This window comes from Chloroflexota bacterium, assembly GCA_016235055.1.
GTDB lineage: Bacteria > Chloroflexota > Anaerolineae > JACRMK01 > JACRMK01 > JACRMK01.
In genome coordinates this window covers 1-52,385 of record JACRMK010000081.1, presented here as the reverse complement: position 1 = coordinate 52,385, position 52,385 = coordinate 1, and the positions used below count along the sequence as shown (strand labels likewise).

Genomic DNA, 52,385 nt, shown 5'->3' with positions numbered 1-52,385 from the left:
CCCCTGCTCCCCCGCGCGCGCGGGGGAGCAGGGGCAGGGGCTGAGGGGGCATATTGGCAGCCGACTCCAAAATGAGAATTGCTGCGGCTCTGGACAGTGTATGAAACGCGTGTAGAATACGTGCCAGCAACAGACGTCTCCGAAGCGCTGCTTGCCGTCAATGTGCGGTAGAAAGGAGTCTGCGCATGGATCTCCCGGACGTGGAGTCCGTGTTTGAAACACCGTTCGATAACCCGCTGGTGCCGCGCCTGCCGATACAGTACCGCAATTGCGAGATTCTGACCGCCTTCTACCGCACCAACGCCGAGGCGGCGCGCCGGCTAGTCCCCGAACCGCTGGAACTTACCGGGGAGGTTGTCATCGTTCATCTGTATCACGCCAATGACACCGACTGGTTCGGCCACTATGACGAATCCGCGGTGCAGATTCCGGTGCGCCTGCCCGGCACCGACATTGCGGGCGTCTACTCGCCGTACCTGTTCTTGAGCAATGACGGCGCGGTCGCGGCCGGGCGCGAGATCTACGGCCAGCCGAAGAAGGGCGGGCAGCCTCGCCTCGAGGCGCGCGAGGATCTGTTCGTCGGCACGGTGACGCGCAATGGCATCGACGTGATTACCGTCACGCTGCCGTACAAGCAGCAGCGGGCGCCGGCGGACGCGCTCAACCGGTATGGCGATTTCCGCACCAATATTAACCTGAAGGTCGTGCCCAACGCGGACGGCAGCACGGCGATCCGCCAGTTGACCGCACGCACCTTGAGCGACGTTCAGGTCCGCGAGTGCTGGTCAGGCGGGGCGACGATTGAGTTGCGGGCCAATGCCCAGGCGCCCGTCTACCGGTTGCCCGTGATCGAGATGCTGGAAGGCTTTTACTGGCGCGTCGATTTTGTTTTGCCGTTTGGGCGTGTGATTCACGACTATCTGCGAAAGGGGTAACTCCAATGGGCGTGTCCGGGAAAGTTGCTGTGGTGACTGGCGGTGGCGCGGGCATCGGCCGGGCCGCCTGCCTGGCCTTTGCCGGCGCGGGCGTCAATGTGCTGGTGGTCGACAACAATCCCGTGCTGGGTGCCGAGACGCAGGCATTGGTGGAAAAGGGCGGCGGGAAAGCGCGCTTCGCGCAGGCCGACGTCTGCTCCGCCGCCGATGTGCAGGGCTACGTGGCGTCGGCATTGGAATCGTTCGGGCGCATCGATGCGTTCTTCAACAATGCAGGCATCGAGGGCATCGTGTCGCCGTTGACAAGCTACCCGGAAGAGATGTTCGACCGGGTGCTGTCGGTCAACGTGAAGGGCTGCTTCCTCGGCCTGAAGTATGTTCTGCCCGTCATGCTCGCGCAGAAGTCCGGCAGCATCGTCAACACGGCGTCTGTGGCCGGCCTGGTCGGCGCGCCGGGGCTCGCGGCGTATGTCGCCAGCAAGCACGCGATTCTGGGGCTCACGCGCACGGCGGCCGGCGAGTGCGGGCGCAGCGGCGTGCGAGTCAACGCGGTCTGCCCGGGGCCCATTCAGACGCGCATGATGACGTCGTTGGAGGCGATGTCCAATCCGGCTGACCCGAGCGCGGTGGCACGGAGCAACCAGGCGCGCAACCCAACCGGCCGCTACGGCACGGCCGAAGAGGTGGCACAGGTCGTGCTGTTCCTGACGTCGGACGCGGCCAGCTATGTCAACGGCGCCGCCTGGACAGTCGATGGCGGGCGCACATCAATTTAGAGCCGCACCATGCGCTGCTCTCGCGAACGACATCTCTGAATAGAACCCACACCATGGTGGTTGCCCGGCCAATCCGGGCGTGGCGCGCGGGATCGGTTCCGGTGCGCTGGCGGACCACGGTGACGCGCATCCAACCGCACTTGTGGCAGCTACAGGAAAGCTCATGCAATCTGGCGAACGACTCATCAGTCAAAAAGTGTTAATGATCGACGACGAACTTGCGGAACAGTCCGCCAGCGGGCGCGCCTCGCGGGCGCTGGCGAAGGAACTGCGCGACCGCAGCGTGGACGTCGTCGAGGCGACCTCGGCCGATGACGGGCGGGCCGTCGTGCTGTCCGATCCGTCGATACAGGGTGTACTGGTCGACTGGAGCTTGAGCGACGACGCGACACACGACAAAGCGCGGGCGCTGATTGCGCTGATCCGCTCGCGCAACGTTCATCTCCCGATCTTTCTCATGGCCGAGCGCAATGACGCCGACAGCATCACGGCTGACGTGATGCGCGAAGCGGACGAGATGATCTGGATGCTCGAGGATACCACCTTCTTCATTGCGGGACGGGTGGTAGCCGCGCTGCGCCGCTATCGCGATGCGATCGTGCCCGCATTGACCAAGGCGCTGATCGCGTTTGCGCAGGTGTATGAATACTCGTGGCACACGCCGGGGCATACCGGCGGCACGGCGTTCCTGAAGTCGCCGATCGGGCGCGTATTCTACGACTACTTCGGCGAGAATCTGCTGCGCTCGGATCTGTCGATCTCCGTGGGCGAACTTGGCTCACTGCTGGACCACAGCGGCCCGATCGGGGAGAGCGAGCGATACTGCGCCCGCGTCTTTGGCGCCGACCGCGCCTATACAGTCACCAACGGATCGTCCACCGCCAACCGAGTGATCATGATGTCCTCCGTGACCCGCGGCGACTACGCGTTGTGCGATCGCAACGCGCACAAATCCACCGAGCAGGCGCTGACCCTGACCGGCGTGATTCCGACCTATCTGCTGCCGTCGCGCAACCACCTGGGCATGATCGGACCGATCTATCCGGAGCGCCTGGCGCCGGATGCTGTCAAGGCGGCGATAGAGGCCAACCCGCTGGCGCACGACAAAACCCGGAGCGCCGCCCACGCGATCATCACCAATTCCACTTACGATGGCCTGACGTATCGCGTGCCGCGCGTCATCGATCTGCTCGACCAGAGCGTGGATCGAATTCACTTCGACGAAGCATGGTTTGGTCACGCACGTTTCAACCCGCTATACCAGAATCGGTTCGCTATGTACGGCGATCCGAAGGACTACCGGCGCGACGGTCCGACGATCTTCATGAGCACATCCACTCATAAGTTGTTGGCGGCGTTGTCGCAAGCGTCGCTGATCGCCGTGCGCGACGGGCGCAAGCCGGTGGAGCACCGGCGCTTCAACGAGGCGTTCATGATGCATGCCAGCACGTCTCCGCAGTATGCCATCATCGTGTCAAACGAGGTTTCGGCGGCGATGATGGACGGCGCGGGCGGCCTAACCCTGACGACCGAAGCGATTGCCGAGGCCGTGGCCTTTCGCAAGGCGCTGCGCCGGGATCGGCGCGACTACCAGAAGCAGGGCGACTGGTTCTTCAGCACCTGGAATGCCGACAACGTGCGCGATCCGGCCACGGGCCAGATGATCGCGTTTGAGGACGCGCCCGACGCTCTGTTGATCGGCAACCCCGACTGCTGGGTGCTGCACCCTGGCGAGGCCTGGCACGGATTCTCAGGTCTGGAAGACGGCTACTGTATGCTCGACCCGGTTAAGGTCTCGGTTGTGACGCCCGGCGTGTCCCCTGATGGCTCCCTCGAGGCAACCGGCATTCCGGCGACGCTCGTCACCGCATATCTCGCCCGGCGCGGTATCGTGGTCGAGAAGACCACGGACTTCACGATCTTGTTTCTCTTTTCGCTGGGCGTGACCAAGGGCAAGTATGGCACGCTGATCAACGCGCTACTGAAGTTCAAGGACGACTACGACGCCAATGCTCCGCTCGAGGACGTGTTGCCTGCCGTTCTCGCGGTCGCGCCCGCTCGCTATGCGGGGATGGGCTTGCGCGATTTGTCCGGTGAGATGTTCGCACAGATGAAGGATACGGGACAACTGCAATTGCAGGCGGCGGCGTTCTCGACGCTGCCCGTGCCGGAGTTCACGCCGGCCGATACTTACTCGAAGCTCGTGTACAACGAGGTGGAGCCGGTGCCGGTTGATGAGATGGCCAATCGCGTCGTGGCCACGGGTGTGGTGCCGTATCCGCCCGGTATTCCGATGCTAATGCCCGGCGAAAACGCCGGTGCCAGCGACGGTCCGTGCCTGGGGTACCTGCGCGCGCTGCAAGCCTGGGATCGCCGCTTTCCCGGCTTCGGGCACGAAACGCATGGGGTCGAGAACAGCGATGGGACGTACCTGGTGCATTGCTTACGGCAGCATACACGGTAGCGACGTGGATCAGGCCTTCAAGTCAGGGTAGCACCGTGCGCCTGACAATGGGCTCTCTGAGACAAATCGCGGCACGCACTGCACGCCCGTCTGGCATCGCTGTCCGTTCAATCGGCCGCCACAATCAGAGCGGCGCAACACCCCGGGAAATAGGTGCGGGAAGGCTCTGGAACGGGGCGCGCTCGGGCGTCTCTGCCGGACGATGCGCAAACCACGCTCGAACACGTCGGTTTCGACGATCTGCAACTCTTCGCCGCAGATGTAGACTGGTTCGAGCTTGTTCAGGTATGGGCTGCGCGCACTCGTATTTCCTGCGACGCATCATCATGGCCGATGCCGCCTATTGCCCGAAGTCGCTCTTTTCCAGTGCGAACGCTGCGGGCTGCCCGCCTCGCTGAATCTTCAGCGACATGCCCGTAAGCACGTATTCGGGTTGCGTGGCGGTCATACGCCCGGTGTAGACTCCGCCGCCCCGGTTTTCAAGCGGTACGACGACGTATTCGTCGTGCTCGCCCTCCATGCCGTTCATCGCTTCGACAAGTCTCAGTTCCACGCTTGCGTCCGCGATCGGCCGGCCCGCATCGTCTGAAAGCGCGAGGCTGAACGTGATCGCATTGCTGAGGCTTGGCGGATACGGTTCGAACCGCATTGCCGCCACGATACCCTGTGATCCCTGCGACCAGTGCGGAGCGTTGCCCTGGACAAGTAACGATGCTGAACGAGCCTGCGCGGCAGGCGGCGCCGGTGATGGATTCGGCGCTGCGGTGGCCGCGACGCGAGTCGGAGCATACGTTGGGGTGACCGTGGCGACAGGCGCCGCACTGGCTGGAGTCACCGTGGGAGTCGCAGCTGCTGAACATGCCGGGAGCATGATGAATAATCCGGTGAACAGTACCACGCGCAAGGCGCCCGAACGCATTTGTATCTCCTGGAGCAAGTGGTGATGCCAACCGCTCTGCAATGCCCTTCTGCGCTGAAGTAGCTGGCGCTCGGCTGAAACGCGGCCGATGGCCACGGCACGCGCCCTATTCCGCTTAGTGGATGGGCCGACATTGAATCCAGTGCCGGGATGCTGCCCCGGAAAATCTCTTACGCGCCGTAGATGCGGTCACGCGCCTTTCCGATAATTACCTTGCCTTCTCTGACGGTCAGTTCGTATTCTGGTAGTGGCCGCGGAGGTGGTCCCGAAATCACCGATCCGTTCACGGGATTGAATAGCCCATCGTGGCAGGGGGAGTGGATGACATTCTTCTGCGGATGCCAGTAGACTACGCACCCCAGATGGGTGCAGATGGCCGAGTATGCTTTCAGGCCGCCCGCTTTGGTGTTGACTACGATCACGGGTTTGCTGTTGACGCTGACCACCGTGCCGCTGCCGGGCGGAAATTCGGCTGCATTCCCTACAACGACCGGGCCGGCATAGCTGGCCGCTGCGCTTTTGGGCCAGAGGTATCCGATGACCGGCACCAATATGCCACCGAGCGTGGATGCGACGGAGAAGCCGATTAACGTGCGAATGAGCTTGCGCCGCATAAGGAATGTGCTTTGCGCGCGGCCTTCTTGTTCTGTCATACGTACCTCCTTGCGGTGGCGCACATCGCACGCTGCCCTGATGCCTTTGGAGACTCTTTGAGTGCCCCGCCGGCCTATGCGGTGCGGCCGGATTTCTGTGCGCGATATAGCGCCAGCGTCCCCACAATCGTCATAAAGCGTGTGGGTTCAGCGACCGACTCAAAGCCGGCCCGTTGGAACAGTTCCGGCAAGCGACCGTCGATATTCTCGGATGCGTGTTCGAGCCGACGTATGATGCGTGAAACGGCGTAGGCGAACACATTGTGCGGCTTGCCCAGGTCGGCCACATGCAACTCCCCGCGCGGGGTCAAGACACGAAATATCTCGCTCAGCGCCTCCCGCTTGCCGGTCGCATCGAGGTGATGGAAGACCAGGCTGGAAACGACGCGGTCAAAATAGCCTTCTGAATACGGTAACAGAGATGCCATTCCCTCATCAAACCGTACACCCGCCCCGGCCCGGGCTGCTTTGGCGCGCGCCAACGCCAGCACCTGCGGGTCGCCATCCAGCCCCACAACCTCGGTATCCGGCTGTGCTTGTTTGATCATCACGGCCAGTGTCCCCGTGCCGCAGCCCATGTCTAGCACCCGCATGTGCGGCTTGATGCGTGCTTGCGCGATCAACTGGCGCTTGAACTGTGCCTCGCGCATCAGCAGGCGCACGGCGGGATCGAACAGCGGCGTCAGAGCTTTGAATCTGAGCGCGGGGATGTATCTCCCGCTGCTGGTCATCAGCTAACCTTGAATCGGCGCAAACGCAGCGCGTTCAAGATGACTGATAACGAACTGAACGCCATCGCGCCGCCGGCGAGGATCGGGTTCATCAGCCAGCCAAAGAACGGATAGAGTACACCCATCGCCACCGGAATGAGCGCGATGTTGTAGCCAAAGGCCCAAAACAGGTTCTCGCGTATATTGCTCATCGTCGCGCGCGAGAGCCGGATGGTCGCGGGGACGGAGCGCAGATCGCCGTTCATCAGGGTAACGCCGGCGGCTTCGATGGCGACGTCGGTTCCGGTGCCCATGGCGATACCGAGATCGGATGCCGCCAGGGCCGGCGCGTCGTTGATGCCGTCGCCGACCATCGCCACAACCATGCGCTCTTGCTGGAGCGCGCGCACGTGCTGTTCCTTGTCCTGCGGCAGAACATTGGCGACGACCTGATCGATGCCGACCTGTCTGCCGATCGCCTGCGCCGTGCTCAGGTTGTCGCCGGTAATCATCAAGGTCCTGACGTGCATCTTTTTCAATGCCGCTATCGCCTCGGATGCGCTCGGCTTGGGCTCGTCGATTACGGCGATCAGCCCGACTGTCTTGCCGTCTGCCGCAACCGCCATTACCGTCTTGCCCCCGGTCTGAAGCTCCGCCAGTGCCGGTGCAAACTCGCCGAGCGGGACGCTGTTTTCATCCATCAAGGCGCGGTTGCCGAGCAAGACGGTTTGCCCGTTGACCGTGGCGCGCACGCCCCGCCCCGCCACGGCCTCGAAGTTGCTCGCGTCCAGCGCAGCAATATGCAGTTGGCGTGCACGGCTGTTGATTGCCTCCGCGAGCGCGTGCTCCGACTGCTTTTCCAGCGCGTAGGCCAGCGATAACACCTGCGTCTCATTCCCGCGCAAATCGGTGACGACCGGTTTGCCGGCGGTGAGTGTGCCGGTTTTGTCGAATATGATCGCCTGCACGCGTTCCGCGCGCTCCAGGCTTTCGGCGTCTTTGATCAGGATGCCGTACTGGGCGCCCTTGCCGGTGCCAACCATAATCGACGTCGGTGTCGCCAAACCCATCGCGCAGGGACACGCGATGACGAGCACGGCCACGGCATTGACGAACGCGTAGCTTGCCGATGGTTGCGGTCCAAATACATACCAGACCGTAAAGGTCGCGATGGCGAGCATGATCACTACGGGCGTGAAGACAGCCGTGACTTGATCGACGAGCCGCTGGATGGGCGCTTTTGACGACTGTGCTTCCGAGACCAGTCGCACGATCTGGGCCAGAACCGTATCCTGACCCACCTTGGTGGCGCGAAATCGGAACGCGCCCGTCTTGTTAATCGTCGCGCCGATGACCGGATCGCCCGGCCCTTTTTCCACCGGGATGCTCTCACCCGTCACCATGGATTGATCCACGGTCGATGCGCCATCCAACACGTCGCCATCCACCGGGATCTTCTCACCAGGGCGGACCAAGATGAGGTCGCCTGCCACCACCTGTTCCAGCGGCAGGTCAACCTCCGCCCCGTCGCGCAGCACCCGCGCAGTTTTGGCGCCCAGCGCCAGCAAGCGGCGGATCGCATCGTTGGCGCTGGTCTTGGCGCGCGCCTCGAAATACTTGCCGAGCATGACCAGCGTGATGACGACTGCGGCCACGTCGAAATAGGTTTGCGCCTCCACAGCGCCCAAAACCCCGGGCGCTAACGTGATCAGCGCTGAATAGCCGTAGGCGGCGCCCGTGCCGACAGCCACCAGCGTGTCCATGTTGGCGTTGCGATGCCGCAGGCCGCGCCAGCACGAGATGAAGAACTGCCCGCCGACGTACGCGACAACGGGGGTGGTCATGCCCCACAGAATTATATTGGCCCACTGGGTGGGCAGAATGGGGGTGAACGCACCCGCCACAATCGCAGCGGAAAGGACCGCTCCGATCACGACCTTCTGGCGCAGTGCACGCAACTCGCTCTCGCGCAGCATCTGCTCGTGATCGTGAGCAGGTTCCTCTTCGTTGACTACTGTTGCGTCGATGCCGAGCACGGCGCGAACGCGCGTGATGAACATTTCCGGGTTTCCCCGCTCATCGTCATAGGCGATAACGAGCGTTTCCGTGATTGGGTTGAGCGATACGTTCGACACGGCGGGAATGTCGCGAATGACCGACTCCAAACTGCTTGCCGCCGATGCGCTATCCGCCCCGTGCAAATTCAGTTTGAGCGAGATCTGGTGTGTCATGAGTTCTCACTCCACCACGATGATCTTGCCGTGGTACATATTCATGCCGCATGAAAACGCAAACTCCCCCACCCGGTCAGCGGTGATGTCAATCGGGGTCGTCTCGTTTAGCGCCAGGTGCCGACGCACGCCGAGCTCTGGCAGGACCACCTCCTCCAAACAACTACTGGCATCCTTGCGCAAGAATTCCAGCCGCACTGTGCGGCCACGCTTGATGGTGATCGCCTCAGGGGTGTAGCCGCCATCCACCGTGATTCGTACCCTCGACTCGACGGCGACGACCGTCTGCCGCTTGCCGAAGAAGAACCACGCAATAAAAAGTAAGGCGGCAACGCCGCCTATACCGACTGCAATCTTATCCACGCTCATATTGCCCTCCCGGGGCACTTTATACTGTTTCAAATTGAAAATGTCCCCATGTACATATCGCATGAGCACACGGCACACCGCCAAATTCTGCTCTCCCCCCCAGCCCCCTCCCAGCTTCGCTGGGAGGGGGAGCAAGTCTCCGGGGAGGTGCGCGGCGGCGTAGCCACCGCGCACCTCCCCGTTAGTTTTTCCCCTTCTCCCCCGCGCGCGGGGGAGAAGGGGCCAGGGGATGCGGGGGCGGCAGTTGCACTTGCGCAATCGCTATGAGGACATGGCTAAGTTGAAATAGTATTAGTGCGCTCGTAGCCTGGCGCAGACTCGTTATTCGGTCACCACCAGTTGTGCGCGCATGCCTGCGTCACGGTGACCCGGTGACGTGCAGAAGGCGTCGTAGGTGCCCGCCTTCGTTGGAATAAACTCAATCCAGCCGCTCTTTCCGCCCGGAGCGGTGACGTGCAACTGCGGTTCCTCGGTCTTCGCGCCCATATCGTGCGTGCCGATTGACTGCGACTTCATCTCTTTCGCCTGGATGACCATCACGCTGAAATCGTGTTGTACGGTGCCCTTGTTGTTGAAGTTGATGCGAATTTTCTGTCCGACTTTCGCCTCAATGCGGTTGGGCGTTAATTGAAAATCTTTGGCCTCGACGGTAACCGTGGTGACCGCGCTGGTGGATGATGTACTAGCCGCACCGCCGCAGGCGGCCAGAACCAGCGCCAGCAAGGGCAACATCAGAACTGCAATTCGACCGATCTTCATCAATCCATTCTCCTGTGGTTAAGTGATGTCATAGTTTATCACGCCCCGCGGCTTTCGGTACAGCGCCAAACGGCTATTTGCGCGGTACGCCATTTGGCCTACTCGAAGTCTGCTTACGCCCCTCGCTTCTCGTGTACAATGAACGGCGGAGACTTTGACAGGAGCGATTATGACGAGCAAAAATGATCCCATTCGTGTGGTGCTGGCTGACGACCATGCGGTGGTGCGCAAAGGGATTCGCGAGTATCTGGAGGAAGACGGGACGATCCGCGTGGTCGGTGAAGCGAGTGACGGCGCCGAGGCGGTGGAGTTGGTCGCCAGCCTGCAGCCCGACGTGGCGGTGTTTGATATCCAGATGCCCCGGATGAATGGCCTGGAAGCCACGCGGCAAGTGAAACAGCAGCGCCCCACGACGCACGTGCTGATCCTGACCGCGTACGAAGAGGAGCCGTACATCTTTGCGGCGCTGCAGGCAGGCGCCAGCGGCTACCTGCTCAAGACGGCGTCGCCGGCCGAACTTGTCCGCGCCGTGCATGCCTTGATGGCGGGGGAGTCTGCGCTCTCGCCCATGGTCGCCAAGAAGCTCGTGCAGCGTGCCGCGGGCACTCCGTCGAGTGATGAGGCGGTTGAGTCGCTCAGCGACCGCGAGATGGAAGTCCTGCGTCTGGCGGCACAGGGCAAGAGCAACCGGCAGATTGCGAGCGTGCTGTCGATCAGCGACCGCACGGTGCAGGGGCATCTCGCCAATGTATACAGCAAGCTGCAGGTGTCGACGCGCACCGAAGCTGTGTTGTTCGCCGTGCGCGAGAAGTGGATCGCACTGGACTGACATGCTGCGCGATCTGCGGACCCAAATCCTGCTCTGGACGATCCTGCCCTTCACGGTCCTGCTCGTCGCCGTCGCGATGCTGGGCGTGAACGGCCACCAGATGGCGATGCGCGACCTCGTGGCCGAGCGTGACAGCGCGTTGGCCGCCACCGCGTCCGATCGGCTCTCTGACTTGCTCGGCGACCATGCCGCGCATCTGGCTAGTCTGGATCCCGATCAGCCAGGATCATGGGACACCCGGGCCTTTGAGGGCGGTATTGCCCTGCTGGACGCCGAGCGGCATATCGTTCGCGCCGAACCGTCGGTTGGCGTCTGGGCCAGCCGAACCAGGTACGTACCGGCCTCGGGCGCGTTCTCCGTCCCGTTTCGAGAGAATGGCCTCTGGCATGTGCTCGTCGTCCGCCCGCTTGTCGATGGCCAGTTACTGATTGGCATGCTGACCCTGCCCCAGCTTGCCCGTGTGGTTCCCCAGGGCACGGCGTACCTCGTTGATAGTCATGGCCACACCATCCTGCACCCGGATGAAGCGCGCGTGGGTGAGGACCTGGGTGGCCACGAAGGCATTCGCGAAGTGATGCGCGGCGAAGCAGGGATGGCATTTCATCGCGACCTCAATGCGGCCGAGCAGGTCGTCGGGTACGCGCCCGTGGCCGGCACCGGGTGGGGGCTGCTGATTGAAGAGCCGTGGGACCACGTCGTGACGCCGATGTTCCAGTTCGCTGTGCTGCTGCCGCTGTTGTTTGCCGGCGTGGCGATTGTGACCCTCGGCGGGCTGTACTTTGGCGTGCGCAACGTTGTGCGCCCACTGCAGGCGCTGGCCCAGGTGGCCAACCGGATTGCCTTTGGGAATTACCGTGCCGCCGAGCAGTCGGTAGGTGGTATACGTGAGATTGAGGACCTGCGCGAGACGCTCAACGCCATGGCGCACGAGGTGGAAGCGGGCCGCGCGGCCACGCAGAACTATATCGCCGCGATCACGCGCAGCCAGGAAGACGAGCGCAAGCGCCTGGCGCGCGAACTGCACGACGACACGATTCAGACCATCATCGCACTGCAGCAGCGCGCGACCATGACCCGCCGCGTGCTGGACCGGGACCCGGCCGCCGCCGCCGTGCGACTCGATGAGTTGACCGGCATGCTTGGCGGCGCACTCGACTCGGTGCGGCGATTCGTGCGCGACCTGCGACCAACGTATCTGGATATGCTCGGCCTGATTCCCGCGCTGGAGACGCTGGCGCGCGACACCGGCGCTCAGCTCGTTTGCGAGGGCGACGAACGCCGGCTGGACGGCGAGCGCGAGCTGGTGCTGTTCCGCATTGTGCAAGAGGCGCTGCAGAATACGCGCAAGCATGCGCAGGCGGCGCATGCCAGCGTAACGCTGGCCTTTGGCGCGGATGGCGTGCAAGCGACGATTGAGGACGACGGCAAGGGCTTCGATGCGCCGGACGAGCCGGCAGTATTCGCACGCGCCGGACACTTCGGTTTGATGGGGATGCACGAGCGCGCCCAGTTGTTTGGCGGCCATGTATATGTCAAGTCGGTAAGCGGTGAAGGCACCAAGGTCGTAGTGTTTCTGCCGCTGCCGCCCGATCCGCGTGAATCGGCGCCGCCCGGCTAGACGCACTCCACTACGCCATTTGGCTTACTCCATGCCTAGCGAAAGCTAGGCATTTTTGCGTGTTCCACATAGTGGAGTTGGCGCTGTTGGCCGAGCGGCGTTGGGCATAGAATAATGGCATGGATATGGTGGCCGTTTCCCTGCCGGTTGCCGGTATGACAGGCGCTTCGAACGCGCTGCGCCTTGAAGGCGTCCTGTCACACATCGACGGCGTGGTCGGGGCGTCGGTAAACTTCGCGAGCGAACGCGCCATCATCACGTATGTCGATGGCAGTGTCTCGCTGGCGCGGTTGGCGGACGCCGTCCGGCAAGCCGGGTATGCGGTGCCGCTTGAATCAACCACCCTGGCCGTCCCCGATCTGGTCTATGCGAGTTCCGCACGGACGGTCCGGCGTGTACTCGGCGGCGTGGCGGGTGTCGTCTCCGTTGATGCACAGTTGGCCTCGGGTCAGATACGCGTGGACGCGCCCGCCGGGCAGGTCGATCGTGAGGCACTGGAGGAAGCGCTCGCCGGACTGGGGTTGCACGCTCTGGATGGGGTGCGCCCCATGGAACGGTTGGCGGCGATGGCCCGCAGCACTGTTGCGGCGGCGGCGGCCATCGTGTTGATTGCCAGCGCGCTCGTTGGCGCATGGTGGCTGGCGGGTGGCGCCGCATTGGTGATCGCCGCGGCTGCATGGCCCATCTACCGGCGGGCGCTCGCGGCTCTATCTCAGGGCGAGTATGATGCGCAGGACGTATGCGCCCTGATAACACTGGCACTGCTGGCCGGCAGCGGATTATTGTTTGTGCTGTCCGCGCTTGCATCGGCCGGCACGGTCTGGCCGGTCACGGCCGGGTTGGTGCTGGCGGGGTTATTGACAATCGCCTGGCCGGGTACACGTGCGCTCGCGTTGCGTTTCGGCCGGGCGGCGATGAACCGGGACGGCGTGGACGTGGAACGACGTGTGTTGTGGGCAGCACTGGCCGGCATGGCCGGCCTGGCGGGCATGCTCGGACTGTATCTGGGTATCCTGTCAGTGGCCAATTCACCGGCCCACGCGTTCGATCAGCTTGGCCAGGACCTTGGCTGGGTTGTACTGGTGGCGCTCGGTTTCGGTGTCCAGGTGGGCATGCACACGCTCTTGCGGCTTGGAGCGCATGCCGCAACCTCGGCAGGGAACGCGGCCCTGTCGGGCGCCGGTACCATGGGCTCGACGATCGGCATGATCGCTTGCTGTGCGCACCATGTGGCCGATCTGGCTCCGTTGGCGGCGTTGCTCGGGGCGTCCGGAATGTCGGGTTTCGCTGCGGCGCTCAACGAATGGAAGTTTCCGGTAATCGCCGTGGGACTGCTCATCAACGCGATAGGTGTTTACTTCACGTGGCGGGTCTTGCGCCGCTCGTTCGTGCTTGTGGGCGCCATGGCTTAGGGATCCACCGCTGCCGGCGGATCGCCGGCGTACCGAAAGGATGTCACGATGAAGCTCTCACAGAGGCTGGGCGATGCGAAACATTTTCTGCTGATGATCGCCTGCTGCCTGGTTCCGCTGGTGCTCATACTCGCGGTCAGCCTGCTGGGCGTCTCGTTTGGCTCGTTGACGGCGCTCGTGCCGTATGCGATGGTGCTCATCTGCCCGCTGGCGATGATTTGGATGATGCGCCAGATGGGACATGAGCATGGCGCGGACGAGAGCCGCCAGACGCCCGCCGCTATGCCGAAGGGCGCGACGACGCCGGTCACGGCTAGCGAGCAGCCGGTTCACCGGCATTAGGCGGTAGTCTCATTCGGCAGCTGGCTTCAATCCGCCGGGCGCTACACATGCAGCGCCCGGCTATAGTGCGGTGCGCGTGATCGGAGAGCGAGTACAGCATGAATCATCGATCGATGCAGATGGTCGGCGTGGCCGGAGTGGCATTACTGCTGGCTGCCTGTGGCGCTACGCCGGGAACGCCGGAGCGTGCGTCGCAGCCTGGCGTCAACGCCGTGTCCACGATGGCTGCGCCACAAACGAATAGCGCCGGCAATGTCACGGTGCAGGTGATTCCGCGGCAACTGAAAAGCGGCGGGCCGGTCATCTTCGAGATTGTAATGGACACCCACTCGGTGGACCTGGCTGGCGATATGCTCGCGCTCGTCGAATTGCGCGATGAGCGTGGCAATGCGCTGAGGCCTGTGGCCTGGGACGGGACGGGCGGCGGCGGGCATCACCGGGCCGGCATGATCCGGTTCGACGCGCTGCCCGCTGGCGCGCGGACAGTCTCGCTCGTCGTCAAGAATATCGCCGGGGTGACCGAGCGCGTCTTCGCGTGGGACGTGCCGGCCTGACCACGGCGGGAACGTATTTTCTGTATTTGCGCCGGCGACGCGTCAACAGGTCGCCGGAATTTCAGTTTGCGGGCCGGGCATGGATGAGCTTGACCATGCCCATCGGTCCGAGCGATTCAACGCCGTCGATCTGCAATCCGGCGGCTCGCACATTCTCCACGGTTCTCCGGTTGATGTTGGCGCCCCACAGTCGAATGACAACGGGATTGAGCAGGTCCATCACGCGCCCAATCGCACTGCCGTCGATCCGCACGTGCTCCAGCAGCAGGATGTGTCCATCCGGTTTGACGACGCGCCCGAGCTCCCGCAACCCTTGCACCGGATCGGGCACGGAGCAGAACACGAACGTCGCAGCCGCGGCGTCAAACGAGTAGGTGGGGAAGCCGAGGCGCTGCGCATCCATCTCGCGTAGTTCAATCGATTGTCCGAGTTGACGTGCGCGGGCGCGGGCGCGATCCAGCATCCGATCGGACAGGTCGATCCCGAACATGCGGGCCGCTCGCGGGTGGAAGGGCAGATTCTTGCCGGTGCCCACCCCGACCTCCAGCACGAGTCCGGCCGGCACGGCTGCCCACAGCTGCTTGCGCCAGGGCCGGAAACGCGACTCGGTCATGCTTTCCATCAAGTCGTAGATCGGGGCGATTCGGTTGTAGCGCGCGCGGGTTGAGCGCGTTGCGGACGAATCGATCGTATTCGACATGGTGCCTCCTAAGGCGTATCCCATCCAAATCGACGCACAAAGCCAACCACGGCTCTCACGTCATCGTCGCTGTACAGCGAACGCCATTCGGGCATGCCGGTCCCCATGCCGCCGCGAATGACTTTCCCTTCCAGCAGTAAGTCGCTCGCACTGAGCATGAGCGCGCGGTCGGTGAAATTGCGCGGGCCGCGCAGCAGAACACTGTTCATGGCGGCCAGGCCGGGCAGGTTCCGGCCGGCTGGGCCGTCGCCCCGGCCCGTTTCACCGTGGCAGGCGGCGCAGTCACGCGCATATAGTGTTCGCCCCAGATCCAGCAGCGAGGCGTCGGTCGTGCGCCCCCAGGCATAGGCCACGATGTCCCAGACCTGGGCGTCCGTGAGCGCCGCAGCCGCGGGTTCAGCGCGCAAGCGAGCGAACATATCCGCCGGCGCGTCGGTCGAGCCAATCGCCGGCAGAGCGAACGAAGCGGCCAGCGTCGCGCCGTGCGCGGGCGAGGGCGGGGCTGGCGGCAAATTCAGCGCCGGTCGGATCGCATCCAGATCGATGCCCAACTGCTGATAGCGCGGAGGCGTCCAGGCCGGTGGTGCGGCCGCCTGCAGCGGATCAACCACTTCGATGACGCCGCGCATGCGCCAGTGGTCCGCGCTGCACCAGCGGGTGCAGGCAAATGCAAAACGTCCCGGTTGATTCGCCACGAATTCGAGTTGGGCGACGTGGCCCGGCAGAATCTCATCCACGGCGATGTTGAGCGCCGGTATGGCCATGCCGTGCACGGCGTCGATTGCGGCAATCTGCAGCCGCACCCGCTCGCCCCGGTTGACGCGAATGGTGTCCGGTTGCCAACCGCCCGCAAATGGGGCGCGCGCGGTAATCTCGACCACGCGTACGTCACCTGGATGTGTGCGCCATGCCTGGTAGCCAAAGAGCGCTGCGGGCAGCACGACCAGCGCCAGAAAGACCCAGGCGAGCGCGATGCGCTCAGCCCTCAGTGAGTTAGACATACAACCAAACCAGCCCAAGTGTGAACAACACGCAGAATGCCACTATCGGCATGGCGGCGACCTGTCTGCCGTGATGATCGCGTGCCGTCTTGAGCGATACACCGATGGCGCCGACGAGGCCCAGGCAGAGCATCAGCCACTGGACGTAGGGCAGGAGCCCGTCCGCGTAGGGTGTCCACGTCCACTGCGCGGTGCCAAAGAGATTCCAGCCCCATCCGAACGGGTCGGACAATACCGGCCAGGCATACGAGAGATTGATGAATACGAACGACACGCTAAACGCGGCCCATGCGCCAAGACCAAGTGGCACCAGCGCGTACGCGTAATCCACGAACAAGCGGCGCAGCGGCACAGTCGTGTGGCTGATCTGTTCGGACATCACGGCGCAGGCGAAAAACAGGCCAGGAACGATCACAAGATTCGCCGCGAGGAAGACGAATGCGTAAGCGAACCAGCCGGGAGTGCCGATGGCGAACGCCGCCTCTTTTAGCGCCGCCCAGGGGCCCATGAGCACGACCGAGTACGCCAGCGCGCAGGTCAGCATAATCATGCCCTTGTAGGCTTCGTCGAGCCGATGTCCTTTGCCCGTCACCAGATCGGCGCCCGGCGGGCGCAGGTACAGCCCGATGTTATCGTGCGGGCACGTTTTCAGGCACTCGGTACACAAGCCGCAATAGGTGTTCTTGTCGAGCGTGGCCGGGTACAACAACCAGGGGCAGCCGTAGCCTGCCTCGCTTCCGGTGTAGCACGTCTTGACCGTATGCGTGGCGCACACGCTGCGGTCCTTGACGCGCACCTCGAGCGGCGCGACCTGCGCGTATAGCCCGATGAACCCGCCAACCGGGCAGAGGTAGCGGCAGAACGTGCGGCGCTCAAATAGCGCGCTGGTCGCCAGTGCGACACCGACCATGAGCAGGAGCACAAATGCGCTGGCCAGCGGCGTCGTCAAGATGAGCGCGGCAAACAGCGCCACCAGCAGAAAAGCGGCGTTCTGCAGCCAGATATTGCGCAAGCGGCGCGGCCATTTGAGCCCCAGACTGTGCAGGCGCCCGCCGGGACGCGGGCCCAGGATGGCGCGACGCTGCAGCCACTCACCGGGCGCCGGAATGGGGCAAATGGCGCACCAGAGACGGCCGCCAAACGGCACCAACAGGAGGATCAACACCGCCCACCAGACAACCCAGACAAAGACGATCCCGAAGTTGCGATTACCGGCCGGGGTACCAAACAAGCCGGTCAGAATTGCGAGCGCGAAGAACGGCAGCGTTGCAGCGATCAACAGCCACGGCAGCCAGCGGCTGGCGAGTATGTGACGGACGCGCGGATCACGCGTCAGTTCGAAGCGGGCGCTCATCGTTTCCAGAACCAGGCGAGCGCGCTGCCGCTGATAACCAGCGTCGCCAACGTGACCCGTGCGAACGGAACCTCCGGCTCAACGACGACTTCGCCGATCATGAACGGGTGCAGTGCCCCGCAGGAGACGGAGCAGCGAAACTTGAACTTGCCCTCGTGCTCGGCAACGAATGTCGCCCGGCTGCTGCGGCCCGGCTCGGCCGTCATCTCAACCGCGTGACCGTCGAGCGAAAGGCCGTGAACGGTGTCGAGGGATTCAAGCGTCAGCGTGAGGCGGGCGCCGCGCGGCACGCGGATCGATTCGGGTGCGTAGGCGAATGCGCGCGCCGTGATGGCGATGGTGAGGGCATCCGGTGGCGCGGCAGTGGCCGGCCACGGGATGCCGATCACGCCAATCAGCAAGGCGGCGGTCAGCACGGCGATCCACAGCCGACGCCGATAGATAATTCGGCTCATACTCGGGGCGAGTGGCTACTGATTGGGCGGGCCAAAGCGCGCGTATGTCGCCATGACCGTGGCACGGATATCGGGCGGCGCGCGTCCCTCGCGCGTCATGCGCATGACATCGCCGGTAATGTCGACACAAATGCTGCACCCCAGCGCGTGCTCGTCGAAGACCGCGGCTGATGCGTCCTTCAAATAGCAGTCGAGATTGCTTTTGTGGCCCATCGCGCCGCAGCCACAGTAGCACGGCACATTCTTCAATGCATCGGGGTTGGCGACGGCAAACTGGTACGCTTCGCGAACGCGCTGGGGCGCGCCCTGCACCGTCGCAGGCATGGTCGAGAGCGGCGCCAAAGACAGCGCGCGCGACGCCGACGGCCCGCAGGCGCTGATCAGGACGGCGAGCAGCATTAAAGTCGCAAACAGTGGCAGACGATAGTTCAGCTTCATGACCGAACCTCCGATTTTCCTACCATCAAGTGTATGTCGGAGCGGGCCTGCCCGCCAGCGTTGAATGACGTAAAACGCAATAAGCCAAATGGCGTATCGCCAATCATGCTATTCGGCGCTGGCGCAGTCGGCTGTCGTGTGATAGGGTAGGTTATCAATCGCAGTGGTCGAATTGCGCGTTGATAATGGGCAACTATGACGTTTTCAGATTACTATGCACTGCTCGGCACGTTCCTGCGGACGTTCTCGCCGGGTCTGAACGACTTGGCGGATCAGGTTAATATTCCGCTGGTGAGTGTGCTGATCTTTGGCCTGATCGGCGCCATGAGCCCGTGCCAGTTGACCACCAATCTGACGGCCCTGGCGTGGGTATCGCGCGGCGGCACCGATCAAGTCGCCGTGGCGCGCGCCAGCTTGGCCTACCTGCTTGGCAAAGCCATGGTGTATACACTCGTTGGCAGTGCCGCGATCCTAATCGGCACCCAACTTCAGCAGGCCGCGATCCCTATTATTGTTGCATCACGGCGCGCGATGGGGCCGCTCTTGATCGTGGCCGCGCTCGTGATGCTCGGCGTGTTCCGGCTCAACGTCTCCTTCGGTCAGCGCCTGAGCGGATGGCTCGAAACGCGCGCGCGCGGTGCGCGCAGCTCATTCCTGCTGGGCGTGGCGCTATCGCTGGCATTTTGCCCAACGCTGTTCTGGCTTTTCTTCGGCCTGACATTGCCGCTCGCCGTGGCATCGGCCGGCGGGTTCGCGTTTCCAGCCGTGTTTGCGGCAGGGACGACCCTGCCGCTGCTGCTGCTGTCGACACTCATTGCCGGCGGGGTTGGCAGCGTCGGCGCCATGCTGCGTTCGGCGCGGCGGCTGGATGTCTGGGTGGCGCGCGCGGCCGCGATCGTATTCCTGTTGGCGGGCATCAATGAGACGGTGCTGTACTGGGTCTTGTAGCCATGCAGATTCGCATCAAACAACTTGCGTTTGCGACAGCGATAGCGGTGGTGCTTTTGCTGGGGACGCTCTTCGCGTTCGGCTTGCGCACCAGTGCGTCGGGGCCGTTGAGTGAGGGGGCTGCGCCTGATTTTGCCTTCAAGCCGTTCGACGGCGCGCCGCTCAAGCTGTCTGACCTAAGGGGCAAGGTGGTGGTGGCCAACATCTGGGCCTCGTGGTGCATCCCGTGCAAAGATGAGGCCCCGCTGCTGGAGCGCACCTGGCGCGCCTACCGCGAACGCGGCGTCGTGTTCCTGGGCGTGGACTACGTCGACACGGAGTCGGCGGCGCGTGCGTTTATCAAGCAGTTCGATATCACGTACCTGAACGGGCCGGATACAGCGTCGACGATCTCGCGGGCATTCCGGGCGCGTGGCGTGCCGGAAACGTACTTTATCGACCGGCGCGGGGTGATTGCTCGCACTGTGATCGGGCCGATTACGGAGTCCGATTTGCGAAACACACTTGAGAGCTTGTTGGCCGATCGTCGTTAAGTGCAAAGGCTACTTGCAGGCAGCCCGAAACAAACAGATACCGCGAAAGGATGTGCTATGACTCATAAGAAGGCACGGCGTCAAGTGGGCGCCGAGCGGCGATCGATGCTGCCGGTTTTGCTGCTGGGGGGCGCACTGGTATTGGCTGTGCTTGCGATTGGTCTGGCGGTGATGAGCGCCGATGCGGGCAATGGCGGCGGCGGGAGCGGTCCGCAGTTGGCCGTCAACCAGGACCGGATCGACTTCGGGAACTTGCCGTTCGACAAGACGGTGCGCGCGGAGTTCAAGCTGGAGAACAAAGGTGACCGCAACCTGACGCTTGACGTGTCGACGCCGATACGCGTCGTGGAGGGGTGTTGACCGCCTAATGTGGTCGTCGGTACGACGACCTTAAAGCCGGGACAGGCGACGATCCTCTACACAGAATTTATGATGCATCAGGGCATGGACGGCAAGCACCTCTTCGACGTGACGGTCAAGACGAACGATCCGCAGCAGCGGGAGAAGCACCTGTCGATTGCGTCGAACTGGGTGCCGCCGGGCAAGTAGCGGTGGATGAAGCTGCTCGACACCCAGCATGTTTCGGTGCTGTGGCAGCGCAGTCGCGGGCTGGACGAGGACCGAGAAGGACAACACACAGAAAGCACGAGGGTACATAGAATGATTAAGCAAGTGGCAGCCGGCGTCGTCATCGGGGTAGGCATGGCGCTCGCGGTAATGCTGGGCGTCGGCGTGGTGCAGGCCCAGGGGCCGTCGCCTTCAGGGATCACAGCCGAGCAGATGAAGCCGCTGCACGAGGCGATGCATGGCGCCGGCAGTTGGGATAGCATGGTGCAGCAGATGGAGCAGGCGTTCGGCGCCAACTGGTTCGATCAGATGCACAACAGCGGCATGATGAATGGCCAGGGGCATATGGGCGCCGGGGCGGGCGGCATGATGGGCGGCGGATATGGCGGCATGATGGGTGGTGGATACGGAGGCATGATGGGCCGGGGCAGCGGGTCCGTGCCGACGGCTGTACCCGATGATAACCGGCCCGTCGACCAGACGATCGAGTTGGTGGCTCAGAATCTGCGCTACCAGCCTGTGCGCGTCACGCTGAAAGCCGGGCAGACCGTGCGCCTGGTCGTCACCAACCGCGACGCGTTCGCGCACAATCTGGTCGGCAAGGAGGCCGGCATCGCCGAGCGTGTCATCGCCGGTGGCACGACCCAGAGCCTGGTTTGGACGGCGCCCACGCGAACCGGTACCTACCGCGTGCAGTGTACGTATCACCCCGGCATGACGATAGACTTGGTGGTTGAGTAGCCTGACCGGAACGCCGGAAAACGCCCCGTCGCATGCATTTGCGCGGGGCGTGGCGTTTTTGGTCACCGCGTAGTGGCCGAGTCGTGCCGAATACCGCGTATTATACCGCGCGGGCTATTCGGCCAGGTGCCGGCGCATCTCGTCGAACTGCTGTTTGTTGATCTCGCCGCGCGCATAGCGTGCCTTCAGAATGTCGAGCGGGGCCTGCGGCGCTAGTTGAGTAGTGCCAGTCTGTAGCTGGGCACCGTTGCCGCGCGTTATTGTGGAGACCAGCCAGATCAGGCCCGCGATGAACAGGATCGGCAGGCCAAGCATGAATAGCCCGCCCATGATCGGCATGCCAAAGCCTAGCCCGCCCATCATACCAAAGCCCATCATGCCCGCGCCGGCCATGCCGAGCCCGCCCAGCAGAAGCACACCCAGCGTGGTGACTAGTGCAACGACCGCAATGGTGGACAGATCACTAGATTTCATTGTCGACTCTCCTCTGTACTTTAGTTGATTACCCGACCGCTCCATTCAACTCCAGCCTATCACGGTATGGCTCGGACGAACAGCGCTATTTGGCGATACTTCAAATAGGCTGAATGGCTTATCGATGACATAGGCAAACGGGACCGAGTTGACTCGATCCCGTTGGTCTTCTCACTGCCAGGGCCGATGACCGCGCGGCTTATACTGTTTCAAATTGAAAATGTCCCCATGTGCATGTCGCATGAGCACACGGCACACCGCCAAATTCTGCCCTCCCCCCAGCCCCCTCCCAGCGAAGCTGGGAGGGGGAGCAAGTCTCCGGGGAGGTGCGCGGCGGCTACGCCGCCGCGCACCTCCCCGTTAGTTTTTCCCCTTCTCCCCCGCGCGCGGGGGAGAAGGGGCCAGGGGATGAGGGGGCGGCAGTTGCACTTGCGCAATCGCCATGAGGACATGGCCAAGTTGAAATAGTATTACATACGCATCGCCATCGGGAGGGTAAACAACCAGACGTTGATACCAAACAATACCGCGACCAGGGCCGCGTAGGAAATCAGGGCGCCTCGCTGCCGGCGCTGCCCGTAATGGTTCTTGCTGATCGCGTACACGGCATACAGCGACGCCAGTGCACCCAGCACGATGAGGCCATACTGCATGACCTGAATGGCCGGAATGGGAACCAGCGCCGCCGACGCCGTATCCACCTGCTGTCCAAACATCTCCAGCGCGGTGAACCCAACCGCTTTGCCCTCGGCCAGCAGGTGGTACAGGTTGTGCGCAATGTGGCCGGCGATATCCAGCGGGATGATCGCGTAGCCAAACTTGGTCAGGTTGACGACGACCGATTCATCGTTAAACCGGCGCGCGACCAGGGCCGCCAGGCCGAACAGTGTGACCGGCAACCCCATCGCAATGATAAAGGTGATCGTGAAGTTCACCGCGTAGTTGTCGGTGCGCGTGATCTGCTGCAACTGCTGCAGTAGCGAATTCCAGACTTCGAGCATCGTTACGTTCTGGACAAAGACGATGCCCATGATGACGATCGCCAGGAACGCTTCTTCAAACTTCGGCTTGCGCACAAACCACAGCTCTTTGGTGGGTGGCCGCAGTGTGATCTGAATGGCATCGTTGGGGCAAGTCTTGACGCAGGCCGCGCACAGGTTGCAACTGGCGTTGCTCTCCATCAGGCGCGGGAACTCGAACATCGGGCAGCCCGGCCCTTTCTCGTTTCCATTGAAGCAGACTGCCCGCGACTTGCACTTGGCGCAGACCGCCGGATCGGCGCGCAGGGCGATCATGCCGGCGCGCGCGTAGTTGCCGGCCAGGCCACCCAGGAAGCACAGGTAGCGGCACCAGGTGCGGCGCTGCCAGAACGCACCCGATACCACGACGCCGGTGGTGAGACCCAGCAGCAGCATGCCCGAACCCCAGGGGCTCTCGACGATGCCCCACACGTGATCGGCCCACGTAATCAGAATGAACAGCGCGTCGATGATCCAGATGCCGTACTTCTTCAAAAACTCGGGAACGGGCCGGTTGTTGCCGACGTATTTCTGCACCAGATCGCTCAACGTCCCGAAGGGGCAGATCGCGCACCAGAAGCGTCCGAGCACGACGAAGATGATCGGGATCAGCGGCCACCAGAGCACCCAGGTCATGGCGGTGCCAAAATTGCTGTGAGCCGCTGCGGGACCCAGGACCAACTGAAACATGATAACAACAAACACCGCGGCCGTGACGGCCTGAAACACGGCGGGGTACAGACCGCTCGTCAGGAACCGGCGCAGCGATCGATTCTGTAATAGATTGGTGCTCATTCAGCCGAACCTCCGGAGGGTATAGCCTGCGGTGCTGCTTTGCGCGCGCGCGACCGGGCAGGCTTGCGCGTCTTCAATACGGCGGCAGTCCCGATGACCATGGCGTTGACGGCACCGAAACCGCCCAGGATCCAGCCCTTCGAGGCGTCGTCGGAGGCAGCGGCGGCCTCCGCTGCATGGCCGTGAGAACCCGAGTGCCCGGTCGTTAAATCATCCACAGCGGCTGGCACGCCGGGCTGCTGTGCCTCCGCACCGGCTGGTGTATGCATGGCGACCTTCGCCTGCGGCAGGTAGTCGTTGTAGAAAGCGTGTGTCACATCATGCATCGAATCAGACACGGTCTTGAGCGCCGCCGCGCTTGTGGCCGGAGTCGGCTTCGCTAGCACCGGAGCCGCAGCCTGCACCGCCGCCGTGGTCTTCCCGACCGCCGCAGCCATTGGCACCGGCCAGTTCGTATGCGCCAGCACCGCCTGGATGCGCTCCATCTTCTCCTGCGCAATGTTCAGGCTGCTCGTATCGCCTTGCTCCCAGGCCGTCATACGCGCCTTCAGATCCGTTATATTGCCTGACAGGTCGATATACGCGGCCTGGGCGCAGGCCGGGTCGCTCGAACCGGCGGTCGTGCCGAGCCAGGCATAGAAGTCGTGCGTCAGGTCATGCGAGGCATCGCTGAACGGTTTGAGCGCGGCGGTAGCGACCGTCACGTCCTTGCGCTCCAGTGCCGTTGAGACAGCCGGCAGGCGCTGCTGAATTGCACTGAGGGGTTTGGTGAGCGTGCCGGTGGCTGTGGCAACCTGTATCAGCACCTGGATGCGCTCAGCCTTCTCTTTGGCTACCGCGAGGCTGGCCTCGTCGCCTTTTTCCCAGGCCGAGACGCGGCTTTTCAAGTCGTTGATGTTGGCACTGAGGTCGAGGTAAATGATATGCGTAGCCATAGCCGGAAGAGGCTGGCCTGTGACCTGTGTGAGCCACGCGCCGTAGAAATCATGTGTCATGTCGTGTGCGGCATCGCCGAGCACTTTAGCCATGACCACGGCGGCTTGCAGGTTCGTGCCGTTGAGCGCCGGGTTCATCGAACTAACCGCCTGCCTGGTCTTGGCGACCGCGCCGCCCAAACTGGTCGGCCACGTGGTGGACGAGAGCAGGATCTCTATTCGTTCGAGCTTTTCCTTCGCGATGTTGATGCTGCTTTCATCGCCGGCTTGCCACTGTGCGACACGCGAGCGCAAGTCGTTGATATTGCTGGCGATGTCCAAATAGGATGCGTGTACCGTCTCAATGGAAACGTCACCTGGGAGTGTGGTTCCTGCCATCGTCGTGTGGTCCATACCGGCCATCGTGCCGTGATCGATTGCGGCGGGGTCCGTGGTGCTGGCTCCGCACGCCGTGGCTAGCAGGGCGAGCAAGACTATGGCGAGGATGAGGCTGCTTCGTCTCTGCACGTGGTTGCCTAAAAGGCGCATGCCGGGCTCCTTGAAACGTGGTTTGGGTGGCACTATCGGGAAGAGTATATGAGGTATTGTGGACAGGCAACAGTGCCAAATGGCGAGTTTGCAAGTACGCCATTCGGCCTAGTGTCAGGGCGACGATTGGCGCATGCGGGCGGGCTAACGGCGTCGCCTCGACCGGGTTATAGTGCGTAATAAATTCTCCCAGGTGGCTTGGCAGGTCGTGGCTGCGTCGAAGCGATCGCGGTGCGGAAACAGGAAGAAGCGGCATGTCGCCCTGACATGCCGCTTCGTGGAAAGCTACGGCGATGGCTAAATGGCGAGCAATGTACTACTGGTTCCGTGCGTCGCCCGGCGCGATGCTAATGCGACAGCGGGGCGGCCAATGGGGAACGCGGCGGCAGTGCCGCCCCGGCTGAACTCGGCACTTCATCCGTGGTGAACCTCACGCGCGCGTAGTCCTCGGCCACGCTGCGATTCCTTGTGAAAATGCTGAATCACTCGTGCAGTGATTTGCGCGTCGGTCATCTTATCGGCGGATTCAACGCCCACGATGCGCTCGCCAAGGCCTGCGCCGTCAAGCCGTTTTTCGAGCTCGCCCTTGGCCTCGCCGGGACCAAAGATCAGAATGGACTCGGCATCGCGAATACCCGTAATGATCGCGTCGTAGTATTTGTCGAGGTGTCCGTCGAATTGGCGGTCGCGCTGATCCTCGGCCGAGCCATTCTGGGATCCTGACCCAGAGGAATGCCGCACATGTTTCTCTATGTTGGACGTGATGCACCGTATTTCTTCGCCATCATCCGCGACGCCCACGATCACCGCTTGCCGATGGTCTAGCCACAAACCGACTTCTTTCTTCATGGGAAGCCTCCTCGCACTCGCATTCGAAACTGGCGCTTTGCAGTAACGCGCACGAGGGAGGACGTAAGGCTATCCCCCGTGCGCAACTGCGTCTGAAAACTGCAAGCGCTCCGGATCGACGACGCTAGCTGATCGTGGTATGGGTCGTACGATCGGTGCCCACGCCGCCCGCGATTCCCGGCGACTGCTCGTGAATCGAGCGCGACACCGTGCGCGCGCTTGGCCGATCGACCACGATCGGGACGATGCGCAGCACGATCCAGAACAGCAACGCATAGACGGCCATCGCGATCAGGGTGGTGACTTCAAGCGTGGTCGCGCCGGAGGTCGGCGTCCCAACGAGACCGGTGAACGGCCCGACGAACAACCCCGACAGCCCGGAGATGAACTGTGAGAAGCCGCTGGCCGGGTTAGCTCCAATCAGATGCAGCACGAACCGGATCCCGAGCAAGATCTCCAGCACCCCAAGGGCCGTCAAGAAGATTCGCTTGGCCTGGTACAACCTGATCCGCCGCTCCGCCGCCGAATCGGTCGTGATTTGTTCGGTCGCCGCGTAGCCCGGCTGCTGGGTGACCACTGTTTCTTCCTGTCGATCGACCGATAGTTCATTACCTTCATGTTCGTTTGACATCGTATACTCCCGTGTGTGATCTAGCCTGTCAATTCGTTGAAACGGCAACCGCCAAGTGCACAACTTTGAAGCACGCCAGCTCCGTGAGAGGCATCTCGTGCGGCCGGCGGCCTTTCGGCTTCCCGCACCACCAAACGTCTCTCACAAAACGATCCCATTCCTGCCTATACTGCCGAACGCCCCGGCAGCGCACGGAGAATGGCGATCAGTACAATGGCGCCCAGGAAGGCGACGACGATAGTTTGGACGTTGATGCCCGAAATGTAGTCACCGCCGAACATGACGACGGCCAAGAACCCGCCGAGCACGGCGATCACAATGGCCCAGGCGATTCGGCCCGGGGTAAGTGGCAAGCGCGGCTGCGGTCGAAGAACCTTCACGCGGGGATACATCATAAGAGTGACCTCAACAAGCCCAATCATGAGAACGCCTTGCTCAACGTCGATTGGGACGGTTGGTGCGACGCCCGCCTATCAGCGGTGGACTTGAGCTTGCACACCAACCTACATAGTAGTGTAGTCTTTTCGGACATGGCTGACCATCAGCACGGGAGTGGCGTACTTGTAGGCGATGCCCGTTTGGTCTGTCCTCATTTGTATTACAAGGACGGGACTGTTCCTCTAAGACGGTTTGCACCGCCGAACATCACCGTATGCCGGGATCTGGAATGATGGCGCCTTGCCACGTCCGCCGCCTACTTTGGGCCTGAGTCGCCTTGGCTGAAATCCAAGGTGCAACTGTGACTGGGGGGAGGACGCTTCCTGCTCTTGCCGCTCTGTAGCTAAAACATGGACAGCCGACCAGCAGAACGTATTACATAGATGCCAGCATTTGGACGATATGAGCGCATGCCCAAAGCAGTTATAATAGTAGTTGTTGGAAAGCGCGGCACTGAATCGCGTGGCGACCCAAACTCGAGGCAGGGCTGCCGATTCCCCGGCCCAAAGTTTCTTGACGGCTCCAATTCCGCAGACACCAGCACAGCGTAGAAACTATGAAGCCAGTCGCCTTGACCGTCATCGCCGAGCCCGCGCCCGGCACCCGGGCCGTAATCGCGAGACGAAGCGAATCAAGCATCGCCTATCGCGGCCATGAAAATGGCAACACCTATGTTTGCGGGTCCTGCGCCTCGCCGCTGATCGTGGGCCTGGACATTGGCAAGTTTCACGGTGTGGTCATCAAATGCAGTCACTGCAAATCGTTTAACGCCGTTTAGCGAGCGCCGCTGCGACTGCCCTGCCGTTCGCAATTGGTGCCAACAGGCACCCTGTGTCGGTCGCACGGCACCGCGATTCACCCTATCCATGCAGCGTCCATCGTGAGGTTCTGTGAGCAGCGAACTATATAGATTGCCTCCGGGCGTGAATCTGCCGGCGAAATACAAGACGACCATCAATAGCCGCCGCTTGTTTATCGACGGAGCGCAGGATGGGCTGGCGCGACGTCCGATTACATCCGAGCACGCGGGTGGGCTGCTAAAACAGCAGGGCAGCACCGCATGGCTGGCATACTGCGACGGCTACGCGGCGGGCACGCTGGCATTGCTCGCAACTCGTGGCAAGCCCGCCAAAACGCTACCGGGCGCCATGTCGAACGAATTATGACGAAGTATCGGATGTAATCCGACGCGAAAATCAATCGAGCGCTGATAGATTGCGGGCTGCAAAACGCGTATCATGGAATCAACGTCGGGCTCAGGCCGAAGCGGGCATCAGGCGATCGAGCGCCAAACCTCCGTCAGCGCGGAGATTCGTGAATGGCGGGGGGAGGCAACCTGAGCGACGAGTTTGCGGGCTGCATAACGAGGGTTCCTGAATGAATCCATTTTCATGGATGTTGATTGGACTGATTACGGGTTGGCTCGCCAGCCAGATTGTCGAGGGAGGCCAGTACGGCGCGGTTGGGGATATTGTCACTGGTATTGTTGGCGCGCTGATGGGCGGATATCTGTCGGGCATCCTGTTTGGTGGACAGGGCAACCTGGATGCCGCCGGTGCGGGCCTGTTCACGGCCGGCGCAGGCGCCATATCACTGATCTTTATTGTGCATGCGCTATCTGTGCGCTCGCGTGCCTGAGATGCATTCGTCCTCCCATTGCCTTTTTGCACGCGCGTTTGACGACAATGTGCAAATCGGCCTCTTGTTTGCGTGTAGAGGCTGGCCGGATTCCGTTTGGTGCCGGGCGCCAAAACGGCGGGCGGATACTCCGATATTCTTCGAAAAGGAAGGTTTACATGGCTGCAAACAACGATAATCTGCATCCACGCTGGCACGAGCTCAAGGGCGGTCTCAAACACCGCTGGGCCAAACTGACGGATGACGATATTTCAAAAATGGCCGGTAGTCAGGAGGAACTCGCGTTCGCCCTGCGGCGACGCTACGGGTACGCAATCGGGCAGGCCGTGATGGAGATCAATCGATGGATTACCGACTACGATAAAGACAATCCGGTCAGGCGCCGCCGATAGCTTTCGGTGCGAACCGCCCGCCAACAAGCACGTAGTTTAATGGAGGGAATAGCTTGACCACCTCAGCCCGTATTGAGCGATTCGTCCCCAGCGCATTTGCCCGCATCGTCGCGGCCGTATACCCGGACCGTGTTGCGGCCAGGCGCATTGTAAACGACCTGCGTGCTTTTGGCCTGCGTGGCGACCAACTTGGCGTGGCCATGCGTGATGGTAGCCAGCAAGCCCGCCTGCTGTTGGACTCCGGTCTGCCGGCCGCCGCCGGCGCCTTGAACGGACTCGCCGTTGATCCCGTGCACCACGGATGGCGCGCGCTTATGGCTGGCGTGCGGGCCATGTTGAGCGGCGGCGCGTCAACGCCCCGGGCAGTGCCGAGCGTGCCGCTGGTAATTCCGTTGCCGGGTGGCATGATCGGGGCTCTGATCAGCCTGCATGTGCCGGAAGCGGCGGCCCGCCTGCAAGAGGCCGGCTTTCGTGCCGGCAGCGTGTTGATCACCGCGCGGGTTTTTGAGGGGGTGGCGGACGCGGAAGGCATCATGCGGCGCCACGGCGGCGACGTGGTCCACAGCGGCCAGGCGAAGTTGACCGTCGGGCGGACTGTCTAGTCATATGCACGTCAATCTGATGTGTGGCCAGTGTGGAAAACATTGGATCGTCGTCCGCTGGTCACCGACGGCGATGAACTGCCCGAGGTGCGGCAGCATCCGGCTTGGCAATGCGCGTATCCTGGTGGAAGAGCAACTGCGCGCCGACAAATTGAGTGCGGCGCAGGAACGCAAACGCGTCGAGCAAGCCGCAAAACCGGCATCGACTGGATAGGCAAACGGACTGGCTCTCCCGATCGAATGCACGCAGCGTGGCGTTCAGCGGCGCGGTGTTATCAGGAGCAGTTATGAGCACAGACATGTCCCCCAATCAATCGGAACAGGAAGCGGCCCAGCAGGTCGCGCAGTTGGTGCGCACCCGGCAGGAACTTAAGGCTGCCGGGGCGGAGTTCGCAAGCATCGACGAGCAGATCAAACCGTACAGGATGCTGTATGTGAAATCGGGCGCCCGCTACGGCGGGAACTTCGCCGGCATGCTCAAGTGGTTTCAGGAGCGCGCCGGCGGCTGATTGCGCATGTGGCAGACGCAGCTGACCGGTACAACGGCCCGCGCGAGTTACCTTGCGCGGGCCGACTCATTGAACGTGAGTTGTTTTGATGGTTCGACTTGAGGATGTCCCATTGGCCGGGTATACTGAGAATGCCCATACCGCTCGCGCAATGTGATGCGGAAGAAACTATTGTGCCGGAGGGCCAACCCATCCGGCCTTTGTTCGCTGGCTTCTCGCAAGTTGGCGCCTGCGGTCAGCGGCCTCTCGCCGCTGACCGGCGCGGGCATCCAGTGAATGTTACAGGCGCGGGCGCTGCCTGGGCGTTGCCCCGAACCAGTGCCAGCGAAGCTGCGAGTGCGAAGGAGTAAGAGGGGATTGGCGCGGCGGCAGAGCTGTCGCGCCAATCCCCAATTGTTGGTTCTCCCTAGTCCCGGCACAGCGGGAGTGTGTGCGTCAGGGGATGAGGGGCGGGCATCGCATTCATGTCAGCAAGATGGGGCTACGGTCAAACGAAAGGAACAATGGCGATCCATAATTTCGGGCTACTCCGTGATGTCACGACTACGACTGTTTCTTGAATCCCGGGCCGCATGGCGCCTGCTGTGGCCTGAGGGGCAACAGGCTGCAACCGCCGCACCGCTCCGCGCCGAGGTCTTCGGGATCGAACGCCTGGAAGCGCATGCGCGCGCCTGGGCGGAGCAAGACAGGCTTCTGCCGGCCCGAACGCGCGGGCAACGCTTGCTCAAGCGACTGGCCGACAACGGGCGCGCGCTGCAGCGCGCGCGCCGGCTGTTCAGTGCGGACGCCTCCGCCGGTCGGACGACGACGCCCGCGACGGAATGGCTGTTGGACAACTATTACATTGTTCAGCAGCAACTGCTTGAAATCGAACGCGACCTGACGCGCACCTACCTGCAGGAACTGCCGCTCGCGGCTAACGCCTATGGCTCCGAATATCCGCGCGTCTATGGCATTGCGCTTGAGTTGATCGCTCACGGGGACAGCCGGCTTGACGCCGATTCCATAGTGCGATTCGTTTCTGCCTATCAAACGGTCGCTCCGCTCTCGATCGGCGAACTGTGGGCCGTCGCCATTATGCTGCGTCTCGGCCTGATTGAGAACTTGCGACGGCTGGCGGCGCGTTCGCTCGACATGCGCCGCTCACGGGCCGATGCTCTATCGTGGGCTGAGCGCATTCTGGCTGCGCGCCCGTCGCCGGCGCCCGCGCTCGACGCAGCGTTCGGGCCGCTGGCGCACACGCTCGCCTCCACGGAGCCGGCGTTTGGCATCCACCTGCTCCAGGCGTTGCGCGATGCGGACCCAGCGCACCGGCCGGTCATTCAGTGGCTTGAGGAGCGACTCGCGACCAGCGAGCAGAGCGTTGAGGCGGTGGTGCATGCCGAGCATTTGCGTGGCGCGGCCGATCAAGTTTCGGTGGGCCATGTCATCACCAGCCTGCGCGCGCTCGCCGCGATCGACTGGCCGACGCTGATCGAGCGCATGAGCCTGGTTGACCAGATTCTGCGCGATGATCCGGTTGGCGTGTATGCGCGCATGGACTTTGCCACGCGCGACACCTATCGCCACGCGGTGGAACGAATCGGCAAGCGCTCGCGTTTCGACCCGGCACGCGCTGCCAACGAGCAAGCGGTCGCTCGCTATGCGCTGGCGTTGGCCCGACGACCGGCCGACACGGAGCGCCGCCGGCACATCGGTTACTACCTGATCGGCGCGGGCCGCTCTCAGGTCGAGGAGGCTGCCGGCTATCGGCCGACGCTCCATGAGCACATCACGCGGCTCGTGCTTGCCCACGCGGCCCTGTTCTATGTCGGGTTGATTGTGCTCGTCACGTTCGGCTTGATCCTGAGCATATTGGCCTATGCCGCCGGGGCGACGGGCGTGGCGCCTGAGCCGACGCTACTGGTGCTCGCCGCTCTGATGGGGCTGATTCCTGCCAGCGCCATAGCGGTCAGCGTGGTGAACCAGACAATTTCGGTGGAGGCGGAGACGCTCCCGCTACCCAAGCTGGAATTCCAGGACGGGCTGCCCCCTGAATGCCGAACTATGGTCGTGGTGCCGGCCCTGCTAAGTCAAACAGCCGACATTCAACAGCTCCTCGACAACCAGGAGATTCGCTACCTGGCCAACCGTGACGCGCACGTGCATTTCGCGATATTAGGCGATTTTGCCGATGCGCACGAGTCGTCAAGTCCCGAGGACAGCCTGCTGATTGAAGCGGCGCGGCTGGGCGTTCAGGCGCTCAATGACCGGCACCGGGTGACGGGGCAAACGGGCGATCGCTTCTACTACTTCCACCGTCGGCGGGTCTGGAACAGCGGCGAACAAGTTTGGATGGGCTGGGAACGCAAGCGCGGAAAACTGGACGAGTTCAACCGGCTCCTGCGCGGAGCCACGGATACCGATTACACCGTTCAGGAGGGTGATCTATCCATATTGCCCTCGGTCCAATTTGTCATCACCCTCGACGCCGATACGGAGTTGCCGCCCAATAGCGCCCGGCGTCTGGTCGGAGCGATGGCCCACCCGCTCAACTGCGCCGTGGTTGATCCCGCATCGCGGCGCGTGCTCGAAGGATATGGGATCATCCAGCCGCGCACCGCCATAACGGCGCTATCGGCGTCCGCCACGCGGTTTGCACAGATCTTCGCCGGGGATTCCGGGCTCGACCCCTACGCAACGACCTCGTCCGATGTTTATCAAGATCTGTTTGGCGCGGGCAGCTATGTCGGCAAGGCAATTTACGACGTGGATGCCGTCGCCGTTGCGCTGCATGGCCGCTTCCCGCAGAACCTGCTGCTCAGCCATGATCTGCTGGAAGGCGCCTATGCGCGCGCCGGCCTGGCGACCGACATCCAGTTACTGGAGGACTATCCGTCCGGCTACGACGCGTACAGCCAGCGCGAGCACCGCTGGATTCGCGGTGATTGGCAAATTAGCGACTGGCTGCTGCCTTTCGTGCGCGACGAAAGCGGACAACGCGTACCCAACCCACTCCCATTCGACGAGCGCCTGAAGATTCTGGACAACCTCAGGCGCAGCCTGGTTCCCGCGTCGATTGTGCTGTTATTCGTCGCCGGCTGGCTGGTGCTGCCCGGCGCCCCCTTCGTTTGGACCGGGCTGGCGCTCGTTGCCATTATCATACCTCAATTGCTTGGCATGGCGTCCCAGTTGGGCGTCCACCCGCCCGGTGAAACCTGGCTTGCCTATGGACGGGTGCTGGCGGGTCAGGCATGGGTAAGTTTTGTTCGTGCGTGTCTGCAAACTTCCTTCATCGTCGATGAGGCGGTGCTTACGCTCGATGCCATTGCCCGTGTGGGCGTGCGGCGCGCCATCACGCATCGCCACCTGCTCCAGTGGAACAGCGCGGCGGTCGTCGAGCGCGCGCGTGCTCGCACGCTATCCCTGTATTGCTTGCGAATGTGGTCTTCTCCGCTGCTGGCCGTGCTTTTCGCACTGCTGGTTGGCTGGCGGTCACCTCCCGCGCTACTCGCGGCTGCTCCGCTGCTGGCTGCCTGGTTCTTCGCGCCCGTGCTGGCGTACGTCTCCAGCCAGCCGCAGCCCCAACGCACGGCGCAACTGCCCACGGCCGCTCGGCGGCCGTTGCGATTAATCGCGCGCAAGATATGGCGGTTCTACGAGACGTTCGCCGGCGCCGCCGATCATTACCTGCCGCCGGACAACTTCCAATTAGCGCCTGTGAATGTCATCGCGCATCGAACGTCTCCGACCAATGTCGGCTTTTTGCTGCTCGCGGATGTGGCGGCCTACGACTTAGGCCACATCGGCGTCCAAGCGCTTGTGGAGCATGTCGAGCAGACGCTGGCGACTGTGCAGGCGCTGGAGCTGTACCACGGCCATCTATACAACTGGTACGATACGCAAACGCTCAAGGCGCTGCATCCACGCTTTGTATCGACGGTCGATAGCGGAAACCTGGCGGCCAGCCTGGTCGTGGTTAAGCAAACCTGTCTCGAACTGATGAACGCGCCGGTGCTTTCACCGGTCGCATGGCGCGGCATGCAAGATATTTCGGTCGCGCTCGATGAGGCACTGACGGTTTTCGTCGGCGAGCAACCGGTTGCGGCCGTCCGCGGACGGGCAATGCGCGCGATTGCCGCCAGGCTGGGCTCCGATCTGGAGCCTGAGCCTGCCACGCTTGGCGCATGGCTTGAGCGTCTGGCCGCCGCCGCCGCCGACGGCCGGAAGCTATCCGGCAACCTGCGTGTGCTGGCGGAAAAGCTGGGCTCGCCGCCCGGCGACGCCCACGCCGACGTCATATACTGGTGCACCGAATTGGAGCAGTGGCTTTCCGTGCAGCGCGCGACGCTGACCCGGTTCGTGCCGGAGGCTGGGATGGCTAACGTCACGTCGGCGTTGCTCGCTTCCATGCCGACGCTGGCCGACCTGGCGACCGCGCCTGCACCCTCCGCCGTGCTCACGTCCGGCGACCGCATGGCTCCCCCGATGCTCGCCGACGTGGGCGCCGGCCGGATCGAAGCCGCGCGCCTTCGGGCGCGCCTGCTGGCCGTTAGCCGGCAGGCGGACGCGCTGCTGGCGGCCATGGATTTTCGCTTTCTGTTTGATCCGCAGCGGGAACTATTCTCGATCGGCTTTCATGGCGATACCCATCGGCTCGATGGCGGTTTTTACGACCTGCTGGCATCCGAAGCGCGCCTGACCAGCTTTATGTCCATCGCGCAGGGCCAAGCGCCGATGCGTCACTGGTTCAAGCTGGACCGCACGTTGACCCATACGACCGGGAGCACCGCCCTGTTGTCATGGGGTGGTACGATGTTCGAATACTTGATGCCGGTGCTCTGGACGAACTCCTATGAGCGCACGCTCTTGCACCAAACCTGCCGCGTGGCGGTGCGCAGTCAGATCGCGTACGGCGATGCACATGGCGTGCCGTGGGGCGTCTCGGAGTCAGGGTATGCCGCCGTGGATTATCAGCAGAACTATCAGTACCACATGTTCGGCGTGCCCGACCTGAGCTTGCGGCGCGAGCCCGACAGCAGCCTCGTGATCGCGCCGTACGCGACGTTCCTCGCGCTGCCGTTTGAGCCGCAGGCCGCCTGGCGAAATCTGCAGCGGCTGGCACGCGAAGGCGCCGTGGGTACTTTCGGCTACTATGAGGCCGTCGATTACACGAGTTCGCGCCGCCCTAAAGGGCAGCGCTTTAGCCTGGTGCGCTCGTACATGGCTCATCATCAGGGTATGAGTCTGTGCGCCCTGGATAACTTACTGAACGACGGCATTCTGCAGCGTCGCTTCCATCGCGAGCCAATGGTTGCGGCTAGCGAAGTGTTACTTCAGGAAAAGCTGCCGCGCCACGTTCCTATCATCAGCCCGCATCCCGCAGGCGTGCCGTCCGCGCAAGCCGCGCCGCCAATCGCCAATCAGCGGTACACAACCCCGCACACGTGGACGCCGCGCGCATACCTACTGTCCAATGGCACATATACCGTTATGGTGACTAACACGGGGGCCGGGTACAGTGCATGCAACAAAATGGATGTCACACGCTGGCGCGCCGATCCGACGTGTGACCCATGGGGAACTATCATTTATGTCGCCGACCAGGCCAGCCACGCGCGCTGGTCGGCGACCTATCTGCCGGCCATCCGCGAGCCCGAACGCTATGAAGCGGTGTATGCGCTTGGCCGCGTGAGCTTCAAACGAACCGATGCTGGCATCGCGACCCTGACCGAAATCGCGGTCTCGCCTGAGCACAACGTGGAGGTACGCCGCGTCACATTGACCAATGAGACCGGCCGCGCACGCGACCTTCAGTTGACCAGCTATGCCGAGGTCGCGCTGGCGGCGCATGGTGCTGACCTGGCCCATCCGGCCTTCGGGAAGTTGTTTATCGAGAGCGAATTCCTGCCTGAGCGCGCGGCGCTCTTGTTCAAGCGGCGCGCGCGCGATGCCGGCCAGTCGCCAGCCTGGGCTATCCACCTGGTGGCGCTGGACGGGGCCGCGCCCGGTGGGCTACAGTGCGAAACAGATCGCGCACGCTTCGTCGGACGCGGTCGGTCTGCGCGCGGCGCGGCCGCGCAGAGTAAAGCACTATCCAATACGGTTGGCGCCGTGCTGGACCCGATCATGAGCCTGCGCGGCGTTGTACATCTCTCAGCCGGCGCGCAGGCAACGATGGTCTTTGTGACCGGCGTGGCCGAATCGCGCGACGATGCCCTGCGCCTGATCGATACCTATCGCGATCAACGCGCCATCGAGCGTATCTTCGACCTCAGCGAGGCAAACACCCAGGTCCAACTTCGGCATCTCGACATCGGGTCCGGTGAGGCGCAATTATATCAGCGCCTGGCCTCGCGGGTGCTGTACCCGGATCAGGCATTGCTTTCCGCGCCGGCGGTCCGGGAGCGCAATCGCCAGGGCCAGACGGATTTGTACGCCTATGGCATTTCGGGCGACCATCCGATTGTCCTCGTCAAGGTGGCCGAATTGGCCGACATCTCTCTGGTGCGACAAGCACTGCTGGCACACGAGTACTGGCGAATGCATAATTTCACGGTCGATCTGGTTATCTTGAACGGGCATGGCGCGACGTACGGCGACCCGCTGCACGATGCCATACAATCCATGATCGATACCTCGCTGTCACATCCATGGGTGGATAAGGCCGGCGGCGTGTTCCTGCGACGCGCCGATTACATTCCCGAGGATGGCAAGGTGCTCTTGGAGACGGTCGCCCGCGTCGTAATCGATGCCCAACTGGGCAGCCTGGCTGAGCACCTCGAGCGCTCGGTCCCGATTCATGCGGCTGTTAACGGTGCGGAAGTGTCGCTCCGTGCCCGCGCCAAGTCGCCTTTGCCCAAGTTGTGGAACCTGTTCAAGCCGGAGCGCCGAACCGCTCTGATCAATCGACGGAAGACCGAAAGCGACATTCAGCGCACCGGGGAACGGCGCCATGTGGCTGATCGCCGGCGAACACTTGAACCTGCGGCTTCACCCGACGCCGCTCTCCACAAGCCGGCACTGCTTTTCGGCAACGGCCTGGGCGGTTTTGATGGAGACCGCCGCGAATACGTTATCGTCCTCAATAAGGGACGGACGACACCGCTGCCATGGAGCAACGTCCTATCCAACGAGCATTTTGGCAGTGTCGTAACGGAATCCGGGCTTGGTTTCACCTGGGCGGGCAACAGCCAGCTCAATCGACTATCGCCCTGGTCAAACGATCCCGTCTGCGACCCGCCGGGCGAAGTGATTTACATCCGCGATGACGACACCGGTGACCTTTCGTCGCCGACGCCATTGCCGATTCGCGATGAGGGGCCGTACGTCATTCAGCATGGCGCCGGCTACACGCGCTACACGCACCGCAGCCACCGGATCGTCCAGGAGTTGCTCGTCTTTGTGCCCGTTGACGATCCGGTCAAAGTGCTGCGCCTCAAGCTGCGCAACGAAGGCCCCCGCCCGTGTGCGCTGAGCGTCACGAGCTATATCGAGTGGGTGCTCGGCGTCACGCGCGAGCAGAGCCGGCACTTTGTCGTGAGCGCGCTCGCCGACGGCCTGAACGCCCTGATTGCGCGCAACACGTACAATTCTGAGTTCCGCGAACGAGTTGCGTTCTCCGCCGTCGCGTTTGAAGCGGGCGCAGGCCAGATAGACTACACGGGCTTCACAACCGATCGCACCGAGTTCATCGGCCGCAATGGCTCACTACAGAACCCGGCCGGATTGAGCCATACCAAGCTCCCCGGTGAAACCGGGACGGTACTGGATCCGTGCGCTGCGTTGCAGGTACAAATCCGCCTGCGACCCCACGAAGGCGCCGAGGTCGTGTTCCTCATCGGCGAGGGACAAAATGCGGCCGAGGCTCGCGCGCTGATTACAAAATACAGCGTAAGCGGGCAGGCGCAGAAGGCGTTCAACGCCGTCAACGCGCAGTGGGATACGCTGCTTGGCGCTGTGCAAGTCAGGACGCCCGACGCCGCGATGGATCTGCTGCTGAACCAGTGGCTGGTCTACCAAACACTGGCCTGTCGCGTGTGGGGGCGTTCGGCGTTCTACCAGTCTGCCGGCGCATTTGGCTACCGCGACCAATTGCAAGACGTGATGGCGCTCGTCCACGCGGCGCCGCAGGTTGCACGCGCGCACATTCTACGTGCGGCGGCACAACAGTTCAGCGAGGGCGACGCAATGCACTGGTGGCATCCGCCAGGCGGCGCGGGCGTGCGAACCGGCTGTTCCGACGATTATCTCTGGTTGCCGTACGTCGCGGAGCACTACGTGGTCACCACGGGCGACGAGTCGATTCTTGAGGAAGCGGCGCCGTTCCTGGAGGCGCCGATTCTGCGGCCCGATCAGGCCGAGACCTATCTGCAGCCCCTGTCAGGAATCGCGGCCGGCACGCTCTATGCACATTGCACACGCGCGCTTGACCGCGCGCTCTCACTGACCGGCGTGCATGGTCTGCCGTTGATGGGCACGGGCGACTGGAACGATGGCATGAACGAAGTCGGGCGCAGCGGCAGCGGCGAAAGCGTTTGGCTTGGCTGGTTTCTGTATGCCAACCTCATCGCCTTTGGTTCTCTGGCCAAACGCCGTGCCGACCCGCTTAGCTCAGAGCGCTATCTGGCACGGGCGGCGCAATTGCAACAGGCTCTCGCGCAATATGCCTGGGATGGCGAATGGTATCGCCGCGCTTATTTCGATGACGGCACGCCGCTGGGCTCGGTTCAGAACGCCGAATGCCGGATCGACTCGCTGGCGCAGTCGTGGGCAACCATCTCCGGCGCGGCGCCGGCGGCGCGCGCCGCGCAGGCGCTGCAATCGGCCGATCGCCAACTGGTGGACGAGCCGAACGCGCTGATCCGCCTGCTGGCGCCACCTTTTGAGCATGGCACGCCGAACCCGGGCTACATTCAGGGGTATGTGCCGGGCATCCGGGAAAATGGCGGGCAGTACACCCACGCAGCGTTGTGGATGGTGCTGGCCCACGCCATGCAGGGGCATCGCGACCGCGCCGCCAAACTATTCGCTCTGTTGAATCCGATTAACCATGCGCTCACCCTGGAAATGGTCGCGCGCTACCAAGTCGAACCGTATGTCGTCGCCGCCGATGTGTACGCGCATCCGCAGCACAGCGGGCGCGGCGGCTGGACGTGGTATACCGGTGCGGCCGGTTGGATGTATCGTATTGGGCTGGAGAGTATTCTGGGGCTGAAGCGGCGCGGCGCGACGATTACGATTGAGCCGTGCGTACCGGCAGACTGGAAGTCGTATCAGATTACGTATCGACATGGAGCGGCTACATACGTTTTTGACATACAGAACCCGGCCGAAGGCCAGGGGCGTGTCGCGCGCGTGACTCTAGACGACGTTGACCAACCGAGCGCATCGGTAACGCTCGTTGACGATGGCCAAACACATCGCGTTTCCGTTCTGCTTGCCGGCTCGTAAAGCGTGCACGTATTTGTTTACCGCGTCTGCCGACGCATATTCGTTGGTGTTGCCGCGTGTCCGGCCTGGTCGGCCGCTCGATGGCCGCATGCGCGATGCTGCTGGCACGACTCGTTGGGGGTGGGGTTGATGGGTACAAGCGAGTTCGCCCGGGGCGCCATCCCGCGCAAGCGTGCAGGGCGCTCATGCGATTTACGCCCAAACTGAGTAGAACGGGTTGCATACTCACGACGACTACCCGGTAAACAAGTACGCGTGCACATCCGCTGGATCCCGCTGGTGCGCTGCCGGACGGACGATAAACGTGGCCAGCACAATCACGATGGGGTTGCACAGCGACAAGGCATGCTGGCGGATACCCGCTGGCCTTTGTTGCTCCACGCTGAATCGGGATTGAAGCGTGCCTATCGCCGTATCAATGGCAGAGCGAGCACGTACGGCGAATACTCGAATGCACCGATATCGCAGCGCCCGTTGATACTGCGCATGAAGCCGCGTTGGTCGTGAGCGAGCAGCGAGCCATTGAACCCGGCACAGCCGGCCGGGTTGCCCATATCGATAGCGGGACTGCCAATCAGCAGCGCGCGCGCCGGCGCCGGTTGCCCGCTTAACGTCGCCGCGCCGCCGTTGTTCGGCAGTGGCCCGAGCAACGGGTCGAGGCCGAGCACCTCGCCCGTCGTCAACCCGCCGAGCGTGCAGTTGGTGGTCGTCCTGATGAGGTTATAGCCGTACGAGTAGAGCGTGCCGTAACAATCGTCGGGGTCGGAGAGCGCGCCGGTGGTGCGGCCGTTGTTGGCAATCAGACTGTTCGCCGTGGTAAGCGTCGCAGTGGTGGTCAAGAACACGCCGCCGCCGCGCGCCGTGCCCAGGCCGATGCGTGTCGAATGGTTGTCGGCGATCGTCGCGTTGTACAGCGCGTAATGCGCGCTGCCGATGCCATACAAGCCGCCGCCGTCGTGCACGGCGGCGTTAAAGCTGACGGTGCTGTTAATCAGTCGCATAACGCTCGTTGCGCCGGCGAAGTCGTTGTAGTAAACGGCGCCGCCCCAGGTGGATTGGTTGCCGCTGAGCGTGCTTTCGACAATGATCATCTTGCTGGGATAGTAGGTCTGGTAAACCATAATCGCGCCGCCGTACTGTCCCGCTGTGTTGGCGTTGACGACGGTGCGCGATATGCTCAACGATGCATAGTCGTCAATGGCACCGCCATTGAAACCAGCATGATTGTTGTGTATGCTGCTGTATTGCACCACAATGGTGCTGTTCTGGTCGGCCGCCGTGTTGCTGTGCGAAAGTGCGCCGCCATAGCCTTGCACTGTGTTTGAATAGAGTTCAGTGCGGAGGATTTGGCTGGTGCCGGCGTTGGAGAAAGCCAATCCGCCGCCCTGATAGCCGCTGTTGCTGTAGACGGTGCTATCGCGAATGATCGTATTGGCGTCGCCGACAAAGACACCCCCGCCGCGATTTGTGACGGCATTGGCGTGGACGGTCGTGTTGGCGAGTTCGAGCAAGCCGCCGGTATTGTAGAGGCCGCCGCCATCTTCCGCGCTGTTGTTTTCAAGCAACACATTGCTCAGGCGCAGCAACGGATTGGAACCGTGAGCAAAATCGCCCTCGCGGAAAATTCCACCGCCAAGCAGGGTTGGCAGGGTGCCGGTGGGGCCTCTGCCATTGCGGATGGTCATGCCGTTCAGCGTAACATTCGGTGCGGTCACCTTGATCTGAAAGACGCGATCGCCGGTCAAGGCCGAGTTGCCGTCGATGATCGTCGCGCCCGGCCCGGCGCCATGGATCGTCACGCTTTGGAGTATGTCGAGATCGCCAACCAGCGCCGTGTCGTCGAAGCCGACACGGGTCAGCACGTATGTGCCCGCCGGCACCGTGATGGTGTGCGGGATGCTGGCGAAATTGACTTCCATGATTGCGGCGCGCAAGGTGCAGTGGCTGTTGGAGCTGTGGCAGAGGCCATCGGACGGATCATCGTCGGGCAGATCGGCGGTGCTGTCGACGGTATATTCGCCGGCGGTTGGGGCCGCATTGAGACCCGGCGGCAGCGCAAGGGCTGCGATGGCGAAGGCGGCACAAAGGCCGGCGATCAGCAGCAACACGAAGCGCGGAGAGAGCCTGGCTAGTTGGCGAATTAACATTAGCGGAGATAGTAACGTAGCTCGCTGAATTCGGCAAACGGAATTTGCCGGCGCGTGCACGGTGGGAGGTGTATGAGGCAGGGCGCGAGCAGTCGGCCCTGGCGAGTTTTCGCATAGTGCGAATATAGTAGCGTGGCGTCGAAAATGAAACGGAGCGGCGCTGTCGGTTAAGACAGGCCGCTCCTAAGTCGTGTCAATCCGTTCGCCGAACCGAACCTTACCTATTGTGCCCCCAAGGGAATTCGAATCCCTGTTTTGGCCTTGAAAGGGCCGCGTCCTAGTCCACTAGACGATGGGGGCAAACAAAATTGATAATACCACAACGCTGGCTAGCGCGCAAAAGCACTCACGCGCGTTGCACAGCATCCACGATTCCAACGATGATTGCACGGATCGGCGCGTCGGCCTGACCGAGCACCTGCCGCGCGGAGTTGCCTTCATCGAGCACGAGCACCGTTTCGCCGGCTCCGGCGCCGACCGTGTCGACGGCAATCACATAGCCACCCAGCGCATTGCCATCGGGATCGAGCCAGTCGCAAATCAACAGCGTCCGATCATCCAGCGCCGGCGTGTTGATCGTCGACACGACGGTGCCGGCCACACGTGCGAGTCTCATGCGTTCTCACTTGCCAGTTGCACGTCGTCGACGATGCCGACAATGGCGTGATCCACCGGCACGAATTTGACGGGGAGGGCGACCGCCGCCTCGCGCCCGGCGACCACATACACAAGCTCGCCGACGCCGGCCATCGCGACCGCATCCGCAGCGACCACTACGTCGCCTTTGGGCTGCAGGTGTTTGTCCAAGGGCTGTACAAGTAAGAACTTCACGCCCTCCAGTCCCTTGTACTTGATGGTGGCCACCAGTGTACCAATGACCCGCGCGAGAATCATGCGCCTACCAGCTTTCCGTGCCGCGCGTACGCATACCGAAGCGCGTGTCGGCCTGCAGATTCTCGTTCATTTCCGGGTGCAGCGATGCTATCACGTCGCGGCGTACCAGTGCGGCACCCGGCATGGCGCGCGCACCCGACTCGACCGCCGCTTCCACGTCGGACACCTCGCCGCTGAAGAGCAGGAACGCCTTGCCGCCGAGTCCGTCGGCCAGGCGCAACTCGCGCAATACCACCTGCGCGCCCTTGACCCCCGCATCGGCGGCGCTGATGCACGCGGGCACGGTGCGCGTCTCGATGATGCCGAGCGCGCTGCCGTCCGCATCGACGCGTTGCCCGCCGATCGCCGCAAACACAGCCCGGTCCACGCGGGCAAGGAACAACTCGTCGCGCAAGGCGGCGGCACCGGCCTGCCGGCCGGCATCAAGCGCTTCCTGGACAGCGGCCACCTCACCGCTGACGAGCACGAGATATTTGCCGGGCTGCACGGTGCCGGCGCGAATGCCGTCCAGCGGCGCGCGCTTGATCATCGCGTCACCGGCCACGATTCCCACGGCGATACTGTCGAACTCGAGGAGACCCAGGGCCGTGTCGCTCATGTCATACAATCCGAAAGTGATCGACCATGGCGCAGCGGCGCTCGCGCGAGAAGGTACGGCAATTTGTAAGCCCTTCACCGGTCGGGCTGGCGATGCTGAAAGAGGTGTACCCCTCGCCCTTGTACCCCAGGCCGGATAGCGTCGGCCCGTTCTTGACGAAGATGCTCACATTCATCTCGCGCGCCATGCGCGACAGCGGGTCGATATTGCGGCTCCACATCGAGGCGGTGTGCCCAAAGCCGTGCTCTGCGCGCCGCGCCAGGTCTATGCCCTCGTCGACCGACCGCACGCGCGCAAGCGGCATGACCGGCATCATCTGCTCAGTCCAAACCAGGGGGTGGTCGGACGGCACGTCGATCAACACCAATCGCACCTCGTCGCCAGCCGGGATGCCGAGTTCCTTGAGGATGGCGCCGGCGTTCTTGCCGATGAACGCCGGGTTGATGTGGCCGGGCTTGCCCGGCGCGCCCATGTCGGTGAAGATCACCTTCTCAAGGCGCCGAATTTCGTGCGCGTGCAGTTCGTGCGCGCCGTTGCGGACCATCGCCGCTTTCAGCCGGTCGGCGACCGCGTCCACGCAGAAGATCTCTTTCTCGTCCGTGCAGATGATGTTGTTATCGAACGACGCGCCGAATACGATGTCGCGCCCGGCGCGATCAAGATCGGCCGTTTCGTCGACGACGACCGGCGGATTGCCGGGCCCGGCGCACACGGCGCGTTTGCCCGATTGCATCGCCTCGTTCACGACGCCGGGACCGCCGGTCACCAGCAGAATGCGGACCAGCCGGTGGCGCATCAACTGCTGAGCGCTTTCGATCGTCGGCTCGTTTACGGCGGCGATCAGGTTTGGCGGCCCGCCGGCTGCCACGATCGTGCGGTTGAGCAGCGCGATCTGGTAGGCCGACACACGCTTGGCGTTCGGGTGCACGTTGAACACCACGGCATTGCCGGCCGAGATCATGCTGATTGCGTTGTTGATGATCGTCGAGGTTGGGTTAGTGGTCGGCGTGATCGCCCCGATGACGCCATATGGAGCGCGCTCCATGATCGTCAATCCGTGGTCGCCGCTCCACGTGGTCGGCTCCAGGTATTCCGGCCCGGGCGTTTTGTCGACGGTCAGCAGGTTCTTCTGGAGCTTGTCCTGCCAGCGGCCGAGGCCGGTCTCGGCGTGCGCGCGCCGCGCCAGATCCTCGGCATGATCGCGCATGGTCGCCCGGATCGCGGAGATGATCTCCTTGCGCTTGGCGAGCGTCATGCGATCGAGCTGCTCGTAGGCTGCGCGCGCCGCCGTGGCGGCGGCGTCGACGTCCGCAAACAGACCATCGCCGGTTGCGGCCGGTCCGGCTGCCGCCAGGCGCGCCGGATCGACCGGTTTCTGGCGCAGTTCGGCCAGCACCCGTTGCACAACGGCATCGACCTGCTGCGGCGAAACGGGGTTCGTCATTGTCGGTCAGTCCAGCGCGCGATTGCGGTCCGCGGGAGGATCATGAAGCCCATGTCCCGCCGGCCGGCGTCTTGCGAAAGCCCGCGCCGCCCTCAACGTCCCAACTGTCGACAATCGCCATGACGACCGCATCGCACGGCCGCTTGTCGGTGGCCTCGGTCTGGCGCGCCGACGAACCGGTGGCGAGCATAACGACCTCGCCAACGCCGGCGCCGACCGCGTCAACCGCCACCGCGTAGCTGCTGGACTCTTTGCCGGCCACATCGATTTGCCGCACGAGCAGGAACTTCAGCCCATCCATGCTGGGCTCCTTGCGGCTGGCGACCACGGTGCCGATGACCCTGCCGAGTAGCATATGCGCTCCCACTGCTCCGGTCGGCTTGCGCCGGAGCGTGCGACTACTTGCCTTCGGTCTTAGCTTGCTCGGCACGACCCAGCGGCAGCACCAGGTCGACATTGACGTGCGGCCGCGCGATCACGTGGACCGAGACGACCTCGCCGATCTTTTCGGCGCTCTTGGCGCCGGCCTCGAGCGCCGCCTTGACGGCCGCAACATCGCCGCGCACGATCGCGGTCACATAGCCGCCGCCGATCTTCTCGTATCCCACCAGATCGACTTTGGCCGCCTTCACCATCGCATCGGCCGCCTCGACCATCGCAGCAAAGCCCTTCGTTTCGATCATACCCAGTGCTTCAGCCATAGTAACCTCCTGCGGGCGCAGTAATGGAGTGTCAGCCCGAGGCCGCAGACGAATGCGCCGCCCCGGGAAGTTGTGCGTAGACTATTCCTTCGGCAGCAGTCCGAACTTCGTCTCGATGATCTGCCGCACTTCTTTAACCGTGTCGTGCCATAAGCCATCGGGTCCTTCGTAGGCCTCGTTCATACGCTTGCGGAACTCGGCGATGGCCGGCTCGCGCTGGTCGGCGGGCACCGAATCGACGAGGCGCGCGCGCATGGTGACGCTGACCGACGTTGCGCGTGAGGGGCGCTCGACCCAGCGGCCGATTTCGTTCCACTCCTTGTCGAACATGACGAAGATCGGAATCGAGCGGTAGCTGTTGTTAAGATAACAGTCGGTGAGATCGAGGTTTTGGTCGCGGAAGAAGACGCGCATTTCCGCGCCGGGCAGCGCCTCGGCTACGCGCGCCAGCATCGGCGAGTTGCGGTGCACATCGCCGCACCAGTTCTCGGCCAGCATCACAATGTATTTGACCTGAGTGATGCCCTTGAAGAACGCGCGCTCATCGTCCGTCAACTGCGCTTTGCCGAAGTTCTCTTCCGTGCGGGCGCGATGCTCGCCCATCTGTGCCAGGTAGTCCTTCCACGACAGGCCGGTCTGGAAGCGCTTGTCGTCAATCGGTACGCGAAGCTGTGCCATGCAATTCTCCTCCAAGATGGATTGGGATGGATGGTCCCTAAAGACTGCGCGCGGGCGCGCGTTCTTTGCCCGCGATGTTTTCGATCGCTTTCACGGCCGCCTGCCAGCCGACGTCGATATCGCGCTCTTCGCCGCCCAGGTAGACGCGGCCGAAGCTGCCGAAGGCGACGACTTCGAGCACGTTGATGTGCGCCGCCTTCTCCGCCTCATTGGCGGCCAGTGCGGCATAGGCCGCCGGCTCGACTTCGAGCACGTAGAGCGTCTGGCCGGGTATCAGCATCTGGCCGTGGCGCGTGCGGTTGATCAACTGCGCCTGGTGGTCGTCCACCTTGCGAATGACCTGGCTGGTCATCACGCGCGGCTTCCAGCGGTCGTTCTCTTTCAGGCCGAGCGCATCGAGGATCGCCTGGCCGGCCTGGCGCGTCTCGGCCTGGTCGGGCGAATGCACCTCGAGCACGCCGTAGAGGCGCTCAACAATCTGCATGCCCGGCTTGACGTTGGTGGCTTTCAACGCGATGTCGGTGATGCGGTTGATCTCGATGCCGGGCGAGATCTCGACGAACAGCGACGACTCGCCGGCCAGCGGCAAAAAGCCCTGGGCCACGGTGCCGAGAAACGCCGCGTACTGCGGCTGCAATGAATCCAGAAAGACGTACGAGCGAAGTTCAACGGCCACGATGCATTCTCCTCAACCGGGTTGGCAGCAGTTGCCGGTTACTTGCGTTCCGGGCCCGCAGCTTCCTGCATGATCTTGACGCCGGCGCTCGCGCCAATGCGAGTGGCGCCGGCCGCCACCATCTCGTCGACCTGCTTGAGGTCGCGGATGCCCCCGGCCGCCTTGATGCCCAGCTCGCCGCCGACCGTCTTGCGCATCAAGGCAACGTCGTGCGCGGTCGCGCCGCCCGGCCCGAAGCCGGTCGACGTCTTTACAAAGTCGGCGCCGGCGGCTTTGGACAGCACACAGGCCTGCACTTTTTCGTCGTCGGTCAGCAGCGCCGCCTCGATGATGACCTTGACGATGGCGCCGAGCGCGTGCGCGACCTCGACCACCGCATGCACGTCGCGCTCGACCACATCAAGGTCGCCGGACTTGAGCGCGCCGATGTTGATGACCATGTCGATTTCGTCGGCGCCGTCCTTGGCGGCCTGCGCGGTCTCGAACACCTTGGTCTCGGCGGCGTGCGCGCCGAGCGGGAAGCCGACGACCGTTGCGATTTTGACTGGCGTGCCGCGCAGCAACTGCTTACAGAGCGCCACCCAGTTCGGGTTGACGCAAACGGCGACGAAGTTGAATTTGCGCGCCTCGTAGCACAACTGCGCGATCTGGTCTTCGGTTGCCTCGGGTTTGAGCAGCGTGTGGTCGATCAGGTGTGCCACCTGCGACGGATCGCGTTTCACGCCCGGATTCAGCGACAGTCGGCTGGCGCCGGCGGCGATGATCTGCTGGCTGCCCGCGCACTCCAGCGCGCACTGGCCGCTCTTGCATCCGTCGCAGGGCGAGGGGGCGCCGGGGTTTTGGGCGGCCAGCGCGAGCATCACCTCGCGCGTGATGCGCTCGATCAACTGCTCAATCTGCTGGCGGTCTAGCTGGTTGGTCATGGCTGGTGAAACATCCGGCCTATTTGCGCGCGAAGCGCTGCTCGACATCCACGATCTTGTTGACGCGTTTGGCGTGGCGCCCGCCGCCGAACGGCGTCGCAAGCCACGTCTTCACAATCTGCTGCGCGAGGTTGGCCCCGATCAGCGCGCCGCCGAGCGTCAACACGTTGGCGTCGTTGTGTTCGCGGGCGTTAGACGCCGTGGAGACATCATAGCACATGGACGCGCGCACGCCGGGCACTTTGTTGGCGACCATGCAACTGCCGATGCCGGCGCCGTCCACCATAATGCCGCGCCAGGCCTGGCCGTCGGCCACCATCTTCGCAACCGCGTAGGCGAAGTCCGGGTAGTCCACGGCCTCCGTGCCGTTGGTGCCGACATCCGTCAGCTTGTATCCGCTCTCGATCAGGAACTTCTTAAGCGCTTCCTTCATGGCGAAGCCGCCGTGATCAGAGCCGATCGCCACGAGACCGCCCTGTGTCGGCGCCGACGGTGCGGCGGGCTTCTCCACAACGACCTTGATGCGGCGCTGCAGCACGAACTCTTGCGCCAACGGCGTGAGCCGGTTGCCGGGGCCGATGCGCAATTCGCCGCCGTCGGCGATGCCGCGCACATCGTCCTGGTAGATCAGTTGCGCGCTGACACGACGGGAGGGCAACGGGGCCGAGGCGGGAGGCGGCTGACCGGCTACCGGTGTCCCCGGGCCCACCACGCGGTGAACCACGTCGGCGACCAGCTTGCGGATTTCGGATTCGGGGAGCATGCGTTCAGTTGGTTGGGTAGGCTGCGATGGTTGGCCCTGGTAATGGCGTCGTCTGCCTGGCCGGTGCGCCTGGCGATGCAGCGACGTCGCCGAACGATGGCGTTTGGATGATGCCCCACTGCGGTGGTGGCCAGTACGAAACCCACGCTTTGCCGATCAGGTCCTTCTGCGGCAACATGCCCCAGGAGTGCGAATCGCTGGAGTAGTTGCGGTTGTCGCCGAGCACGAACAGTTCCTCGTCGCCGACCTTGACCGGCCCGTAGCTGTAGGTTCCGGTATTGACCGTGTAGTTTTGCGGCAATTCACGGCCATTGATCGTGATGCGTCCGTCGCGAATCTCGACCGTTTCGCCGGGCAGCCCAATCACGCGCTTGATGAAGTCCTTTTCCTGGTTGGTCGGCGCAATGAACACGACCACGTCGCCGCGCTGCGGCTTGCCGATCATGTAGTCGATCTTGCTTACTAGTAAGTATTGGCCGTCGTGGAAGTTGGGCTCCATGCTCTGCCCCTCGATCCGGAAGTTCTGCACGCCGGCGCGAATCACCAGGAAGATGATCAGCGTGAGGGCAATCGTTTCGACCGTTTCGCGGATGAAGATGCGCGCCCCGCTCCACGGCGATGCCGGCACGGGGATGGCGGGCACCGACGGCTCGCTCGGCATAGCGGGCGCCATGTCGGGTGGCGCCACCGGATCGGTCAGAGCAGGCATATCCGGCAGTCCCGATGCTGAAGCAAACGACGGATTGTCTAGTCCCACAGCTTCCGCCGCGACCCGCTCGGGCGCGGCGGCCTGCATATCGTCATTCAAGTCCATGTGACTCCCTATGCGTTTCATTATAGCCGATTCGCTAGGCGAGCCAAAGCGCAAAGCGCCACACGTCGGGATGCGAACGCTGGCGATGGGCCGGGGAGAGACGCCATCGGCGAGCGGCTCAACTGTCTCCAAGTTTGGTTATGTTGAATGGCCTGAGTCGCATGACTGGATGTTCGAAGCCCGTGCACGCGAGACGCGCGGAACGTAGTGTGAACATGGCACGCGACCCGGCATGCGGATATTGACGTGCGCGGTCGCTGCGCCGAGGCGATTCGCCGAATACGACGCTGGCGCAGGCCGCCTAATACGAGATGCCCAAAGTGTCTGCCCAATGCGCTGTGGCGATGAACCGCGGAGTGCGCGTCGGCGCGGGCGTCTTGGTCGCATGCGTCTTCCAGTGTGGTGTGCGCGTCGGGGTCGGTGGCGCGGGCGTACGCGTGGGTGTGCCTGTCGGCGACAGGGTGCGTGTGGGCGTCGCCGTTCGCACTGGCGTCGCCGCCTTCGTGGAAGTGGCCGTTGGCGTCATCGTCCGTGAGGCGGTCACCCACAGCGTACTCGTTCTTGTCGGCGACGGCGTTGCCGTCGTGGTTGGCGTGGCGAGTCGTGGAAGTGTCGATGTTGGTATTGGCGTGCGGGTTGAGGCTGGGACCGGATTGGGTGTCGAAATTGGTGTGGCCGTCGGAGGCGGCATCACGGTTGGAGATGGCGTATCGGTAGCTGTCGCTTCGCGCGTTGGCGCTGTGGATGGAACGCCTGCTGGTGTGGCCGAGGGCGTGGCGGGCAGCGTAGCGGTGCCAGTGGGCGCCGGCGCTTGCGTTGCGGTCGGCGTATCAGTCGCCGTCGGCAACGGTTCAGCGGTAGGTATCGCCGACGCCTGCGCTGTTGGCAGTGCGGTTTCCTGCGTGGGCGTGTCCGTTGGGATGCCGTTCGGTGTCGAAGTGGCCGTTGCAGTTGTAGCGTCTGTTGGCGCGGAATCCGGAGTCGTCGCGGTCGATGTGACGAAAGCCGGCAAAGCGCTTGTGCCTGCGCCCGGTGTACCGGTAGCGGTGGCAACCCCCAACGCGACTGAGGTGGCGGCGGGAGCCTTTGTCGGTGTTCCCGCGAAATTTGAGGGTGGTATTATCGTAGGAGTCACCCTGAGTAATACGACCGCTGCCGCCACACTCTCAATCTGACCGAGGGCGCTTCGATTGCGGACCAGGTTTCGTTGTACCATAGCTTGATCGGCGACAGGCAGTTCGCGTTCAAGCTGGCGGAGAGCGTCCTGCTGGTCTGCAAGCCTTTCCACGATCTGTTGCAGGAGCTGTAATGATACCTCACGAGGCTCCGTTCGAAATACCTCGAGTACGGCGTCCACTTCGTTGTCGTATTCCTCAGCCGTTTGGCTGGCGAGGTCGCTTCGTCCTTGCCGCAATAGTGCGCCGGTCTCCATGAGTCGCTGGTCGGCCAGCGCAATGTGGATGCGCGCCTTGACGGCCGGGTCACTTGCGAGTTCAAGCTGCAGCGCTTCGCCGCCGCGCTTGAGCGCATAGAACGAACTGCCCGGCAGGCTCTCGCTGATCGTGTGGGCACTGGCGACTATTACAAGGAGTGCCGCAGCCGTTCCCAAACTCAGAAGGGCATAAGGAAGCGTGAACTGTCTGCATGTGGCCGAAATAGTTGCGCGCCATGGGAAAAGTCGGTGGCTTGGATTGGCGGCCGGGCGATCAGTCCGGGCAAGCATGGCCAAGTCCAAGTCAGCAAATGGTAACTCTGCGCCGATGGGCAACGTTGCCGGAATGCCTACACCCGGCGACTGACTTTGCCTGATTGAGTTCTTGCCCGACTTTTTCACTTCATACATCAGCGCGTCGGCCAGTCGCACCATCTCATTGACTGACTCGGGCGGGCTGATGAATGTCATCAAACCTATACTGAACGTGATCTGCCAGCTCCGTTGCTCCATGAGGCGCAGTAGCTCACCGCGCAGCTTGGCAAGCACAAACGCCGCAGCATCGACGCCGGTCTCTGGCAATAGGATGGCGAATTCGTCGCCACCGAGCCGCGCACTCGAGTCGACCGTGCGGATGTGGCTCCGAATGCCGTCGGCCACCGCCCGCAGGACCAAGTCTCCGGTTTGATGGCCGAAATTGTCGTTCACCGCCTTGAAGTTGTCAAGGTCAATGTAGGCAACCGACATCGGGCGCTTGTAGCGCCTGGCCCGGTTGATTTCGGAGCGAGCTAATTCAACGAACATGCGTGAATTGGCCAGGCCAGTCAAGTCGTCAGTCCGCGCCAGTCCCTTCTCACGTTCCAATGACGACTTGAGTCTCGCTAGTACAAAAGTAGCGAGGAGGAATTGCGCGAAACGTAAGGCAGCACTGGCGTAGGGAGCCAGGAGGCTTGCGCGCGGAACTCCAATGAGGAGATCGCTGGCCAGTCCGGCACCGGTACAAATGAGGGATAGCACGACGCCGGTGGGCCAGCCCAGGCGCCACGTCACAAGTACGATGGGGATCAGGTAGAGATACGACAGGCTGGTGTTGGCACCGGCGTAGCTGGCACAGGTGATCAGCACCGTAGCCAGCAAGCCAAAGCCGATAATCTGCGGTGTTGATGGATGTCGTGTGCTAGGCATGGGAGATTCCTACGCTGGACACTCCACGCCTGGCCGACTGACATTGGCGCCTATCGATTGCTCCTTGTGAACGCAACCACCCGCGGGTGTGGGGCAGGATCCAATACAGCTATGGAGATAAGGCTGTTTCACTTATCAAGTATGTATTTTACCATAGAAAACATGTCAGTTTGCACACTTCCGATAATGCGTAGATCAGTAGTTCTTACTGAGAACCCCATGCCTGGCGGGCATGGGTAGTTGCATGACATCCGCATGGGGGCCGGGCTTACCTGGCCCGGCATCGGGCACCCGCAACCCCCCAAAGGGGGCTGTATAGGCCCGGGGGTGCCCCTACGAGAAATGCCGCTCATGCCATGAGCGGGGCGTTTCGATCACGCTCCGTGCCAACTCAGAGCGAGTCTGGTGCAGCTGGCTGAACGATAGTGTTTTGCAGCAATTGTTTACCGGGTAGTCGTCGTGAGTATGCAACCCGTTCTACTCAGTTTGGGCGTAAATCGCATGAGCGCCCTGCACGCTTGCGCGGGATGGCGCCCCGGGCGAACTCGCTTGTACCCATCAACCCCACCCCCAACCCCTC

50 protein-coding genes and 1 tRNA gene are annotated in these 52,385 nt (G+C 62.9%); 20 read left to right on the top strand and 31 right to left on the bottom strand.

The features are described from left to right. Positions 1-185: 185 nt before the first annotated feature. The 3 genes from HZB53_19900 (at position 186) to HZB53_19890 (ending at position 4,175) form a co-directional block, all read left to right on the top strand. Positions 186-935, top strand: coding sequence for an acetoacetate decarboxylase family protein (locus HZB53_19900; protein ID MBI5879917.1), 750 nt, complete (start codon positions 186-188; stop codon positions 933-935). Positions 936-940: 5 nt separating this feature from the next. Continuing rightward, the gene (locus tag HZB53_19895; GenBank protein ID MBI5879916.1) at positions 941-1,711 is read left to right on the top strand and encodes a glucose 1-dehydrogenase; all 771 of its coding nucleotides are present in this window, start codon (positions 941-943) and stop codon (positions 1,709-1,711) included. Positions 1,712-1,874: 163 nt separating this feature from the next. Beyond that, on the top strand, positions 1,875-4,175 hold the full coding sequence (locus HZB53_19890) for an arginine decarboxylase (GenBank protein ID MBI5879915.1): 2,301 nt from the start codon (positions 1,875-1,877) through the stop codon (positions 4,173-4,175). 340 nt (positions 4,176-4,515) lie between these two features. Here HZB53_19890 and HZB53_19885 read toward each other — a convergent pair whose 3' ends face one another. The 6 genes from HZB53_19885 to HZB53_19860 form a co-directional block, all read right to left on the bottom strand. Further along, the gene (locus tag HZB53_19885) at positions 4,516-4,728 is read right to left on the bottom strand and encodes a hypothetical protein (protein MBI5879914.1); all 213 of its coding nucleotides are present in this window, start codon (positions 4,726-4,728) and stop codon (positions 4,516-4,518) included. Between the two features lie 536 nt (positions 4,729-5,264). After that, positions 5,265-5,747, bottom strand: coding sequence for a Rieske (2Fe-2S) protein (locus HZB53_19880; protein ID MBI5879913.1), 483 nt, complete (start codon positions 5,745-5,747; stop codon positions 5,265-5,267). A gap of 74 nt (positions 5,748-5,821) precedes the next feature. Then, a complete protein-coding gene (locus tag HZB53_19875; GenBank protein MBI5879912.1) occupies positions 5,822-6,478 on the bottom strand; it encodes a methyltransferase domain-containing protein in 657 nt (218 codons plus the stop codon). Next, complete coding sequence (locus tag HZB53_19870; GenBank protein MBI5879911.1) at positions 6,478-8,688, bottom strand: copper-translocating P-type ATPase; 2,211 nt, start codon at positions 8,686-8,688, stop codon at positions 6,478-6,480. Before HZB53_19870 ends, HZB53_19875 begins: the two co-directional genes overlap by 1 nt. A gap of 6 nt (positions 8,689-8,694) precedes the next feature. Further along, complete coding sequence (locus HZB53_19865) at positions 8,695-9,057, bottom strand: cupredoxin domain-containing protein (GenBank protein MBI5879910.1); 363 nt, start codon at positions 9,055-9,057, stop codon at positions 8,695-8,697. Positions 9,058-9,378: 321 nt separating this feature from the next. Next, on the bottom strand, positions 9,379-9,816 hold the full coding sequence (locus HZB53_19860; GenBank protein MBI5879909.1) for a cupredoxin domain-containing protein: 438 nt from the start codon (positions 9,814-9,816) through the stop codon (positions 9,379-9,381). 169 nt (positions 9,817-9,985) lie between these two features. On the opposite strand from HZB53_19860, the gene HZB53_19855 reads away from it, so the two are divergent. From HZB53_19855 to HZB53_19835, 5 genes are all read left to right on the top strand, one after another. Further along, a complete protein-coding gene (locus HZB53_19855) occupies positions 9,986-10,645 on the top strand; it encodes a response regulator transcription factor (protein ID MBI5879908.1) in 660 nt (219 codons plus the stop codon). Between the two features lies 1 nt (position 10,646). Continuing rightward, positions 10,647-12,263 (top strand): HAMP domain-containing protein, encoded by a 1,617-nt coding sequence (locus HZB53_19850; protein ID MBI5879907.1) that lies wholly within the window; start codon positions 10,647-10,649, stop codon positions 12,261-12,263. A 119-nt stretch (positions 12,264-12,382) separates the two neighbouring features. Continuing rightward, positions 12,383-13,675, top strand: coding sequence for a heavy-metal-associated domain-containing protein (locus HZB53_19845; GenBank protein ID MBI5879906.1), 1,293 nt, complete (start codon positions 12,383-12,385; stop codon positions 13,673-13,675). Positions 13,676-13,723: 48 nt separating this feature from the next. Continuing rightward, complete coding sequence (locus HZB53_19840; GenBank protein MBI5879905.1) at positions 13,724-14,017, top strand: DUF2933 domain-containing protein; 294 nt, start codon at positions 13,724-13,726, stop codon at positions 14,015-14,017. Between the two features lie 98 nt (positions 14,018-14,115). Beyond that, complete coding sequence (locus tag HZB53_19835) at positions 14,116-14,571, top strand: hypothetical protein (protein MBI5879904.1); 456 nt, start codon at positions 14,116-14,118, stop codon at positions 14,569-14,571. Between the two features lie 61 nt (positions 14,572-14,632). Here HZB53_19835 and HZB53_19830 read toward each other — a convergent pair whose 3' ends face one another. Genes HZB53_19830 through HZB53_19810 form a run of 5 tightly spaced genes read right to left on the bottom strand, consistent with a single transcriptional unit; the run spans position 14,633 to position 18,519 of the window. Then, positions 14,633-15,271, bottom strand: coding sequence for a class I SAM-dependent methyltransferase (locus tag HZB53_19830; GenBank protein ID MBI5879903.1), 639 nt, complete (start codon positions 15,269-15,271; stop codon positions 14,633-14,635). 8 nt (positions 15,272-15,279) lie between these two features. Continuing rightward, positions 15,280-16,272 (bottom strand): c-type cytochrome, encoded by a 993-nt coding sequence (locus tag HZB53_19825; protein ID MBI5879902.1) that lies wholly within the window; start codon positions 16,270-16,272, stop codon positions 15,280-15,282. Beyond that, the gene (locus HZB53_19820) at positions 16,265-17,626 is read right to left on the bottom strand and encodes a 4Fe-4S binding protein (protein MBI5879901.1); all 1,362 of its coding nucleotides are present in this window, start codon (positions 17,624-17,626) and stop codon (positions 16,265-16,267) included. The genes HZB53_19825 and HZB53_19820 overlap by 8 nt, the downstream gene beginning before the upstream one ends. After that, positions 17,623-18,081 carry a cupredoxin domain-containing protein gene (locus HZB53_19815; GenBank protein ID MBI5879900.1) on the bottom strand — a complete coding sequence of 153 codons (459 nt, stop codon included), beginning with the start codon at positions 18,079-18,081 and terminating at the stop codon, positions 17,623-17,625. Before HZB53_19815 ends, HZB53_19820 begins: the two co-directional genes overlap by 4 nt. Before the next feature lie 15 nt (positions 18,082-18,096). Further along, a complete protein-coding gene (locus tag HZB53_19810) occupies positions 18,097-18,519 on the bottom strand; it encodes a hypothetical protein (GenBank protein MBI5879899.1) in 423 nt (140 codons plus the stop codon). A gap of 195 nt (positions 18,520-18,714) precedes the next feature. On the opposite strand from HZB53_19810, the gene HZB53_19805 reads away from it, so the two are divergent. The 4 genes from HZB53_19805 to HZB53_19790 all read left to right on the top strand — a co-directional run bounded on the left by HZB53_19805 (position 18,715) and on the right by HZB53_19790 (position 21,308). Beyond that, positions 18,715-19,467, top strand: coding sequence for a sulfite exporter TauE/SafE family protein (locus HZB53_19805; protein ID MBI5879898.1), 753 nt, complete (start codon positions 18,715-18,717; stop codon positions 19,465-19,467). A 2-nt stretch (positions 19,468-19,469) separates the two neighbouring features. Further along, positions 19,470-20,000 (top strand): TlpA family protein disulfide reductase, encoded by a 531-nt coding sequence (locus tag HZB53_19800; GenBank protein ID MBI5879897.1) that lies wholly within the window; start codon positions 19,470-19,472, stop codon positions 19,998-20,000. A 57-nt stretch (positions 20,001-20,057) separates the two neighbouring features. Further along, the gene (locus HZB53_19795) at positions 20,058-20,360 is read left to right on the top strand and encodes a hypothetical protein (protein ID MBI5879896.1); all 303 of its coding nucleotides are present in this window, start codon (positions 20,058-20,060) and stop codon (positions 20,358-20,360) included. A 300-nt stretch (positions 20,361-20,660) separates the two neighbouring features. Further along, positions 20,661-21,308: a cupredoxin domain-containing protein gene (locus HZB53_19790; GenBank protein MBI5879895.1), complete on the top strand. Its 648-nt coding sequence runs from the start codon at positions 20,661-20,663 to the stop codon at positions 21,306-21,308. Between the two features lie 114 nt (positions 21,309-21,422). Here HZB53_19790 and HZB53_19785 read toward each other — a convergent pair whose 3' ends face one another. From HZB53_19785 to HZB53_19760, 6 genes are all read right to left on the bottom strand, one after another. Further along, positions 21,423-21,686, bottom strand: coding sequence for an SHOCT domain-containing protein (locus HZB53_19785; protein MBI5879894.1), 264 nt, complete (start codon positions 21,684-21,686; stop codon positions 21,423-21,425). Between the two features lie 566 nt (positions 21,687-22,252). Next, complete coding sequence (locus HZB53_19780) at positions 22,253-23,596, bottom strand: 4Fe-4S binding protein (protein MBI5879893.1); 1,344 nt, start codon at positions 23,594-23,596, stop codon at positions 22,253-22,255. Continuing rightward, a complete protein-coding gene (locus HZB53_19775; GenBank protein MBI5879892.1) occupies positions 23,593-25,059 on the bottom strand; it encodes a hypothetical protein in 1,467 nt (488 codons plus the stop codon). Before HZB53_19775 ends, HZB53_19780 begins: the two co-directional genes overlap by 4 nt. Before the next feature lie 414 nt (positions 25,060-25,473). Continuing rightward, on the bottom strand, positions 25,474-25,908 hold the full coding sequence (locus HZB53_19770) for a hypothetical protein (GenBank protein ID MBI5879891.1): 435 nt from the start codon (positions 25,906-25,908) through the stop codon (positions 25,474-25,476). Positions 25,909-26,032: 124 nt separating this feature from the next. Further along, entirely contained in the window at positions 26,033-26,539 is a 507-nt protein-coding gene (locus HZB53_19765; protein MBI5879890.1) for a YggT family protein, read from the bottom strand. Between the two features lie 164 nt (positions 26,540-26,703). Beyond that, entirely contained in the window at positions 26,704-26,892 is a 189-nt protein-coding gene (locus HZB53_19760; protein ID MBI5879889.1) for a GlsB/YeaQ/YmgE family stress response membrane protein, read from the bottom strand. A 656-nt stretch (positions 26,893-27,548) separates the two neighbouring features. Here HZB53_19760 and HZB53_19755 point away from each other — a divergent pair. The 8 genes from HZB53_19755 to HZB53_19720 all read left to right on the top strand — a co-directional run bounded on the left by HZB53_19755 (position 27,549) and on the right by HZB53_19720 (position 39,550). Further along, positions 27,549-27,755: a hypothetical protein gene (locus HZB53_19755; protein ID MBI5879888.1), complete on the top strand. Its 207-nt coding sequence runs from the start codon at positions 27,549-27,551 to the stop codon at positions 27,753-27,755. 112 nt (positions 27,756-27,867) lie between these two features. Beyond that, entirely contained in the window at positions 27,868-28,143 is a 276-nt protein-coding gene (locus tag HZB53_19750) for a hypothetical protein (protein MBI5879887.1), read from the top strand. Between the two features lie 211 nt (positions 28,144-28,354). After that, positions 28,355-28,615 (top strand): GlsB/YeaQ/YmgE family stress response membrane protein, encoded by a 261-nt coding sequence (locus HZB53_19745; GenBank protein MBI5879886.1) that lies wholly within the window; start codon positions 28,355-28,357, stop codon positions 28,613-28,615. 158 nt (positions 28,616-28,773) lie between these two features. Then, positions 28,774-29,007, top strand: coding sequence for a CsbD family protein (locus tag HZB53_19740; GenBank protein MBI5879885.1), 234 nt, complete (start codon positions 28,774-28,776; stop codon positions 29,005-29,007). A gap of 53 nt (positions 29,008-29,060) precedes the next feature. Continuing rightward, entirely contained in the window at positions 29,061-29,609 is a 549-nt protein-coding gene (locus tag HZB53_19735) for a hypothetical protein (GenBank protein MBI5879884.1), read from the top strand. A 4-nt stretch (positions 29,610-29,613) separates the two neighbouring features. After that, positions 29,614-29,823, top strand: coding sequence for a hypothetical protein (locus tag HZB53_19730; GenBank protein MBI5879883.1), 210 nt, complete (start codon positions 29,614-29,616; stop codon positions 29,821-29,823). A gap of 73 nt (positions 29,824-29,896) precedes the next feature. Next, entirely contained in the window at positions 29,897-30,118 is a 222-nt protein-coding gene (locus tag HZB53_19725; GenBank protein ID MBI5879882.1) for a hypothetical protein, read from the top strand. Between the two features lie 534 nt (positions 30,119-30,652). After that, positions 30,653-39,550, top strand: coding sequence for a hypothetical protein (locus HZB53_19720; protein ID MBI5879881.1), 8,898 nt, complete (start codon positions 30,653-30,655; stop codon positions 39,548-39,550). A 404-nt stretch (positions 39,551-39,954) separates the two neighbouring features. Here the strand turns inward: HZB53_19720 and HZB53_19715 are convergent, their stop codons facing one another. The 14 genes from HZB53_19715 to HZB53_19650 form a co-directional block, all read right to left on the bottom strand. Then, complete coding sequence (locus tag HZB53_19715) at positions 39,955-41,697, bottom strand: CSLREA domain-containing protein (protein MBI5879880.1); 1,743 nt, start codon at positions 41,695-41,697, stop codon at positions 39,955-39,957. A gap of 227 nt (positions 41,698-41,924) precedes the next feature. Further along, positions 41,925-41,997, bottom strand: a tRNA-Glu gene (locus HZB53_19710). A gap of 46 nt (positions 41,998-42,043) precedes the next feature. After that, entirely contained in the window at positions 42,044-42,313 is a 270-nt protein-coding gene (locus HZB53_19705) for a EutN/CcmL family microcompartment protein (protein ID MBI5879879.1), read from the bottom strand. Then, positions 42,310-42,591: a EutN/CcmL family microcompartment protein gene (locus HZB53_19700; protein MBI5879878.1), complete on the bottom strand. Its 282-nt coding sequence runs from the start codon at positions 42,589-42,591 to the stop codon at positions 42,310-42,312. Before HZB53_19700 ends, HZB53_19705 begins: the two co-directional genes overlap by 4 nt. Before the next feature lie 4 nt (positions 42,592-42,595). Further along, positions 42,596-43,189 carry a BMC domain-containing protein gene (locus HZB53_19695; protein MBI5879877.1) on the bottom strand — a complete coding sequence of 198 codons (594 nt, stop codon included), beginning with the start codon at positions 43,187-43,189 and terminating at the stop codon, positions 42,596-42,598. Position 43,190: 1 nt separating this feature from the next. Beyond that, entirely contained in the window at positions 43,191-44,633 is a 1,443-nt protein-coding gene (locus HZB53_19690; GenBank protein ID MBI5879876.1) for an aldehyde dehydrogenase EutE, read from the bottom strand. 40 nt (positions 44,634-44,673) lie between these two features. Next, entirely contained in the window at positions 44,674-44,988 is a 315-nt protein-coding gene (locus HZB53_19685) for a EutN/CcmL family microcompartment protein (protein ID MBI5879875.1), read from the bottom strand. A gap of 43 nt (positions 44,989-45,031) precedes the next feature. Continuing rightward, positions 45,032-45,334, bottom strand: a complete 303-nt coding sequence (locus HZB53_19680; protein MBI5879874.1) for a BMC domain-containing protein — start codon at positions 45,332-45,334, stop codon at positions 45,032-45,034. Between the two features lie 81 nt (positions 45,335-45,415). Beyond that, positions 45,416-46,012, bottom strand: a complete 597-nt coding sequence (locus HZB53_19675; GenBank protein MBI5879873.1) for a thioredoxin family protein — start codon at positions 46,010-46,012, stop codon at positions 45,416-45,418. 37 nt (positions 46,013-46,049) lie between these two features. Further along, positions 46,050-46,688 (bottom strand): hypothetical protein, encoded by a 639-nt coding sequence (locus tag HZB53_19670; GenBank protein ID MBI5879872.1) that lies wholly within the window; start codon positions 46,686-46,688, stop codon positions 46,050-46,052. 38 nt (positions 46,689-46,726) lie between these two features. Beyond that, positions 46,727-47,548, bottom strand: coding sequence for a deoxyribose-phosphate aldolase (gene deoC, locus HZB53_19665; GenBank protein MBI5879871.1), 822 nt, complete (start codon positions 47,546-47,548; stop codon positions 46,727-46,729). 82 nt (positions 47,549-47,630) lie between these two features. Then, complete coding sequence (gene rpiB, locus HZB53_19660; protein MBI5879870.1) at positions 47,631-48,374, bottom strand: ribose 5-phosphate isomerase B; 744 nt, start codon at positions 48,372-48,374, stop codon at positions 47,631-47,633. A 4-nt stretch (positions 48,375-48,378) separates the two neighbouring features. Then, positions 48,379-49,188, bottom strand: a complete 810-nt coding sequence (gene lepB / locus HZB53_19655) for a signal peptidase I (protein ID MBI5879869.1) — start codon at positions 49,186-49,188, stop codon at positions 48,379-48,381. A 301-nt stretch (positions 49,189-49,489) separates the two neighbouring features. Beyond that, a complete protein-coding gene (locus HZB53_19650) occupies positions 49,490-51,805 on the bottom strand; it encodes a diguanylate cyclase (GenBank protein ID MBI5879868.1) in 2,316 nt (771 codons plus the stop codon). Positions 51,806-52,385: the final 580 nt, after the last annotated feature.

Excerpts from the sequence above, each read along its gene's own strand:
- HZB53_19695 (MBI5879877.1), bottom strand. The coding sequence starts at position 43,189 with ATGAGCGACACGGCCCTGGGTCTCCTCGAGTTCGACAGTATCGCCGTG.
- HZB53_19815 (MBI5879900.1), bottom strand. The coding sequence starts at position 18,081 with ATGAGCCGAATTATCTATCGGCGTCGGCTGTGGATCGCCGTGCTGACC.
- HZB53_19785 (MBI5879894.1), bottom strand. The coding sequence starts at position 21,686 with ATGATGGGCTTTGGTATGATGGGCGGGCTAGGCTTTGGCATGCCGATC.
- HZB53_19795 (MBI5879896.1), top strand. The coding sequence starts at position 20,058 with ATGACTCATAAGAAGGCACGGCGTCAAGTGGGCGCCGAGCGGCGATCG.
- HZB53_19730 (MBI5879883.1), top strand. The coding sequence starts at position 29,614 with ATGCACGTCAATCTGATGTGTGGCCAGTGTGGAAAACATTGGATCGTC.
- lepB (MBI5879869.1), bottom strand. The coding sequence starts at position 49,188 with ATGGACTTGAATGACGATATGCAGGCCGCCGCGCCCGAGCGGGTCGCG.
- HZB53_19870 (MBI5879911.1), bottom strand. The coding sequence starts at position 8,688 with ATGACACACCAGATCTCGCTCAAACTGAATTTGCACGGGGCGGATAGC.
- HZB53_19820 (MBI5879901.1), bottom strand. The coding sequence starts at position 17,626 with ATGAGCGCCCGCTTCGAACTGACGCGTGATCCGCGCGTCCGTCACATA.
- HZB53_19840 (MBI5879905.1), top strand. The coding sequence starts at position 13,724 with ATGAAGCTCTCACAGAGGCTGGGCGATGCGAAACATTTTCTGCTGATG.
- HZB53_19865 (MBI5879910.1), bottom strand. The coding sequence starts at position 9,057 with ATGAGCGTGGATAAGATTGCAGTCGGTATAGGCGGCGTTGCCGCCTTA.
- HZB53_19765 (MBI5879890.1), bottom strand. The coding sequence starts at position 26,539 with ATGTCAAACGAACATGAAGGTAATGAACTATCGGTCGATCGACAGGAA.
- HZB53_19705 (MBI5879879.1), bottom strand. The coding sequence starts at position 42,313 with ATGAGACTCGCACGTGTGGCCGGCACCGTCGTGTCGACGATCAACACG.
- HZB53_19715 (MBI5879880.1), bottom strand. The coding sequence starts at position 41,697 with ATGTTAATTCGCCAACTAGCCAGGCTCTCTCCGCGCTTCGTGTTGCTG.
- HZB53_19675 (MBI5879873.1), bottom strand. The coding sequence starts at position 46,012 with ATGGCACAGCTTCGCGTACCGATTGACGACAAGCGCTTCCAGACCGGC.
- HZB53_19775 (MBI5879892.1), bottom strand. The coding sequence starts at position 25,059 with ATGCGCCTTTTAGGCAACCACGTGCAGAGACGAAGCAGCCTCATCCTC.
- HZB53_19860 (MBI5879909.1), bottom strand. The coding sequence starts at position 9,816 with ATGAAGATCGGTCGAATTGCAGTTCTGATGTTGCCCTTGCTGGCGCTG.
- HZB53_19700 (MBI5879878.1), bottom strand. The coding sequence starts at position 42,591 with ATGATTCTCGCGCGGGTCATTGGTACACTGGTGGCCACCATCAAGTAC.
- HZB53_19900 (MBI5879917.1), top strand. The coding sequence starts at position 186 with ATGGATCTCCCGGACGTGGAGTCCGTGTTTGAAACACCGTTCGATAAC.
- HZB53_19720 (MBI5879881.1), top strand. The coding sequence starts at position 30,653 with ATGTCACGACTACGACTGTTTCTTGAATCCCGGGCCGCATGGCGCCTG.
- HZB53_19830 (MBI5879903.1), bottom strand. The coding sequence starts at position 15,271 with ATGTCGAATACGATCGATTCGTCCGCAACGCGCTCAACCCGCGCGCGC.
- HZB53_19805 (MBI5879898.1), top strand. The coding sequence starts at position 18,715 with ATGACGTTTTCAGATTACTATGCACTGCTCGGCACGTTCCTGCGGACG.
- HZB53_19875 (MBI5879912.1), bottom strand. The coding sequence starts at position 6,478 with ATGACCAGCAGCGGGAGATACATCCCCGCGCTCAGATTCAAAGCTCTG.
- HZB53_19725 (MBI5879882.1), top strand. The coding sequence starts at position 29,897 with ATGAGCACAGACATGTCCCCCAATCAATCGGAACAGGAAGCGGCCCAG.
- HZB53_19680 (MBI5879874.1), bottom strand. The coding sequence starts at position 45,334 with ATGGCTGAAGCACTGGGTATGATCGAAACGAAGGGCTTTGCTGCGATG.
- HZB53_19800 (MBI5879897.1), top strand. The coding sequence starts at position 19,470 with ATGCAGATTCGCATCAAACAACTTGCGTTTGCGACAGCGATAGCGGTG.
- HZB53_19850 (MBI5879907.1), top strand. The coding sequence starts at position 10,647 with ATGCTGCGCGATCTGCGGACCCAAATCCTGCTCTGGACGATCCTGCCC.
- HZB53_19825 (MBI5879902.1), bottom strand. The coding sequence starts at position 16,272 with ATGTCTAACTCACTGAGGGCTGAGCGCATCGCGCTCGCCTGGGTCTTT.
- HZB53_19770 (MBI5879891.1), bottom strand. The coding sequence starts at position 25,908 with ATGAAGAAAGAAGTCGGTTTGTGGCTAGACCATCGGCAAGCGGTGATC.
- HZB53_19685 (MBI5879875.1), bottom strand. The coding sequence starts at position 44,988 with ATGCTACTCGGCAGGGTCATCGGCACCGTGGTCGCCAGCCGCAAGGAG.
- HZB53_19745 (MBI5879886.1), top strand. The coding sequence starts at position 28,355 with ATGAATCCATTTTCATGGATGTTGATTGGACTGATTACGGGTTGGCTC.
- HZB53_19810 (MBI5879899.1), bottom strand. The coding sequence starts at position 18,519 with ATGAAGCTGAACTATCGTCTGCCACTGTTTGCGACTTTAATGCTGCTC.
- HZB53_19780 (MBI5879893.1), bottom strand. The coding sequence starts at position 23,596 with ATGAGCACCAATCTATTACAGAATCGATCGCTGCGCCGGTTCCTGACG.
- HZB53_19650 (MBI5879868.1), bottom strand. The coding sequence starts at position 51,805 with ATGCCTAGCACACGACATCCATCAACACCGCAGATTATCGGCTTTGGC.
- HZB53_19890 (MBI5879915.1), top strand. The coding sequence starts at position 1,875 with ATGCAATCTGGCGAACGACTCATCAGTCAAAAAGTGTTAATGATCGAC.
- HZB53_19835 (MBI5879904.1), top strand. The coding sequence starts at position 14,116 with ATGAATCATCGATCGATGCAGATGGTCGGCGTGGCCGGAGTGGCATTA.
- deoC (MBI5879871.1), bottom strand. The coding sequence starts at position 47,548 with ATGCTCGCGCTGGCCGCCCAAAACCCCGGCGCCCCCTCGCCCTGCGAC.
- HZB53_19740 (MBI5879885.1), top strand. The coding sequence starts at position 28,774 with ATGGCTGCAAACAACGATAATCTGCATCCACGCTGGCACGAGCTCAAG.
- HZB53_19845 (MBI5879906.1), top strand. The coding sequence starts at position 12,383 with ATGGATATGGTGGCCGTTTCCCTGCCGGTTGCCGGTATGACAGGCGCT.
- HZB53_19895 (MBI5879916.1), top strand. The coding sequence starts at position 941 with ATGGGCGTGTCCGGGAAAGTTGCTGTGGTGACTGGCGGTGGCGCGGGC.
- HZB53_19880 (MBI5879913.1), bottom strand. The coding sequence starts at position 5,747 with ATGACAGAACAAGAAGGCCGCGCGCAAAGCACATTCCTTATGCGGCGC.
- HZB53_19690 (MBI5879876.1), bottom strand. The coding sequence starts at position 44,633 with ATGACGAACCCCGTTTCGCCGCAGCAGGTCGATGCCGTTGTGCAACGG.
- rpiB (MBI5879870.1), bottom strand. The coding sequence starts at position 48,374 with ATGCTCCCCGAATCCGAAATCCGCAAGCTGGTCGCCGACGTGGTTCAC.
- HZB53_19790 (MBI5879895.1), top strand. The coding sequence starts at position 20,661 with ATGATTAAGCAAGTGGCAGCCGGCGTCGTCATCGGGGTAGGCATGGCG.
- HZB53_19855 (MBI5879908.1), top strand. The coding sequence starts at position 9,986 with ATGACGAGCAAAAATGATCCCATTCGTGTGGTGCTGGCTGACGACCAT.